Genomic DNA, 56863 nt, shown 5'->3' with positions numbered 1-56863 from the left:
AGTGCGTCGAGGTGGCCGCGTGTCCCGAGGCGGTGCACGTCCGGGACTCCAAGGACACCACCGGGCCCCGGCTCGACCTCCCGCCGGCGGCCTGGGCTGCTTTTGTCGCGTACGCGGCACGATAGGTCCGTCCCGACCGGGTAGGAGAGACGCCGCGGACGGATACGTTCCGGATCACCCGGCGGGCGGGAATGTGGGCGGCGGGTGGCACGTTGGTCCTGACGTAAGCGAGAAGGAGCTGAGCGTGCTGGAACCGAGGGACCTGTACGAGTGGGAGCCCGCCGGGCTCCGCGCGGTCGACGAGATCATCGGCAGTGCGGACTCCGCAGGGCTGGACCTGCTCTACCACTTCGAGGGCTTCATCGACGCGGGTGACACCGGTGCCCAGATCACCCAGCGGCTGCTGGACCAGCAGCCGCACGTGACCGTGGCGCGCTTCGACGCCGACCGGCTCACCGACTACCGCTCGCGGCGCCCCGTGATGACCTTCCGGCGGGACCGGTGGGTCGACTACGACACCCCGCGGCTGGAGCTGCGGCTCCTGAGGGATGCGACGGGCGTGCCGTTCCTGCTGCTCTCCGGGCCGGAGCCGGACGTGGAGTGGGAGCGGTTCGTCGCCGCCGTACGCGAGGTGGTGGAGCGCACCGGCGTCCGCCTCGCCGTCACCTTCCACGGCATCCCCATGGGCGTACCGCACACGCGTCCGGTCGGACTGACTCCGCACGGTACGCGCGCGGACCTCGTCCCCGGGCAGCAGTCGCCGTTCGACGAGGCGCAGGTGCCCGGCAGCGTGGCCGCCCTGCTGGAGCTACGGCTCGGCGAGGCGGAGCGGGACGTGCTGGGCGTCGCGGCGCATGTGCCGCACTACATCGCCCGCTCCACCTACCCGGACGCCGCCCTGGCCGTGCTGGACGCGGTCACCTCCGCGACCGGGCTCGTCCTCCCCGAGATCGCGCACTCCCTGCGCGGCGACGCCCTGCGTACCCAGGAGGAGATCGAGCGGCAGCTCGCCGAGGGGGACGAGGAGCTGGTCGCCGTCGTGCGCGGCCTGGAGCAGCAGTACGACGCGCTCTCCGGGGCCGAGACCCGCGGCAGCCTGGTGGCGGAGCCCGCCGAGCTGCCGTCGGCGGACGAGCTGGGCGAGGAGTTCGAGCGCTTCCTCGCCGAACGCGAGTCGGGCGGCGGCAAGGAGAGCTGACCCCGGGCCGGCCCGCACGGGCCGGCCCCGGCGGTCTCCCGTTCCGGCCCCGGCGCCATGGGTCAGCCCTGCGGGCGGTCCGGCCGTAGCAGGACTTCGGAGCCGAGAGGCTGGAAACCGCAGGCGAGGAACGCCCGGAGGGAACGGGCGTTGCCGGGGGACACCGCGGCGAAGACCGGTTCCCCGAAGGGGACGAGGGTGAGCGCGTCGGCAAGGAGGGAACGGCCGGCGCGTGCGGGGCCTCCTGCGGGATCCCAGAGCTCGATGCTGAGTTCGCGTCGTCCGGCCGCCCCGTCGGCAAGCGTGACGAGCCCGCGTTGGTCGCCCCAGAGGCTGACGTGCGTCCGGAGGCTGCGGGCGTGCACGATCCGCGGGTGCTCGGTGCCCTCCGGCAGCGGTGCCAGCCGGGACGGCCCGCCGGCGCCCCGGGCGGCCAGCGTCACGTCGAGCGTGCCGATCTCCCCTCCGGGCCCCGCGAGGTACCGGAGGAAGCCGGGGGCGAGGGACCCGCCGAAGCCGTCCGGCCCCTGCGCACGGACGTCCTCGGCGGCCAGGGAGGTCGCGACGACGGCGTGCCCGGTGAAGGCGACCGACGCCTCCAGCCCGCCCGGCAGGGCAGGCACCACGGTGACCCGCCCGTCAGCGGACGGGAACCGCCCCTCGACGGCATCGAGGAGATAGCCGAGCAGGGGATGCCGTCGACCGGTGCCGGAATGCATGGCGGAACTGTAGCGGTGAGCTCTCTGCCGAGGTGAGGCCGGCGGCGCTCCCCGCGACCCGCACCGGGGCGTAGGGCACGTCACGGGTGGGCACCGCCCTCCACCGGCTCCGGAGCGGCCCTCAGATCCGGGTGGCCGTGCCGCACTCTCCCTGTCGCTCCGTGTCGATGGGGCGGCTGCGGTCATAGGGGTCCGAAGTGGGACCGGTCCGTTCCTCGTCCCGCAGATCAGTGGCGAACGACGGGTGGATGAACCCGTCTCCCACCGCACAGGCGTCATTGGCTATGTCACCGACGTGCCCGGCGATCCACAGCTTTCCCTCGGTCGCCTCCCACTTCTCCCTGTCCACCACCTCGGCCACCAGGGACCTGCGGACGATGGTGCGCGTCACCTCGCCCGCCTCCTGAGCCTTCGTCAGCGGGTACACGAAGGTGTAGTCGGCGTGTATCTCCGCCTTGCCCTGTTTGCCCTCCTCCACCGTCATCCGACCGCGTACCTTCACCGTGTCCCCGACGAGCCTGACCTCGTCCGGGTCGAAGCGGGTGAACACCCACTTCGGGTCGTTCTCCACACTGGGGTTCCGCACCCAGGAGCGCAGCTCGGCCAGATAGCCGGTCTGCAGGGGGTCGACGAGCGACAGCGCCTCGGCCGGCCGGCCACCGGCCAGTACCCGGGGATCGAGGTTCGCGGCCACCAGGAACTCCTTGGCCCGCATGAGGCCGGCCTCGACCTCCGCCGCCGACACGTCACCGACCGCCCGCGCCTCCGGCAGCTCTATCGCCGCGGCGCCCTCCGCCCAGCGCCGGGCCGGCGACCCGGCGAACGGCTCGTCGAGCGTGGGCCGGTCCGGATACGCCTCCTGGGGCGGAGCGCTGCTCGGCGCGGCGGTCTCGGCGGCCAACGGCTTCTCCGACGCGTCCGCCGTGCCCAGCCAGTCCGGCATCCCGTACACCTGCGTGCTGCCCCATACCGCGAACAGCGCGAGCGCGGCGACACCGATGAGCCAGGTCGACCACTTCCGCCTGCCCGGTGTCTCCTGGGCCGACCAGGTCCGCCACCCCTCCGGCTGCCACGGCTCGGGTTCCTTCTTACGCCCCCAGCGCCGCCCGCGCTGCCCTCTGGCGGCCTCCTCGTCCCGCTCCCGCAGCCTCGCAGCGACCATACGCGCCCGGGCGGACGGCTCCCGCGGTGCCGCGGAGGTCCGCACGGAGTCCTCCGCCTCACGCTGGAATCTCTCCCACTCCTCATCCGGCACCGACGACTCTCCGTCGTCCGGCCCGGAACCCAGCGGCGGCGTGACTGACATACTGCGCTTTTCCTCCGATTGTCAATAAGGTAGCGAAACCAGCACTCCAGTAGCGCGGCAGCAGCTGTGCGTCCCTGCTGAGTTGCGCTGGCCATGGTCGGTTGCGGCGGCACGGCGGTTCCACACGTCCTCAGTGGGGCCAGCGGCCAATGGCGAAGGTTCGCTCCAGCGGTGCTGACCAGGGCCCGTGCAGCATCAGTCTCGCGCGAGCTCGCCAGATGCCATAGACACGGACTTCGGGGTCCGGGGTGGGGATCGCGGCGCGGAAACATCTTGAAGTAACCCCGCAGCTCTTCTTCTGTAACCTCCAGACTCTGGTGTGACGGAACCAAGGAGTCCTCGACGAACTGCTGGTGCTCCTCGTCGATGGTCGGTTCGGTGGCGGGCCGGGGCGGGGCGTGCTCAGCGTATCCCGGACGATCTCTCCCCAGTTCGGGGGCGGCGGGGGCGGTGGCTCCTGCCGGGGCCCTGCACACGACCAGATGCAGCCGCCGCCCCCGGGGCCATAGCCGCTGCCGGTCCAGGACCGGCTGCCGCCCCCGCCGTAGCCACCGTTTCCCTGCCATGCGGCGGCAGCGGTGGTGGCGTTGCGGCGGGCACGTGCCCGGGCGGCCGCCTGTGCGGCCCCCACGCGCTGGGCATGTGCCTGGTATCGCAGCGCCTGCGCGAGCCCGGACGGGCCCGGGAAGGAGTAACCACCGCCTCCGCCCGAGGTGCCTCCGCCTGAGAAGAGGTCGCTGACCCAGCGCCAGGTTCTTCCGGCCCCCCGCCGGACGTCCCTTCCGTACTGCTTCCAGTTTTCCGAGTCGGTCCAGGACTTGCCTTGGGACTCGCTGGCGCCGGTTGCCGCGCCTGTGGCGACAGCGGCGTAGAGGAGGAGAACTCCCGTGGCTACGCACGCTCCCGCGCAGTGTCCGCTCGGGTCGGTGTTACCCAGCGGGTCGCCGTTGCCGTAGCCGTAGCGGTTGGCGGCGACGGAGGGGACCGGGTTGAGGGTCCAGGTGTCGCGGGAGGAGAAGCCGCCGGTGGCCGGGTCGTACCAGCGGGCGTGCATGTTCACCTGGCCGCTGTCCGGGTCGGTGTACTCGCCCTGGTAACCCAGCGGGCCCTGGGCCCCGGTCTGGGCCGTGACCTGACCGAACGGCGAGTACGCCGAGGACCCGCCCAGTGCGCCCGTCGCCGGTACGAAGGTGCCGGTCACGTCGCCGTGCTGGTCGGAGAGGAGCACGGCTGCTCCCGTGCCGTCGGCGTTCGCCGACGCCAGCGCCTCCCCGCCGGGCCGCGGAGGATCAGTTGCCCACTGCCGGAGACAGGGCGGAGCGCGTCCCCGTCGTGATGCGGCGGGGACGCGCTCCGGCCTCCGGGTGCCCCGGTCAGCGCACGAAGTCGCGGGTGGCCCGGGACACCGGGTCGCTCACCAGCAGCCAGGCGTGCTCGACGCAGCCGACGTGGGTGTTGGTCGCCCCGGAGAGCAGGGTGCTGCTGTCGGGGTTGATGAACTCGTCGCACGAGGACCAGAAGGTTCCGTAGTTGACGGTCCCGGGCGTCTCGTCGCCCGCGTTGAGCCGGTTCAGGAAGTCGCTGCCGGCCTTGAGTTCCTTGCAGGACGTGATCAGCCAGGAGCAGATTCCCGCGAGGTTGGTCCCGTGGTTCGGCCCTCCGAGCGAGACCCAGTCGTCGACATGGGCCGTGCCGCCGAGGAACTTCAGGTAGTGACGGGAGCTCAGGCCGCCCATGGAGTGGGTGACGATGTCGATCCTGCTCGCCCCGGTCCGGGCCCGCAGGGCGTCGGCCTCCTCGCGGACCTGCGCGGCGGTGGTGGCGTTGGACTGGAACGGGTCGTACGACATGGCGTGCAGCCGGTCGGACGGGTAACCGGCGCCCTCGAAGTCGTCGATCATGTCGAACCAGTTCCAGGCACCGCCCTTGTAGCCGTGCACGAAGAGCACGGGGTCCGGTTGCGCCGCCGTGGCGGCCGTCGCCGTGGGAACGGTCAGCAGCGGGGCGAGCAGCAGGCTCGCGATGACGGTGACGATGCGAGCTGTGCGGCTGTGGCTGCGTCTGCGGGGGTGCATGGCGGCTCCAGATCCGTCGTGGGGGCGACGTGGTGGGGATGAGTTGTATGCCGCGTACATGACAACCACCGGTGTGGGGCCGGCTGGTCGTGGTCGGTTGCTCGGTGGACTGCGAGGCTGCCTCGTGAGGGTCCTGTGCGGCTCAGGCCCCGGAGGAGAGCGTGGTGACGCCAGTCACTATTAAGTGAAGGCGCGGGGTTAACAAGACGCGGCGCAACAACTGGTAGGTAGCATTCCGCTTCTCCTCGCGGAGCCTGACTGGGGCCGGGGGGAAAACCCGGTGCGACCCGGCGTCCCGTCGGGGATAGTTGTCGTCGCGCGGGGGCGGCTCCGCGGTGTGCTTCCTTCTCCTTTCTCTCTCAAAGAAGCCCAGTGCACCCACTCTCCGCCCCCGCGCTCGCACATCCACGGGGACGACGGGGACACGAGGGGGCGTTCGGCATGGCCGCCGAGGACCTGGACCACCTGCTGCTGCGACGCCGTCAGGCTGTGTACGTGGGGCCCTCGGACACGTCGGGCGCGGCGGACGGCCGGGAGCCGAGCGAGCTCGGCGCCGCCCGCATCGCCGAGGGCCTCACCGCCCTGGAGGCCGAACTCGCGCGGCGTGGCCACCTGCTGACCGCCCCGCTGCGCCGGGCGCTCGCCGCCCTGCGCCCCGCAGACCTGGCCGACCGGGGCAAGCGCCTGCTCGCCGGCGTCGACGAGCTGCTCGGCTCGGACCGTACGCATCTCCCGCTCTTCCGCCACTTCCCGGAGCGGGTCCCCTACGGCGACGCCCACAGCCTCTTCACCACCCGCGTCCGGGCCTTCCTCGCCGCCCGCAGCGACCAGCCGTGCATGGTCTGCGGCCGCACCCTCCGGGTGTCGCCGCTGCGGTACTGCGCCCACCTGGTGTGCGGTTCCTGCTGGGACGCGAGCGGGGCCTACTGCTGTGCGGACTGCTGCGAGTGGTTCGGCTGCCCGGTCTGCGACGGGCGGTACGAGACCCGCGGCCCGGCCTCGCCGTGGGCGGACCCGGCCGGCCCCGGCGCCGGCACGGCGGCGGAGGCAGCGGGGGAGCGCCCGGACGCCGACACCGACCCGGTGCTGCGCGTGCTCCGCCTCGCCCCGTCCCGCACCGGCGCGGCCCGCGAGGAGCTGGCCACGCTGCTGGCCCGCCGTACGCCGCTGAACCCGCAGGACCACGACGACCTCCGGCTGCTGCTCGACCTGACGGCCGGGGCGGACGACCTCGGCTGGCTGCCGCCGTGGATTCCGCTGCGCGAGTCGAAGGCGCTCGCCCTGCACGCCCTGCTGGAGTCCGGCGCCGACGCCCCGGCGGTGGACGCGGTGCTGCGCACCCGGATCGACACCGCCACCGACGTGCTGCGGCTGCTCTGCGTCCGCTCGGGCGGCGACCCGGACCTGCTCGCCCCGCCCGCCCGCATGCGGGGCCTGCCGCGCCCGCTGCGGCGGCTGCTGCTCGGCGTGCTGGACGGGCTGCCCTTCGGCGCCCTCGCCGAGGACCTGGCCCGCCACCCGGCCCTGTGGAAGCGCGCGGCCGAGCCGCTGCACCCGTACGAGCACGCCGCCCGCCACCCGCGTGCCGCCCTGGCCTTCGCCACCCTGCGCGGCACCCGCCTGCGGGGCGGCGACCCGCTGGCCGCCGTGCTGCGTACGGAGGCCGCGCGGCACCCGGAGCACGTCCGCGCGGTCGGCGACCGGCTGCGCGCGGTCACCTGGGGCGCGCGGGTGGAGGAGGCGCTGGCGGCGTACGACGTCGCGGGCGCCGCGGCGCTGCTCGCAGCCCGCCCCGGCGAGCTGCTGCGCCGTCTCGACGCGCTGCTCGCCCGCGCAGCCGTGACGGGGGAGCGGGAGCTGCCCGGCGCCGTGGTGGACGCGCTCGACCGGGCGCTCCCGCGCACCGCGCCCGGCCCGCTGCTGGGGGCGCTGGGCGCGCTGCGGGCCCGTACGGCGGAGGCGCAGCCCGTGCCGTACGGGGTACCGCCGCGCCCCGAGGACCGCGCCGGGAAGCCCGGCACCCGGCCCGGCGCGAAGGCCGGTGTGACGGCGGGGGCGAAGGGCGGCGGCACGCGGTCCGGCCCGGCGCCGCGCCGGGTGTTCTTCCCGCGGGGCAGTGTGGCCCGCGCCCACTCCGTGCCGGAGGAGCGGCCGCCGCTGCCCGCCGGGATGGTCGCGGACGCGTGCGCGCTGCTGGAGGGCGAGGTGCTGGAGCGTCTGGCGCTGCCCGCGACGGAGCCGGCCACCCCGGCGGACGCCGGCGGCCCCGTGCATGCCGGCGCCCCTGCGGGTGCCGACGGCAGCGTACGGGCCGGTCCCGGGCGCGCCGGTGACCCGGTGGGTGCGGACGTGCCGCCGGGCGCGGACCTCCGTGCGGGTGCGGCCACCCCGGCGGGCGCGGCGGGCCCCGGGCACGCCGGCGACCGCGCCGGTGCGGAGGGCCCCGCGGAAGCGGCCGGTACGGACGCCGCCGCCCGCCTCGCACCGTACGACCTGGCCGTGCTGGACGCCGGTCTGGCCGGTCTCCCGCTGCCCGCCGCCGAGCGCGGCAGCTCGGCGGCCCTGGTCGCGATCCCGCGCGGCAGTGCGCTGCCGCTGCCCGGCGAGGACGGCCGGCTGCGGCTGTTCCTGCACTGGATGCAGCCGCGCGGCACCCGCGTCGACCTGGACCTGTCCGTGGCGATGTTCGACGAGGACTGGGGCTTCCTCGGCCTGTGCGACTACACCAAGCTCGAGTACGCGGGCGGCGCCGCCGTGCACTCCGGCGACCTGACCTCCGCGCCCCCGCCGCACGGTGCCACCGAGTACGTGGACCTCGACCCGGCGCGGCTCGCGCGGGCCGGGGTGCGGCACCTGGTGACCGTCGTCTTCTCGTACAACGACGTGCCGTTCGAGGAGCTGCCGGACGCCTTCGCCGGGTTCCTGCGTCTCGGCGGCCCCGAGAACCCGGACGCCCCGGGCGGCCGGGGCGGCGGGACGCCGCCGCGCGGCGCCCGGCGCACCCGTGGGCGCCCGCGCCGCCGGCCGTCCGCCGCGCCGGAGCCGGTGCGGTACGACCCGCGTAGCGTGCGGCAGCGGTTCGAACTGTCCGGTGACGCGAAGATCTGCGTGCCGCTCACCGTCGACCTGGCGGAGCGGCGGGCCCGCTGGACCGACGTGACCCTGTCGAGCACCGGCACCGGCCACGACGTCTGGCGCTACCACAACCGGCTGGGCGCGCTCGGGCGGGACCTGGCCGACGCCTTCGGGCGCGGCGGCCGGGTCACCCTCTGGGACCTCGCCTGCTGGTACGCGGCCGCGCGCACCCGTACGGACGCCGAGGTCTGCGTACGCGCCGGGCGCGACCTGCGGCGCCACCGGCGCCGGGAGGGCGAGACGACCGCCGCCTTCGCGGAGCGGCTCCGCACCGGGCAGGCGCCCGACGCGGTGCGGAAGGGCGTGGCGGGCCCGGAGGAGATCCCCGCCGGGCGGCTCTTCACCGCGCTGGTGCAGGGCGACCTGCCGGGCGTCCCGGAGGGCGCCGCCGGCACCGCCTACCGGCTGTTCCCGGGCACCGCCGACGGCACGGGGCTGCGGCTGGTGGCGCCCGGCGACCTCGTGGCCGGGCTGGCGCCGCGCACCGTATAGCGTGGCGGGCATGGTGAAGGTGGGACTGACCGGCGGCATCGGGGCGGGCAAGAGCGAGGTCTCGCGGCTCTTCGCCTCCTACGGCGCGGTGCTCGTGGACGCCGACCGGATCGCGCGGGAGGTCGTGGAGCCGGGGACGCCCGGGCTCCGGGCGGTGGTCGAGGAGTTCGGCGAGGAGGTGCTCGCCGCGGACGGCACCCTGGACCGCCCGAAGCTGGGCGCCCTGGTCTTCGGCGACACCGAGCGCCTGGCCGCGCTGAACGCGATCGTGCACCCGCTGGTCGGGGCCCGCTCCGCCGAGCTGGAGGAGGCGGCGGGCCCGGACGCGGTCGTGGTGCACGACGTGCCGTTGCTCGCGGAGAACGGGCTGGCGCCGCTCTACGACCGCGTCGTGGTGGTGGACGCCTCGGACGCCACCCGGCTGGACCGGCTGGTGCGGCTGCGCGGCATGAACGAGGGCGAGGCCCGCGCGCGCATGGACGCGCAGGCGACCCGCGAGGAGCGGCTGGCGGTGGCGGATGTCGTCATCGACAACGACGGGCCCCTGGAGGCGCTGGAGCCGCAGGTCAGGAAGGTCTGGGAGGAGCTGACCCGCGTGGCGTGACCGACCGGCGCCCGGTGCCACCGGGACGCGACCGCCCGGCCGCCGACCCGCCGGGCCCGGCATCGGACGCCGACCGGGCGTGACCGCGGGCCCCCGGTGCCCGCGCCCAGCACGGCGGCCGTGCGGAACGCTCCGGGGTGGGTCGCGCGGGCGGACGGCGACTCCGCGGCCGCCGGCGCGCGTGCGTGCGGGCGAGGGGCTGATCAGGCCGCTGCCGATGACGGCTGAGCGGGTCGTCCTCGTCCGACCGGCGCCCCGAAGTCCGGCGGGGGCGTGACCGCCCGGGCGCCGGGAGGGCAGGCCCTGGCACCCGACGCCGACCATGGGGTGACCGCGCGGGCCCCAGACCGCTTGGCCGGCACCGCCCCGCCGGGTGGGGTCACGGCGCCGGGGGGCGGGACCGTGGGTGTGCGGGGGCGCCCCGGCGGGAATACCGCGCCGGGGTGGGAGGTTTCACCCGGCCGGATGCGCCGGGGGTTCCCGGCCCCGTCGACGGGAGGAGGACGCCCGATGGCCGAGGCCACACCCGAGACCCTTGTCGTCCAGTACCGCGCCGCCGAGCAGCTGCTGGCCGCCCGCGATCCGCGCGGCGCCGTGAAGCTGCTGGACTCCGTGCTCGACGCCCACCCCGACCACACCGCCGCCCGGCTGCTGCGGGCCCGCGCCTTCTTCCTCGGGGCGCAGCTCCGCTCCGCGGAGCGGGAGTTCCTCACCGTGCTGGAGCGCGAGCCGGACAACGCCTACGCCCACTTCGCGCTGGCCCGTACCCTTCAGCGCAGCAGCCGTCCGGACGAGGCCCGCCGCCACTTCCGCCTCGCCGCCGCGCTCGACCCCCGCCCGGACTTCCTGGAGGCCGCCGGCTTCGGCCCGTGAGCCCCCGTGCGCCCATGAGCCCCTGAGCGGGGGCTGCCCGGTCCCTCAGAGCGCGATCGGGCGGTAGGCGAGTGCCGCCTCGACGAGCTCCTCGGGGGACGCGTCCGCCAGCTCCTCCGGAGGGTGGAAGAGCAGGTCGCCCACCCGCGGGTGGGGCACGTTGGCCGCCAGCAACAGCAGGTGGTAGTCCGAGTCCGGACCGGGCTCCAGCGCCCTGCGGACCACCTCGGCGAGCTCCGCCCGGGTGACATCCACGACCCGCGGCCACGCCGGGCGGGCCGCCTCCCGGGCGAACTCCTCCGCGGTCCGCGATCCCGCGTAGGTGAGGAAGGCGGAGGCCCCGTACGTGTGCTCGGTGCCGGCGTTGAACGCGTCGATCGCGGCGTGTGCGGCGCCGTCACCCGTCAGCAGCAGGTCCTCGATGCGCTCGATCTCCCGTACGAGGCGCGCGAGCCGCCGTGCGTCCACGGGCGGGGGCAGCAGTTCCGGCCGGAGGTCCACCGCACCATTCTGCAGGCCGGGCACGGCCCCGGCGGTGCCGGCCGTCGCGGGCGCCGCGTACGGTGCCCGTATGCACCGCCTGCTGTACGTCTCCGACCCGACCTTCCCGGCCCGCGGCCGGGACTACGGCCGCGAGGACATCGAGCTGATGCGCCGGCTGGAGGAGGAGTTCGTGCTCGCGATGTGCTCGCCGCGGCAGGTGGTGGAGCTGATGGGCGGCTTCGACGCCGTGGTGGTCCGCAACTCCGGCCCGGTCCTCGCCGACCCCGGCGCCTGGGAGCGGTTCCGGGACGCGGCGCTCGCCTCGGGCACCCGGGTCTACAACGAACTCACCGGCAAGGCCGACATGCGCGGCAAGGACTACCTGCCGGAGCTGGCGGCCGCCGGGTACCCCGTGATCCCGACCGTGACCTCGCCGGCCGACCCGGACCGGCTGCCGGCCGCGCCGCGCTACGTCGTCAAGCCGCTCCAGGGCGCGGACTCCATCGGCCTGCGGGTGCTCGGCCCCGCCGAGGTCCGCGCCCTCGCCGAGCCCGGGCTGCTCGTCCAGCCGGAGCTCGACTTCGCGTACGAGGTGTCCTTCTACTTCGTGGACGGCACCCTGGTCTACGCCCTGCACACCCCCGACCCCGCCCACCGGTGGGAGCTGACCCCGTACGCGCCCACCCCGGACGACGTGCGGTTCGCGCGGCGCTTCGTGGAGTGGAACGCCGTCCGTCACGGCATACAGCGGGTCGACGCGATGCGCACCGGCGACGGGCGGCTGCTGCTCGTCGAACTCGAGGACCTCAACCCCTATCTCTCCCTGGACCGTACGGCGCCCGAGGCCCGGGAGCGGTTCGTCGCGGAGTTCCGGGCGGCGCTGCACCGGCTGCTGGAGCAGTGAGCGGTACGGGCCGGCCCGCCCGGCTCAGCCGGAGGGGAGGCCCTGCACGGGGGAGCGGTCGTTGCCGACGTAGCGCTCGGGGGTGAAGACGGCGAACGCCGCGCCCTGCGGGTCGACCAGCCCGGCCACCCGGCCGGTGCCGGGCAGGTCGGTGGCGGCGAAGCCCTGCCGTCCGCCCAGCTCCCGCGCCCGGACCAGTGTGGCGTCGACGTCGTCCACGGCGAAGTACACCGTCCAGTGCTGCGGCGCGTCCGCCGGGAACCGCTCCGGGTCCATGGCGAGCATCCCGCCGAAGTCCCGGCCGTCGATGGCCCACTGAAGGTAGTCGCCGGCTCCGGTGCCGCCATGCGCGCCCCAGCTCAGGGCCGCGGTGTAGAAGTCGCGGGCCGCCTCCGGGTCCCGGGCGGCCAGTTCCACCCAGCACAGGGTGCCGGTCTCGTTCATGCGGGCGGCGCCCTGGAAGGTCCGGGGCTGCCACAGCTGGAAGACGGCGCCCTGGGGGTCGGTCACCACGGCGAACCGTCCCAGGTCGAAGATGTCCATGGGCCCCACCATCACCGTGCCGCCGTGGTGCAGCACCCGTTCGGCGACGGCGTCGCAGTCGGCGACCGACACCGACATCGTCCAGGCGACCGGCTGGCCCTCCTGGTAGAGCGGCGTCATCGCGGCCACCGGGTCGCGGCCGAGCAGCAGCATGGTGTAGCCGCCCGCCTCCGGGCTGGGGTCCTGCTCGGCGGTCCAGCCGAAGAGCGCGCCGTAGAAGGCGCCGGCGCCCGACAGGTCCGTGGTGCCCAGCTCCACCCAGCAGGGGGCACCGAGCACCGGTTCGGTGATCTTCATGGCCGTCGGTCCTCCCGTGAGGGCGCGCGTGGGGGCCGTGCGCCTCTCACGGTGGCACCGGGGGAGCGGCCCCGCACGCGCACGGCGTCCCTCCGAGGCGTCCCCCGTTCGCCCGCTTCCGCCACTTTCCCGCCCGTTCCCGCCCGTTTCCGTCCCTTGCCGTCCTCTGCCGCTTCGTGCCGGGGTCAGAGCGTCTGCGAGAGGTGGTGCAGTCGCAGCGCGAGCTGGATCTCGAGGGAGCGGGCCGGCGTGTTCCAGTCCCGGCCGAGCAGCCGGCCTATGCGGTCGAGGCGCTGCACCACGGTGTTCACATGGATGTGCAGGGCGTCCTTGGTGCGGGTCAGGCTGGCGCCGTGTACGAAGTACGCGTCCAGCGTGCGCACCAGCTCGGTGCCGCGCCGGGTGTCGTAGTCCAGCACGGGCCCGAGGGTGTTGCGTACGTAGCCGGCCAGGTCGGCGTGGTCGCCCAGCAGCACCCCGAGGAAGCCCAGGTCGGGCAGGGCGCCGCCGTGCCCGGAGTGGCCCAGAGCGAGCAGTGCGGACAGGCAGCGGTGCGCCTCCGCATGGGCGGTGGGCAGGCTCTCGGTGCCGCGCCCGGCGCCCGCGGCGCCGACCGTGACGGGGGAGCCGAGCGCCTTGCCCAGGTCGGCGGCGACCTCCTGGGCGCACCGCCCCGGCGCCTCGGTGGGCAGTGCCAGCACCACGTGGTCGTGGTGCAGCCCGGCCAGCCCGCCCCGGGTGCGGGCCGTCTGGGTGGCGGCGGCGAGCAGCCGCTGCCGGGCGGAGGTCTCCCCGTGCGCGACGAGCACCGCGTACTCGCGGGACGGGTGCAGGCCGGCCCGGCGGGCGCGGGCGGCCAGGCTGCCGCGGTCGCCGGTGGCGGTGAGCAGGTCGTACAGCAGCTCGGCGCGTACCCGGTCCTCGGTCTCGGCGGCCGACCGGCGCAGCAGGAGCAGCAGGGCGGTGACGATGCTGGCACGCTCGAACAGCAGCCGGTCGGTGTCGCCCAGGCCGGACCGGCCGGTCAGTGCGATGCTGCCCAGCAGTTCCGGTCCGGCGAGTACCGCGCAGACCCACGTCCCGTCCACCGGCACCGCCCGGCCGCGGGCCCGGGAGGCGGCCACCGCCTCCGGGTCCGGGGACAGCGGCTCGGTGCCGGTACGGGCCAGCTCGGTGCCGTCCGCGTCGTGGACGAGGATGCCGCCGTCCAGCAGGGCGGCGATGCCCGCGGCCACCTCGGTGGCGTCCGCGCCGCGCAGCACCAGGTCGGTGAGGTGGTCGTGGGCCTCCTCGGTGCGGCGCATGGCGCGGTTGTGCGCCCGGATGGTGGCGTTCGCGTTCTCCAGCCCGGCCAGCGCGGCGGTGGTCTCCTCCAGCAGGCGGGCGCTGTCGATGGCGATCGCCGCGTGGTCCGCCAGTGAGGAGAGCAGCGCGACCTCCTGGCGCGCGAAGTCGCGGGGCGTGCGGTCCGCGGCGTACAGCACCCCGATGACCCGGCGGCCGAGCCGCAGCGGCACGCCGAGGATGGCGCGCAGCCCCTCGTCGCCCACCGCGCTGTCGATGCTGTCCGTGTGGTGGAAGCGGGTGTCCGCCTGGTAGTCGCCGGTGGCGTACGGGCGGGCGGTCTGCGCCACCAGCCCGCCCAGGCCCTCGCCCATGCCGAGCCGCACCTGCTGGAAGGAGGCGGCCACCGAGCCGTCCGTCACCCGCATGTAGGTGTCCCCGGCGGACTCGTCGTTCAGCGAGAGATAGGCGACGTCCGTGCCCAGCAGCAGCCGGGCGCGGTGCACGATGGCCCGCAGCACCGCGTCCAGGTCGCGCAGCGCCGCCAGGTCGCTGGCGGTGTCGAAGAGGGCGGTCAGCTCGGCCTCGCGCTCCCGGTGCTGGCTCAGCGTGCGCCGGATGCGGAGCGCGACCCGGGTGGCGTCGTCGATGGCGGCGAGCTCCGCCTCCGGGGCGCCGGCCTCCCGGGCGGCCGCGGCCGGGCGGCCCAGGTCCTCGGCGGGCGCACCCTGAGCGAGCAGGTCGAGCAGCCGGCGCAGGGCGCCGGTGGCGGACACGTCGCCGGTGCGGTGGGCGGTCACGGTGGGGAGCATACGTGCGGTGCCTCCGCGGGGGGATCCGGACGGTACGGGCCTTCCGGCCGGGTGGGAAGGCCGTGGGGCGCCGGCGTCTGTGGCGCGGCCCGGCGGTCGCCCGCCGGCGGGAGCCGGCCGTGGCGCGAGGGGGCCGCCGGCCGGCCTGGTCCCGCCCGGCCCCGGCCCGGTCCCCCGCTCCGGGCCGGGGCGGGGCCGGGTCAGCGGCCGAGCGGGACGGAGCGGGCGGCGTCGTCCGGGTCGTGCCCCGGGACGGGCCCGGTGCTCTTCGCCGTCCCCAGGGTGCCGCGCGAGGGCTGCGGCCGCCCGCCGTCCGTCGTGTCCACCGCCAGGTCGCGGCCCCGGGTCTCCCGCGTCACGGCCACGGTGACCACGGTGACCAGCGACGCCAGGCAGAGATAGACGGAGACCGGCACCGAGGAGTCGAAGTCCTTGAGCAGTTCCACCGCGATGATCGGCGCCAGCGATCCCGCCACGATCGCGGCCACCTGCGAGCCCATGGAGGCGCCGGTGTAGCGCACCCGGGTGTCGAACATCTCGGTGAGGAACGCGGCCTGCGGCCCGTACATCGCCCCGTGGAACAGCAGGCCCACGGTGACCGAGAGGGTGATCACCGGGAAGGAACCGGTGTCGACCAGCGCGAAGAACAGGAAGGCCCACACCGCCATCCCGGCCGCACCGAGCCCGATGACGGGGCGCCGCCCGATCCGGTCCGAGAGGGAGCCCCAGAGCGGGATGGTCAGGAAGTGCACCGCGGAGGCGATCAGCACCGCGTTGAGCGCCGTGCTCTTGGACAGGTCGAGGTGCGCGGTGACGTAGACCAGCAGGAAGGAGGTGACCAGGTAGTAGGAGACGTTCTCGCCGAAGCGTGCGCCGATCGCGCTGAGCACCTGCCGCCGGCTCGTACGGAACACCTCGACCACCGGAGCCGGCTGCCGGGCCGCCGCGGCCCCCTCCGCGCCCAGCGCCCGCCGCTGCTCGGCCTCGAGTTCGGCGCGGGCCTGGAGGAAGACCGGCGACTCGGCGAGCGAGACCCGGATCCAGAGGCCGACCACCACCAGGACGCCGGAGAGGAGGAAGGGGACGCGCCAGCCCCAGGCGAGGAACGTCTCCTCGGACTGCACCGCGGCCAGCAGCGCGAGCACCCCGGTGGCCAGCAGGTTGCCGCCGGGCGCGCCCGTCTGCGGCCAGGAGGCCCAGAAGCCGCGCCGCCGGTCGCCGCCGTGCTCGGAGACCATGAGCACCGCACCACCCCACTCGCCGCCCAGCGCGAAGCCCTGCACCAGCCGGAGCAGGGTGAGCAGGACCGCGGCGCCGACGCCGATGCTCGCGTGGGTGGGGAGCAGGCCCATGGCGAAGGTGGAGCCGCCCATCATCAGCAGGCTGATCACCAGCAGCTTCTTGCGGCCGATCTTGTCGCCGAAGTGGCCGAAGACCAGCCCGCCCAGCGGGCGGGCGGCGAACCCGAGGGCGTAGGTGAGGAAGGCCAGCAGCGTGCCGACCAGGGGGTCGCTGTCGGGGAAGAACAGCTTGTTGAACACCAGTGCGGCGGCCGAGCCGTAGAGGAAGAAGTCGTACCACTCGATGGTGGTGCCGATGAGGCTTGCCGCGACGATGCGCTTGAGGTTGGACGGGGCGGGGGGAGCGGTCGCGGGCGGCGACATCGGCACCACTTCCTGACGTTCGAGGGGGACGAGGTTGTGCTGTCGCCACACCGTAGGAAGGCTCAGGCCGGGAGCGTATGTGGTGGGACGGCACAATTTCCGGCGCCGGGGTGTGTGCTCCGGCCATGAGCAGGGCCGCGGGTCCGCCCGTTCTCGGGCGCCGTGGCAACGGGCCCACGCCCGCACCCATCTGCGGAGCCACGCCGGCCCCCTCCGGACCGGTCCGCCGCCCCGGGTCTCGGTTCGGGAACGCCGGGCGGCCGTCCGGGTCCGGATATTGACACTCCCCGGCGTGCCTGGGCAGACTCACCACCCCCGCGACAACGTTGTCAACACCCTGTGCGGCCCGTGCCGGACCGAGTGTCCTGACGCGTCCCGGAGCCGGAGGGGTGCGGACGGCCGAGACGGGTGCGGAGGGCCCTGACCCCTCCCTCCCGTCCCGGCGTCACGCCGCGTCACGTCCGGCCGCGCGTTTCCGGGAGAGGGTGCGCGGGCGGAGCCACGGCGTCTCCCGGGGGCGGAGGCGGCCCCGCCGCGGCACCCGGCGGGCGCCGCCCGACGAGCGTACGCAGTGCGAGAAGACCGGAGGAACGATGAAGGCGACCACGTACATCCGCGGAGCCGCGCTGGCGCTGGCCGCCGTGCTCGGTGTGTCCGCGTGCGGGTCCGGTGACAGCGGCACGGGCTCCGGCGCCGGCGAGGTGGAGGTCTTCACCTGGTGGGCCCAGGGCAGCGAGAAGAAGGGACTGGACGCCCTGGTGGGGGTGTTCGAGAAGCAGCACCCCGACCTGAAGTTCGTCAACGGCGCGGTGGCCGGCGGGGCCGGCAGCGACGCCAAGAACGTGCTCGCCTCCCGGCTCCAGACGAACGACCCGCCGGGAACCTTCCAGGCGCACGCCGGGGCCGAACTCACGGACTACATCAACCAGGGCGACATCGAGCCGCTGACGAAGATGTACGAGGAGAAGGGGTGGAACGACCTCTTCCCGCAGGGCCTGCTGGACCAGATCAAGCAGGAGGGTGAGATCTACTCGGTGCCCTCCAACATCCACCGCGCCAACATGGTGTGGTCCAACCCCGCCGTGCTGAAGAAGGCCGGAGTGGACCCCGAGGCCACCTACGACGACCTCGACGCCTGGATCGCGGACCTGAAGAAGATCGACGCCGCGGGCGTCACACCGCTTTCCATCGCCACGGACTGGACCCAGGTGCACCTGCTGGAGACCGTGCTGCTGGCCGACCTCGGCCCGGAGGCCTACAACGGCCTGTGGGACGGCGGCACCGACTGGGGCTCGGCACAGGTGACCGAGGCGCTCAAGGACTACAAGACCCTGCTGGGCTTCACCAACTCCGACCGGCAGTCGCTGGACTGGCCCGACGCCACCCAGCTCGTCATCGACGGCAAGGCCGCCTTCAACGTGATGGGCGACTGGGCCGAGGCGGCGTTCGCGACCCAGGGCAAGGAGTTCGGCAAGGACTACGCCGCCTTCCCGGTCCCGGGCACCGACGGCGTCTTCGACTTCCTCGCCGACTCCTTCACCAAGCCGGTCGGCGCACCCAACCCCGGCGCGACCGAGGCGTGGCTGGACACGGTCGCCAGCGCGACGGGCCAGGAGGCGTTCAACAAGGCCAAGGGATCCATCCCGGCCAACCTCGAGGCCGACACCTCCGGCTTCGGCGCCTACCAGCAGACGGCGGTGAAGTCCTTCGCCGACGACACCATCGTCTCCTCGCTGGCGCACGGCGCCGCGGCACCGGTGAGCTGGCTCACCGACGTCACCACGGCGGTGAGCAAGTTCGGCAGCGGCGGCGACCTCGGCGGGCTCCAGAAGGACCTCGCCGCGGCGGCGGACAAGCACAGCGACGGCTGACGGACGTGGCTGCGGACGGGCCGGTCCCCGGGGACCGGCCCGTCCTCGACCTGGAGGTGAAAGTGCGCTCACGCGCCCGGAGGTTCGGACCGCCTCTGCTGCTCATCACGCCCTCGGTCCTGCTCGTCGGCGTGTTCGTGTACGGCCTCATCGCCGTCAACCTCAACACCTCGCTCACGGACCGGCACAGCCGCGCACCCGCCGAGGGATACGCCGGCTGGGACAACTACCACGCCCTGTTCACCGACGACACCTTCGTCTTCGCCCTGCGCAACCTGCTGCTCTACACGCTGACCTTCCTGGTGGGAGCGCTGTTCTTCGGCTTCCTGTGGGCGTGGATCCTGGAACGGGGCGCCCGGGGCGAGGGCGTCTTCCGTACCGTCTACCTGTTCCCCATGGCCGTGTCCTTCGTCGCCTCCGGCGTGGTGTGGCGGTGGCTGCTCAACAGCGCCGAGGGCGACCGCGCCTCCGGCCTCAACGGGCTGCTGGGCTCCCTCGGCCTGGACTTCCTGCAGAACCCCTGGTGGGCCCATGACCAGTGGGGGATCCTGGCCATCGCCATGCCGGCGATCTGGCAGCTCTCCGGCTATGTCATGGCGCTCTTCCTCGCCGGTTTCCGCGGGGTGCCGGAGGAACTGCGCGAGGCGGCCCGGGTGGACGGCGCCTCCGAGTGGCAGATGTACCGCCATGTGATCTTCCCGCAGCTCAGCCCGGTGGCGCTGTCCGCGATCATCATCGTCGGCCACATGTCGCTGAAGGTCTTCGACCTCATCATGGCCATCGCGGGGCAGACCAACTACACGACGCAGGTCCCGGCGACCCGGATGTGGATCGAGTTCACCCGCGGCGACTACGCCCTCTCCGCGGCCATCGGCACCGTGATGCTGGTCATCGTGGCCGTCCTGATCGTGCCGTACCTGGTCCACAACTACCGTCAGGAGCGCCAGCGGTGACCGTCCCGACCACTGTGCTTCCCGAGAGGACGCCGGCCGGCGCCCCCGCACCCGGCAGCACGCCACCCCGCCGGCGGCGCGGCCGCGGCGTCACCGTGCTGCGCTACGCGCTGCTCCTGCTCTTCCTCTGCCTCGTCCTGATGCCGGCGTACGTGCTCCTGGTGACCAGCTTCAAGGCGCCGGGCGACGCCACGCCGGACCGTGCCTGGCTGCTGCCGACCGAGTTCCACACCGACGGCTGGGCGCGGGCCTGGGAGCAGTTGGCCCCCGCGCTCGGGCGCACCTTCTCCCTGGTGATCCCGGCGTCCCTGCTCAGCGCCCTGCTCGGGGCGATGAACGGCTTCGTGCTCTCCCGCTGGCGGTTCCCCGGCGCCGACCTGGTGTTCACGCTGCTCCTGTTCGGCATGTTCATCCCCTACCAGGCGGTGATGATCCCGCTGGTGGAGCTGATGCAGGGGATCGGCGTGCCCAGCGGCATCCCGAGCCTGATCGTGCTGCACGTGGTCTTCGGCCTGCCGATCACCACGCTCATCTTCCGGAACTACTACGCGGGCGTCCCGCACGAGCTCATCGAGGCCGCCCGGGTCGACGGGGCGGGCATGCTCCGCACCTTCGCCTCGGTGATCCTGCCGCTCTCGGCCCCGGCGTTCGTGGTGACCCTGATCTGGCAGTTCACCTCGGCGTGGAACGACTACCTGTTCGCGCTGTTCTTCTCGAACTCGCGGAACGGCCCCGTGACCATCGCGCTCAACTTCCTCGCCAGCGGGCAGCTGCAGGACTACTCCGCCAGCATGGCGGGCGCGCTGATCGCCTCCTTCCCGACGCTGATCGTGTATATCGTCCTCGGCCGCTGGTTCCTCGGCGGTCTGATGGCCGGTTCCGTCAAGAGCTGAGCGGGAGCCCCGGAGGACACACCGGCGGCCGGCCACGTCCGGCCGCCGGCGCGCGTCGTGCCGGACGGAGCCCCGGCGGGGCACCGTCCGGGACGGCGCAGGGGGAGGTCAGTGTGCGGTCCAGGCGCCGTCCAGGGGGAGGGAGGCGCCGGTGAGGTGCACGGTGTGCGGACCGCAGAGCCAGAGGGCCATGGCCGCGACCTCCTCCGGCTCGATCAGCCGCTTGACGGCGGACCGCTCCAGCAGCACCTCGGAGACCACCCGTTCCGGTGCGATCCCGTGTGCCTCCGCCTGCGCGGCGATCTGCCCCTCGACCAGCGGCGTCCGGACATATCCCGGGTTGATGCAGTTGCTGGTGACCCCGTGCGCGGCGCCCTCCAGCGCGGTGACCTTGCTCAGTCCCTCCAGGGCGTGCTTGGCGGTGACGTACGCGGCCTTGTAGGGGCTGGCGCGCAGACCGTGCACGCTGGAGATGTTCACCACCCGCCCCCAGCCGCGGGCGTACATGTGCGGCAGGGCCCGGCGGAGCAGCAGGAACGGCGCGGTGACCATCACCTGCTGGATCAGCGTGAACCGCTCCGGCGGGAAGTCCTCCAGCCGGGCCACGTGCTGCAGCCCGGCGTTGTTCACCAGCACGTCCGCATCCGCCGGAAGGTGGGCGAGCGCCTCGGCATCGGCCAGGTCGACGGAGTGCGGGCGTCCGCCGACCTCCTCGGCGACCGCCTTGGCCGCCTCCCCGTCCACGTCCGCCACGTGCACCACGGCCCCGGCCGCGGCGAGCGCCCGGGCACAGGCCCGCCCGATGCCGCTGCCGCCGCCGGTCACCAGGGCGGTACGGCCGGACAGGTCGGCGGGTAGAGGGGCGTCGAATCCGGTAGTCATGCCTGGAGACGGTAGGCAGCGGCCACGCCCGCGCCTACGTGCCGGGATCCCACACTCGGTGGGGCGGGCATGTGGGCAGGCACCACGCCGCGGAGACCGGCCCGGAAGCCGGGGGAGCAGGTGCCTCGGGGCCGCGTCCCGGTGGCCGCGGGGCACCCCCTGGGGCACGAGCACGGGTGCGGGCACGGGGCCGCGCGGCCCCGTGCCCGTCGGCGCAGGCCCGGGCACACGGGAGCCCCGGGCGCGCGGCCGGGGGCCGGCGCTCCGGGGCGTACGGGCAGGGGCGCTCAGTGCGGTCCGGCGGCCCGCGGCGCGCCGATCGGGCACCGGGCCGCCGCGCCGCCGGCGCCGTCCCGGCCGCCGGCCTGCCCGGACAGCCGCTGCTCCAGCGCGGCCAGCGCCGAGCGGAAGCACGGCTCCAGCGGCCGCAGCCGCCCGGGGAAGACGTCCACCAGCCCGTCGACATGGGTGCCGCCCTCGACGCGGTGGTAGCGGTGCAGATCCCCGCGGCCCGCCTCGCGCACCATCTCCGCGTAGACGTCGGAGGACTCGCTGATCGGCAGCAGCACGTCCAGCGTGCCGTGGAAGCTGATCAGCGGCCTGCCGATGCGGCCGGTCAGTCCGATCCGGTCCACCGCGCGGTGCACCTCGCGGGGCCGCTCCGCGTAGGCGTAGTCCGTGTCGCAGGCGGGGGTGCCGGGTGCGCAGAACGGCGTGCCCGCCTCCCGCTCCCCGTCGAACCCGGGGTCGAACTCCTCGCGGTAGATCCGCTGGGTCACGTCCCAGTAGTGGTCGTAGTGGAACGGCCACAGGAACTCGGAGCCGGCGGGGAACCCGGTCTCCCGCAGCGCGGCGTGCGCCTCGTCCGCCCCGGCGCCCCCGGCCGCGTACACCGGGTAGGCGCGCAGGGCGGGCGGCAGGAAGGTGAAGAGGTTCGGGCCCGGCCCGGTCGCGTGACCGCCGCCGTGGCCGCCGCGCCGTGCGGCGGACCGCCACAGGGTGCCCTCCCAGTCGATCCCGCCGTCGTAGAGCCACGGACGGTTCTCGAGCTGCCAGCGCACCAGATAGCCGCCGTTGGAGAGGCCGGCCGCCAGCGTCCGCTCCGGCGGGCGCAGATAGCGCTGCGTCACCACGGCCCGGGCCGCCCGGGTGAGCTGGGTGACCCGCCGGTTCCACTCGGCGACCGCGTCGCCCGGGCGCCGGCCGTCGCGGAAGAACGCGGCGCCGGTGTTGCCCTTGTCCGTCGAGGCGAAGGCGTAGCCCCGGGAGAGCACATGGTCGCCCAGCGCCCGGTCGTTGGCGTACTGCGCCCGGACGCCCGGTGCGCCGGACACCACCAGGCCGCCGTTCCAGCGGTCGGGCAGCCGGATGACGAACTGGGCGTCGTGGTCCCAGCCGTGGTGCCCGTTGGTCCGGGAGGTGTCCGGGAAGTAGCCGTCGATCTGGATGCCGGGCACCCCGCTGGGCGCCGGGGCGTCCGCGGCGGTCAGACCGGCCCAGTCCGCGGGCACGGTGTGGCCGGAGGCGACGGTGCCGGCGGTGGTCAGCTCCGGCAGGCAGTCGGCTTGCTGGTGCGCCGCTCCGGGGACGGTGAGACGGTCCACGCGCGCGCACGGGCCGCCGGTCCCGCCGCCCCGGCCGTCCCCACCCGCGGGCGGTGGCTGGGCCGCCGCCGCGGGCACCAGCAGCAGGCCGGCGGCGAGCAGCACCAGGCCGGAGCCGGCCGCGGAGCGCGCGGCCGCCGGCGGCGGCCCGGGTCTCCGCCGGGCGGCGGGGCGGTGTCGGAACAGGCGGGCGAGCATGGGGCCTCCCGGGACGGCTCGGCCGGTCGCGGCGGCCCGGGCAGGACAGGCCCGGGTGCGGCGGACGCGGCGGACGGACGGCCGCGCGCCGGGCCGCCGCCACGGCGGCGGGTCGCGGGCCGGAGAGCGCGAGTCACGGTAGGCCGGGCCCGGTCCGGGCGTAATGGCGGCGGGCACCACAATCGGGCGCCCGGCGGTGGAGGTACGGGCCGTCGGCGCCGCGCCGGGCGGGCCGGAGCGCGGGCCCGGCGGGGACCCGCGCTCCGGTACCGGCGGGCGGAGGGGTCAGCTCCGTCCGGCGGGGGCCTGCTCACACTCCTTCCAGGCGAAGTGGTAGGTGGTGCTCACCTCGCCGTCCGTCGAGTCCATGGTCATGAAGCTGGTCGTGGTGGAGGTGTCCGACGTGCCCGCGCTGACCCGCAGTTCGGTGTTGATGTTGAAGTTCCGCAGCTCGCCGCAGGGCGCCCAGACCAGGGAGGCCCACTCCGTCTCGTCCGTCGCCTGCCAGTTGTCGTCGTACGCGCCGGAGTACGTGTGGGTGTGCTGGGTCGTCTCCGACGACCCCTGGAAGTAGTACGACGCCTTCGACATCCCCGAGGCGCCCTCCGCCAGGTACGCGTAGCCGCGGTAGTCCACGCTGGCGATGGCGTAGGTGAACCCCTGCGGTACGTGCATCACCAGGTTGAGCTGGCAGTTCTTCCGGAAGTCGATCGGGCTGGAGCCCTTGCCGACCTGTGCCAGGTAGTCCGAGTAGGTGACCGTGAACGCCTTGTTGTCCGGCGAGACGGCGATGGCGGCCGTCCCCTCCGGGCAGCCGGAGCCGTTGACCGTCGCGATGGTGATCACGATCTCGTCGTCGGGCACGTCCTCGAAGTACGGGGGTGTGGACTGCTGGTGCGTGCCGGAGAGCGTCGAGGCGGCGAACAGCGCCGCGACGGCACCTCCCGCGAGAAGAACACCGGGCATGGTTCTCCCATCGGATGTCGGATGCCTGCCGGAGAGGGCGATCAGCACTTCTTCCAGGCGAGCTGGAAGAGCGTGCTCACGCTGCCGTCGGTCGAGTCCATCGTCATGAAGCTCGCCCCCTCCGCCGAGTCCGAGGTGCCGGCGTGCACCCGGAGTTCGGAGTTCACGTTGACGTTCTTGTCCTCGCCGCACGGCGCCCAGATCAGCGCGCTGTAGTCCGTGCTGTCCCGCGTCTGCCAGTTGTCGCTGTACGGGCCCTGGAAGGCGTGGCTCTGCGTGGCGGTCTCGGAGGAGCCCTGGAAGTAGTAGCTCGCCTTCTGCAGCCCGTGCGCGCCCTGCTGGAGGTGGGCGAAGCCGCGGTAGTCCACGCTGGCGACCGCGTAGGTGAAGCCCTGCGGCACGTGCACGTCCAGGTTGAGCTGGCAGTTCTTGCGCATCTCGGTGGGTTCGGCACCCGCCCCGACCCGGGCGAGATAGTCGCTGTAGGTCACGGTGAAGGCGGTGTTGTCGTGTGCGACGGCGACGGCCGCGGTGCCTCTGGGGCAGCCCGAGCCGTTCACCGTCTCGATCCCGATCTCGATTCTTCCGGAGGGCACCTCGTCTGCGGGTGCGGCATGTGCGGTCGAGGCGAGGGTCGAGGCGAGCAACGCCGCGACCGCGCCACCGGTGAGAAGGGCACCGGACATGGTTCTCCTTCCGAGCGTGGGCGGGCGGCGGGCCGGTGGGGGGACCGGTGCCGCCCGGAGGGAGGGCCCGCCGGGCGGGCGTCGCCGGCCCGGGGGCGGTGGGGGACTGTCCTCCTCCGCCCGTCCCGCACGGTGCGGCGCGGATGGGCGCAGGGGCATGCCGATTGCACGTTTCGTCATGCGAAGAAACGCCCCGCCGCACTGCGCGCGGAGGGGGTGTGATCTGCTTCTCGCGGTGCTGTGTGCTGCGTACGGCTGGGTCATGGCCGACGCCGGAGCCCCGCGGAGAGAGCGGGATTTGCACGTTCCCCAACGGCTGACACCATAGCGCCGCGCACGCCACCGCTCCAGAGCGCGCGCAACCGGTGAGGGCGGGCTTTCCGGCCATTTCCGCCCCGGTCGTGTCACCGGCGGCAGGCAGGGCGGAGGGGCCCCCTGTCCTGCGCGGTGTCCCCGTCCGTCCGCATTGCTCGCTCTGTGACGAAGTGCGGTGTACCGGTGGGTCGCACGCGCCGCTGACGTGCCCGGAACCCCTGGCCACCAGGGGTGCGCCCGGGCCGCCGGGTGCTGTCTTGCGCGCGCGTAGAGCGCCGCCGCACCCGGGCGAAGGGACGGCCGACGCCCGCTCTCTGACGGCGGTTCACGCGCGCGTGGGGGGAATGTCAGGTGCGTATGTCTCCATGAGCGCCGCCCCCCACGCCCCGCGTACGCGGGCAGCAGACGACCCGACAAGGAAGGGCCCCGCATGACCCGTTCCGCCAGATCGTCGAGCAACTCCCCGGCACCGTCCCGGCGCGGCCTGCTGGCCGGCGCAGCCGGAGCCACGGTGCTGGGAGCGTCCACGCTGGGGACCTCCCCGGCCTGGGCCCGCGGCCCCGCACGCAGGGGGACGCTGCACGAGCCCTTCACCCTCGGCGTGGCCTCCGGCGAACCGCTGCCGGACGGCGTGGTCCTCTGGACGAGGCTGGCGCCCGAGCCGCTGGCCGCCGACGGACGGGGCGGCATGCCGCCGATACCCGTCCCCGTGCTGTGGCAGGTGGCCGAGGACGAGCGGTTCCGGCGCGTCGTCCGGGCCGGCGCCGAGATCGCGCGACCGGACGCGGGCCACGCGGTGCACGTGGAGGTCTCGGGCCTGCGGCCCGGCGCCGACTACTTCTACCGCTTCCGCGCCGGCCGCGAACTCAGCCCGGTCGGCCGCACCCGGACGGCGCCCGCGCCCGGCTCCCGACCGGACCGCTTCCGCTTCGCCTTCGCGAGCTGCCAGAACCGCCCGGCCGGCTACTACAACGCCCACGCCGGGATGGCGGAGGAGGACCTGGACCTCGTCGCCTTCCTCGGCGACTACATCTACGAGGGCGACGCCCAGGGTGAGGTCGGCCGCGGCCATCTGCCGGCCGCGGAGGTCTGGTCGCTCGCGGACTACCGCGTCCGGCACGCACAGTACCGCTCCGACGCCGACCTCCAGGCGGTGCACGCCGCCTTCCCGTGGGCCGTCGTCTTCGACGACCACGAGGTGGAGAACAACTGGGCGGACGAGAACTCGGAGGAGGACGACGAGCCGGACCAGGACCCCGCGGTGTTCCTGCGCCGCCGGGCCCGCGCGCTGCAGGCGTACTACGAGCACATGCCGCTGCGGCGGGCCCAGCGGCCGCGCGGCCCCCACATGCAGCTCTACCGCAACCTCGCCTTCGGCGACCTGGTGGACCTCCGCTTCCTCGACACCCGCCAGTACCGTGACGACCAGGTGGGCGACGACGGCCACGGCGACCCCTCCCGGACCCTGCTGGGCGCCCGGCAGAAGGCGTGGCTGAAGCGGTCGCTGGCCCGGCCCACCACCCGCTGGAACGTCCTGGCCCAGCAGGTCTTCTTCTCCCGGCGCGACTTCGTGGCGGGCGACGGAACCAACTTCAGCAACGACGCCTGGGACGCCTACCGCGTGGAGCGCGACGAGATGCGCGACCACCTCGCCGCCGCCGGCACCCCGAACCCCGTCGTGATCACCGGAGACGTGCACGCCGGGTACGTCTGCGACATCAAGGCCGACTTCCTGGAGCCGGACTCCGCCACCGTGGCCACCGAGCTGGTCGGCACCTCGATCAGCAGCGGCGGCGACGGGGAGGACCAGCGCCCGGGCGACCTGGTGCAGCTCGCGGAGAACCCGCACATCCGGTTCATCAACCGCAAGCGCGGCTACGTACGCAACGTCGTCACCCGGGACGAGTGGACCGCCGACTACCGCATCGTCGACCACGTGACCCGGCGCGGCGCGCCGGTGCACACCCGTGCCCGCTTCGTCGTGGAGCACGGGCGACCGGGGGCCGAGCCCGCCTCCTGACGGGCCGTGGGCCGGGCGGCGCGAGGGTGCGTGCCCCCTCCGGGCTGCCCGGCCCACGGCGGCGTGCGGAACGCGCGGCGCCCCGGACGGCCGTCCGTCCGGGGCGCCGGGGGTACCTGCCGGCCGCGGACCGTCAGGGACGGAAGCCGAGCAGCCGGTGCAGCTCGGCGCCGTCACCCGCGGTGCTCCGGGCCGGGGCGTCCGCGGCCTTCGTACGGGCCTGCTGCTGCGCCGCGCCGGAGTCGCCGGCCGTGGCCGCCTCCTCCTGCTCCGCGGACGACGCCGCGGCGGCCGGCTCCGGTTCGGGCAGTGCCGGGCAGACGGCGTCCGCCTCACCCGTACCGCCGCGCGGCACCTCGCCGTCGGCCAGGTAGGCGACCAGGTGGTCGTCGAGGCACTGGTTCCCGCTCAGCGAGATGCCGTGGTTGCCGCCGCCCTGCTCGACTACGAGGCTGGAGCCCTCCAGCTTCCGGCGGGCGACCACACCGCCCTCGTAGGGCGTGGCCGCGTCGTCGGTGGCCTGGAAGATCAGCACCGGCGGCAGGTCGTCGTTGGACACGTCCGGCGGAGTCAGCGACCGGGTGGGCCAGAACGCGCACGGCGCGTTGTACCAGGCGTTGTTCCAGGTCATGAACGGCGCCTCGGAGTGCACCTTCCACATGTCCCGGTGCCAGGTGCCCCAGTCACGCGGCCAGGAGGCGTCGCGGCACTCCACCGCGGTGTAGACGGAGTAGCCGTTGTCGCCGCCCGCGTCCACCGCGGCGAAGTTCTCGAACGCGGTGACCAGCGGTTCCTCGTCGCCCTCGGTGACATAGGCGGAGAACGCCTCGGCCAGGGTGGGCCAGTAGCCGTTGTAGTAGCCGCCGGGCAGGAAGGTGTCCTCCAGCTCGGCGCCGCCGACCGTGCCGCCGGCCGGGTCCCTGCGGACCGCCTCCCGCATCTCGTACCAGGCCGCCTCGACCTTCTCCGGGTCGGTGCCGAGCCCGTACTGCGCGTCGTGCTCGGCGACCCAGCGGGCGAACTCCTTGTGGCGTGCGTCGAAGGCGTAGTCCTGCTGGATGTTCGCGTCGTACCAGACGTTCTCCGGGTTCACGACGCTGTCCAGGACCGCGCGCCGCACCCGGTCGGGGTGCAGCTTGGCGTAGACGGCGCCGAGGTAGGTGCCGTACGAGTAGCCGAAGTAGTTGATCTTCCCGGCGCCCAGCGCACGGCGGATGACGTCCATGTCCTCCGCGGCGTTCACCGTGTTGATGTTCCGCAGCACCCCGCGGTGCTTCTTCCCGCACTGCTCGGCGAACTTCCAGGCGCGCAGCACGTTCTTCAGCTCGCCGCCCCAGGAGCGCGGCACGCTGTCCGGGCGCACCGGGTCGAAGTGGCCCGGCCGGCAGTTCAGGGCGGGCTCGCTCTTCCCCACACCACGCGGGTCAAAGCCGATGACGTCGTACTGGGAGGCGACCTCCTCGGGCAGCGAGGAGGCCACATAGCCGGCCAGTCCCAGGCCGCTGCCCCCGGGACCGCCGGGGTTGACCAGCAGCGGGCCCTGGTACGTGTCCGCGGTGGCCGGTACCCGGGAGAGCGCCAGGGTGATCTTCTCGCCGTGCGGCCGGCGGTGGTCCAGCGGCACCTCCACCGAGGAGCACTGAAGGGTCGGATAGCGTTCGGTGGCGCAGTCCTCCCAGGCCAGTCCGGTGGCGGGGCGGTCGCCCGCGGTGGCGGGGGCGGGGCTCGCCGAGGCCGGCTGGGTCCCCAGCGTTCCGGCGAGCATCACGGCGGCGCCCGAGAGGGCGATCGTGCGTCTCTTCATCTCGTCTCCGTCGACGGCGGCATGCGGGCTGCTGGGTCAGCGGCCCACCGCATCGTGCCGGAAAACGATCGCGCACAGACACCTTTCTCCGCAGATTTGGCCGTGTCATGACCATCTTTTCCTCCCAACGGCGCCCGGTCCGCCCGCCGGAGGGGACACGCGGGGTGGCGGACGGCCGTCACAAGGGCCGCGCGGCGCCACGGAGAGGCGATGGGGGATGATGGAGGCCCGCTGCTCTGTCGTGACGAGATGCGGGGTCGTGGCTGACGGGGAGCCCGCGCGGGGGGCGGTTCGGCAGCGGGCCCGTGACGAGGTGCCAGATGACGCAGCCGCCCGGACAGCCTCCGCAGTACGGTCCCCCGGGCCCGCAGCCGCCGGGGCAGCCGCCGACGCCCCCGCAGTATCCGCCGCCGCAGCAGCCGTACGGGCAGCCGCCGGCGGGCTCCTACGGCGCGCCCGGTCCGTACGGCGCGCCCGGTCCCTACGGCCACCAGCCCTACGGGGGCGGCTGGCCGCCGCCCCCGCCGAACGGCCCGGGCACCCGGGGGAAGACCCTCGCGATCGCGGCGGGCGCCGCCGCCGTCGTCCTGCTGATCGCCGGCGGGGTCTACGTCGCCGTGGACGGCGCCGGCGACGGCGGCGGGAAGCCCGTGGCGGACAGCAGCAGCGCCGTCCCGTCGGGCGGCCCCGGCGACGACACCGAGCCGACCGGCGCACCGACCGGCGAGCCGCTCGACGACGGGTACGACACACCGGAGCCCACGGACCCGCCGTCCGGCACCCACGACGGGAACGACGACTACGGCGACGATCCCGGCCCGCCGCCGGCCGACGGTGAGTGGGAAGGGTCCTGGCAGTCGGACGACTTCACGACGATGGCCGTGGGAGAGGAGCGCACCGGCGGCAAGGCCGCCGGCAAGCACACCGTCTCGTACCTGGCGTCCGGCAAGGGCGTGTGCGTCGGCCTCGGCGACGAGCGCAGCGGCGGCGCCGAGTTCCGGGTCGCGCTGCAGTGCGGTACGGGCGAGGACGAGGAGTACGTCGGCGCGACGGCGGAGAAGACCGACGGCGGCGCCGCGCTCACCCTCCACTGGGACGACGGCGGTTCGGACACCCTGGACTGGGCCGGGACCTAGGCCCCGGCGCCGGGCCGTGCGGGCGCCCGCCGGGCCGTACGGCCCGGCGCCGGCGCGGCGTCAGCCGCCCGACTGACGGACCGGCCGGCTCTCGGACGGCCGTACGATCACAAAGCCCTCGCCCTCCAGCTTGAGCTGCACCGCCTCGCCGGAGCCGCCGCGGATCATGGACCCGAAGCTCTGCGAGCGGTGCAGCGAGGTGTGGAGCTGGGCACTCCAGCCGACCACGGCGTCGGTGTCCACGAAGACCGGCGACTGCGGCGAGACCGGGATGACGACGGGGGAGCCGTCGCAGGTCACCCCGAGCCTGCCCTGCCCGGAGAAGAGGCAGTTGAAGAGCCCGCCGCCGGCCATGCCCGCGCCCTGCACCATCTTGATCTCGTAGCTCAGGCTCGCGTCGAAGCACAGCACGTTGCGCCCGTTGAGGGTGAGGGAGTCGCCCGGGGCGAAGTCCACGATGAAGCAGTTCGCCGCCTCGTGGGCGAACCAGGCCTCGCCCTGCCCGCGCACGGTCATCAGGGGCAGGCCCTCGCCGGTGACGGCCCGCTTCAGGAAGTTCCCGACCCCCTGGCCCTTCTTCTCGAACTGGAGGTTGCCGCGGAAGGCGACCATCGCACCCTGCCGGGCGTAGCACTCGCCGTTCACCGCGTACTTGAGCGACTTGGCGTTCTGCTGGGTCAGGCCGGGCGCGGTCGCCGGCTGGGCCATGTTCTCGGAGGCGAAGAGCTCACTCTGCATGTCCGGATCCTCCCCCGGAATCCGTCGCTCCGCCAAGCGCGCGGGGCGCCCGGGCGCCGGTGTCCCGCCCCGCGCCCCGGCGGACGGGCCGGGGCGCGGAGGCGGGGCGGGCTCAGCCGGGCTTGGCGACGGTGAGCAGGAAGGCGGAGTCCTCCAGAGCCTCCACACTGTGCCGTTCCGGCGGCACCGCGATCAGGTCGCCCCGGCGGCCCTCCCAGGAGACGTCCCCGCAGACCAGCCGTACGCGCCCGTGCAGGACCAGCACCGTGGCCTCCCCCGGCGACGCGTGCTCGGCGTGCGACCTCCCCTCCGTCAGCGCGAGCAGCGTCTGGCGCAGCACGCGCTCGTGTCCGCCGTAGACCGTCTCCGCGCTGCGTCCGTTGGCGTCCCCGGCGGCGCTCTTCAGCAGTTCGCGGGCTTGCGCGTCCAGTGACAGCTTCTGCATACCGCCCATTGTGCGCGATACGGACCCGGCGTGCCGCTCCGCCGCCCGGCGCGGCGGTCAGCCGTCGCACCCCACGCCGTCGGCGTCGCGGTCCAGGTGGGGGCCGTAGCCGGGTTCCCCGCGGAGCACCGGGGTGTCCCCGGCGGCCCGGGCGGCGTCGCAGTTCTCGTAGAAGAACGGGACGGAGCCGCCGTCGTGGTCCTCCCCGGAGCCGCCACCGGTCCCGGCCTCCCGGTCCACGACGGGGGCCGGGGCGGTGGCGGTGACGGTGGTCCGCACCGTGGCTTCCACCCGGACCGTCTCCGTCGCGGTCACCGTGGGCGCCGGGGCGGCCCCGGGCGTGGCGGTGGCGGTGACCGTGGTGGTGACGGTCGGGTGCGGCGCCGCCCGGTTCCCGGTGCCCCCGCCCTCCGCCGCGCTGGTGCCGCCGAGCGCCACGCCGACCATCAGGGTCACGAAGGCCGCGGGCAGCAGGATGCGCTTGCGCGCCCAGCGCGGAGGACCGCCGGGGTACGGACCCGGCTGCGGGCGCGACGGATCGTACGGATTCCCCGGTTGCCGTCGATGCATACCAGCCCCCTCGCGACGTGAGGCGGCCCATTGTGGCCGATGTGGGGCAATAGCATGCGGTGTTCGGAGAAAGTGGCCGACGGGCTCCGGCGCGCCGGTTCCGGGCCCGGTCGGCGACCGTGCCCGGCAGGCCGCGGTCGTGTCCGGCCGGCCCCGGCGTTCAGCCCGCCGCGGCCGCGCGGGCCGCGGCGACCCGCTCGGCCAGCCGCGCGTGGTGGGCGCCCGGCCAGTACAGCCGGTCGCACGCCCGGCAGCGGGTGAAGGTGTCATACGTCCGCCGGGTCCCCGGCGGCAAGCGGTGCGCGACGGCCGACTTGGCGACCGGTTCCAGCGGGCCGTTGCAGTGCAGGCACCGCGTCCAGGGCGCCAGTGGGGGCGCGAACCGGTCCAGCACATCGGTGAGCTGGGCGTCCGGGCGGCTGCCGTGCACGTACCCGCCCAGCCACAGCGCCCGGCGCCGCAGCAGTCCTCGGTCCTGGGTGAGCAGCACCCGGTGCTCGGCGTTGGCCCGGGCCAGCAGCGCCTCGTCGTCCAGGTCGTTGCCGTAGGCGGTGTCCACGCCGACCAGGCGGAGCCGCCGGGCCAGCGCGCCGAGGTGCACGTCGAGCAGGAAGCGCGGAGGCCGGTGGGGCACGGGCTGCGGGCGTGCGACGGGCTGCACGGTCAGTTCCGCGCCCGGTGCCGCGACCTGCGAGAGCGGCACCGGTCCGCCGTCCGCCCGCACGGCGCCCACCTCGGTCAGCGGGACTCCCAGGGACTCCACGAGGTGCCCCAGCGTGGAGGTGCCGTCGGTGCGGCAGTCCACCTCGCCGCCGCGGTGGCGTGCCGGCAGGAAGAAGCGCAGTTCCTCGGGGAAGCGCAGCCGCAGCGTGGCGGGAGGGGCGGGGGGAGAAGCGGGGGGAGAAGGAGTGTGCGGGGCGCCGGAGTCCCCGGCGGAGGCGGCGGGCGGGTGCGGGGCGCCCGTCATGCGGGCCGCCACGGCGTCGGCCGGACCTCGAAGCCGGTCAGCCCGTGCGGCTCCTCCTCGGTCACCCGCACGTCGTCCACCGCGGCCGCGGGCGGCCCGTCGTGGGCCCAGGCGACCAGCCGGTCGACCGCGTCCGTCTCGCCCTCGAAGACGGCCTCGACCGTACGGTCCGGAAGGTTCCGCACCCATCCGCGCACCCCGTGCGCGGTGGCGGTCGAGCGGCAGGTGTCACGGAAGTAGACGCCCTGCACGTCCCCGGAGACGATCACGTGTTTGCGGGTCATCGGCGGCACCTCCCAGCCGTGCGGCGGCGACACCTCTCCATCGTACGGAGGGGCCGGGGGCCACGCCGCGAGCTCCCCGGCGCTCTCGGGAGGCGGAGAGCGCCGGGGAGCGGGGCGGGTGCCGGGTCCGGGCGCGCCGGACCGTACCGGCCCGGTGCGGCCGGGCCCTGGTCGTGCCCTAGTCGTGCTGTCCCGGCACGGGCGGCGCCGGCCGGGGGGTCACTGGGTGTGCAGGGTGAGGCCGTACCGCTGGAGGATCTCGTTCACCGGCTGGAACCAGGTCTCACCGCCGCTGCTGCAGTTCCCCCAGCCGCCGGAGGTCACGCCCTGCGCCTGGTCGCCGGTGATGTAGGAGCCGCCGGAGTCGCCCGGCTCGGCGCACACACTGGTCTTGGTCAGGCCGTGGACGTAGGTGTCGCCGTTGTAGACCACGGTCTGGTTCTTGCCCAGCACCGTGCCGCAGTGCCAGTGGGTGGTGGAGCCGGAGCGGCAGATCGAGGAGCCCACCGGGGCCTCGGCCGAGCCGCGCACCAGCCGGTCCGGGACGGTTCCCCAGCCGAGCACCACCGGGACGGTCCACCAGCCGTGGCCGGTGCGGACGAACGCCATGTCGTCGCCGGGGAAGGCGGACTGCTCGAAGTGCCCCATCGCCGAGCCGTCCCAGCCGGTGACGCTGCTGCCGACGCCGCCGCAGTGCCCGGCGGTGACGAAGCCGCCGTGCACGGAGAAGCCGATGGAGCAGCGGGTGTTGCCGTTGATGTAGTACGGGTCGCCGCCGACGACGCCCGCGGCGAAGGTGCGCGGGGCCTCGCCCTCGGTGGCGTCCACCGTCACCGGGGAGCCCGGGCCGGTGGCCCGGAGGAAGGCACGCACCTTCGGGTCGTCCGCGGCCCCGCGCTCGACCGAGACCACCACGGTGCTGCTGCGCGGGTCCACGTGCCAGCCCTGTACGCCCTCGGGGACCCGGCGGTCCCGGGCGCGGCTGTCGAGCCGCTGTTTGGCGGCGTCCAGTTCGGCGGCGGTGTGCGGCACGGAGGTGGGCGTGGCGCCGGCTTCCCGCACGGCGGCTCGCCGCTCGCGGGCCTCCGGGCCGTCCGCGGCGACCCCGACGACCAGCCGGCCGGAGTCCGCGTCGAACCAGGCGCCACCGAAGGCGCCGCCCGCGGCGTCTCTGGCCGCGTCCCGCACCTGGCGGGCGTCGGCCTCCTGGCGGAGCCGGGTGCGTGCGGCCTCCTCGTCCAGGCCGAGGTCGCGCTGAAGGGCGGTGACCAGCCCGGGCGACGCCTCCGGGGCGTCGGAGCCGGAGGCGGACGCCGGGGTGCCGGCGCCGGTGAGGCCGAGCCCGGCGGCCAGGGCCAGGGCGAGGCCCAGGCGCACTCTGTTCCTGCGGTGCATGGGGGATCTCCTTCGGTCGGGGCGAGGAGGGACAGCAGGTGAGAGCGCTCTCAATGCCATGCGAGACTAGTCCCGCGTACCTGCCATGTCCATACCAATCCCTGCCCGAGGCGTGACCGAAGGCCGCCCGGACGGACGGGAGCCGGGCCCGGAACGGGCCGGGGGCGGAAGCTCAGTCGTCGCCGGCGGCGCGGTCCGCCGGCGGCCGGCGCTCGGCGGCCGGGGCACCGGTGGCGCCGGACGGCGCCACCGTGACCCGGATCTTCGACTGCTTGTGCGGCAGCGCGTCCCAGTCCTCCATCACCGAGGCGGCCAGGCCGTGCGACTCGGCGAGCGCGATCAGCGTCCCCGGGCGGTAGTAGAAGTCCTCCCGGAGCACGTCGTGCTCGGTGCCGTCCGTGCGGTTGTAGGTGAAGTCGAAGAACCCGCCGGGGGCGAGCACCCGCCGGACGTGCGCGAAACACTCGTCGACGACGGTCAGCGGCGAGTGCGAGAAGACGCTGTGGGCGTGCACCACCCGGAAGTGCCCCTCCGGAAGGTGTGCCAGCCGCAGGTCGTCCACCAGCGTCAGATACGGCAGCTTCTCCTGGAGCCGGTGGTCCACGAGGGTCTGCTGCGCCGCCAGCAGGATGTCCGGTGAGATGTCGACGCCGTGGTAGTGCCCCGGCTCCAGGTAGTCGATGAAGTGCCGGCCGGCCCGCAGATTGCCGCAGCCGATCTCCAGCAGCCGGTCCCCCGGCGCGAGGCCGTGCGAGAGCAGGTAGTCGAACTGCATCCGCCCGAGGGCGTTCCACCGCTCCTCGCTGGGTGTGCCCACGGCGCCCCTCGGGTTCCGGGCGGTGTCCGACTTCATCACCGCCCGGTAGTAGGCGATGTGGTCGTCCCCGGTGCGGCGGCGCAGGCGCCAGTCGCGCACCAGGCGCCGCACGTGCGGTGCGATCCGCTTCGGGTGCCGGGCGGCGTAGCGGAGCCGGTGGGTCAGGGAGGAGCGGTCGTGCGAGCGGACGGTGGCAGGCATGGCGGTGCCTCTCCAGGTGGTACGGCTGTCGGGGTGTCGGGGTGTCCGGAGGGAGTCGGGGGACGTCAGGAGGGGAGCAGAGGGAGGAACGGTCCGGAGTTCAGGGGTGGTGAAAGGGCGAGGAAAGGGATATTGCCGTCCGGGAGGGCCTCCTGGCGATAGCTTGAGCGTGACCGTGCCATCGAGTGACACACCTGCGGCCATTGACACGTACCGGGGGTGACCGGGATGGCGGAACCTGTGAGGAGGGCGATGAGTCAGCAGGACGCCGTGTTCGGCGAAGAGGCGGCGCAGCTCGAGCCGATGCCGGAGGACTGGCGGCGGGCGCTCGCCGTCGTCGCGCACCCGGACGACCTGGAGTACGGGGCGGCCGCGGCGATCGCCGAGTGGGTCGCCGCCGGGCGCGAGGTCGGGTATCTCCTCGTGACCCGGGGGGAGGCGGGCATCGACGGGATGGACCCGCGGGAGGCCGCGCCCGTACGGGAGGCGGAACAGCGCGCCAGTGCGGCCGTGGTGGGCGTGCGGGAGGTCGCCTTCCTGGACCACCGGGACGGGGTGATCGAGGAAGGCGTCGCGCTGCGCCGGGACATCGCGGCGGCCGTGCGGAAGTGGCGCCCGGAGCTGGTGGTGACCCTCAACCACCACGACACCTTCGGCGGAGTGGCGTGGAACACCCCGGACCACCGGGCCGTGGGACGCGCCACGCTGGACGCGGTCGGCGACGCCGGGAACCGCTGGATCTTCACCGACCAGCTCGAGAAGGAGGGCCTGGAGCCCTGGGGCGGGGTGCGCTGGGTGGCCGTCGCGGCCTCACCCGAGCCGACGCACGCGGTGGAGGTGGGGGAGCGGTCGATCGAGCGCGCCGTCGCCTCACTCGCCGAGCACCGCGCGTATCTGACCGCACTGAGTGACAAGGAGCCGGAGGAGTACGCCCGGGAGTTCCTCGGGCGGTCCCTGGAGATGGTGTCCGGGCGCTTCGGCGGCCGGAACGGGGTGTCCTTCCAGCTCTACCCGAGGTAGCGGACCGCCGTGTTCCGCCGGCCGCTCTTTCCCGGCCTGGGCGCGGGAGCCTGCACGGAGCCCCGGACCCTGCCGGGCGCGGGACCCTGGGGGCCCCGGTCCGGCGGCGGTGGGCGGAGCGCGTCGCCGCGGTGTCCGGCTCCGGCCGGCGGTCACCCGCGCGGTGCGCCCCGGGGCGTGCGCAGCGGCGCTCCCGGGCCCGTACGGTGCGGCGGTGCTCCGGTGACCCGTACGGCGCGCGGGTACGGCGTACGGCGACCGCACGCGCGGCGGGCGGCGTCAGGGCGTGCCGCCGGTCGGGGGCCGCGGCCCGGCCGCCGGGGTGCGGCGCAGGGCGGACACCAGCACCAGCGCCGCCACCGGGAGCAGCAGCGTGGCGGAGCCCGCCGTGAGCCAGCCGTAACCCGCCTGCGAGACGACCAGACCGGACAGGGCACCGCCCGCCGCCGCGGCGCCGTTCATGGTCAGGTCGGACAGTCCCTGCACGGCGGCCCGGGCGTGCTGCGGCACGGAGTCGGTGAGCAGGGCGGACCCGGCGACCAGCGCGGCCGACCAGCCGAGACCGAGCAGGAAGAGGCCCGTGAGGGAGCGGGCGTGCTCGCCCTGCGCGGTGCCGGCCAGGGCGGCGGCGCAGCCGAGCAGCGCGACGGCCAGGGCGATCACGCTGAGCCGGCCGAGCCGGTCGGCGAGCCAGCCCATCAGCGGCGAGAAGGCGTACATGCCGGCGATGTGGACGCTGAAGACGAAGCCGATCAGGTCGATGTCCGCACCGTGGCGGGTGAGGTCGACCGGGGTCATCACCATGATCGAGACCATCACGGTGTGGGCCCCGGCGATGGTCACCAGGGCGACCCGCGCCCGGGCCGACGCGGCGACCGCCGCCATGCCCTCCTGCAGGGCACGGCCCCCGGCCCCCTTCCGCCGCCCGGTGCCGCGCGGCCGGGTGGAGGCGTGCTCCCCGGGCCCGGGTCTACCCGGCCCCGCGTCCCCGGGCCCGGACGTCCCGGGCCCCGCCTTCCCCGCGCCCGGGTTGGCGGGCAGCCCGGTCTCCCGGCCCTCCGGGTCCCGGGCGGCCAGCTCCCGCGCGGTGAGCAGTGGGTCGGGCCGCAGCAGCAGATGGACGAGGAGCGCGGCACAGAGGAAGACCGCCGAGCCCCAGACGAAGGGCCCGGCGGTCACGGGTATGCCCAGGCCGAGCCCGGCCACGCTGCGCCCGGCCGGGCCGGCGATGCTCGGCCCCAGCACCGCGCCCAGCGTGGTGGCCCACACCACGGTGGAGATGGCCCGCGCCCGGCGCTCCGGGGCCGCCAGGTCGGCGGCGGCGAACCGGGCCTGGAGATTGGCCGACGAGCCCGCGCCGAAGGCCGCCATGCCGAGCAGCATCAGCGGGAAGTTCCGCAGGACGGCGCCGAGCACCACCACCGTGCCGCCCAGCGCGGCGATCAGATAGGCCAGCGTGAGCCCCGGCCGGCGGCCACGGGCCGTCATCAGCGCGGCGAACGGCAGCGAGAGCACGGCGGTCCCGACGACCGACGCCGTGGAGGCGAGCCCGGCCAGCCCCTCCGAGCCCGTGACGTCCTCCGCCAAGACGGTGGCGAGGGCGACGCTGGTGGCGACGGCGAGCCCGCCGAGCACCTGGCCCGCGCCGAGCACCGCCGTGGTGCGGCGGCGCAGCGCCGTCAGCTCACCGCTCGTGCCGGGAGCGCCGGCCGTGCCCGGAACGGGGGCACGGCACGGGGCCGGGGTGAGCGGCGGGGGTGCGGGGGCGCCGGAGGCGTCAGGACCGCCGGTCGGTTCGGTGGTGTCGGTCACCCGCGCAGTCTGCCATTCCTGTGACCGGCGGCACAGCTTTTCCCGGGCTGTCGCCGCCCGTTCCGGAAATCGGTGTGCACTGGCTCACTATTCCGCCGGGCACCGGGTGTCCGATTTTTCCGAATAGTGGGTGCGCCAGGTCACAGAAATGGCCCCCGAAAGAGGGTCCGAAGCATTGCCTCTCGTGAGGTGAGGCACAGGTCTTTTCTCCGGTACGAAGCGGAATAGGACGTCCCGGCGGTCTCGGCGGGAAGTCCGGGTCCGCCTCCCGGCTTCCGCTCGGGCGTCCGTGAAGGCCCTCGACGCGTGGTGAAAGCGCAGCTCGGAGCGGTGCGCAGGGGGTGTGTCCGGCGTTCGCGGGAGGCCGTTGCCGCGGCGCGGAAAGCCGGTGGGCGGCACGGCCGGCGGGGTCGTGTACGGGTGTCCGTAGTATCCGGCCTTCTTGGAAATGTCCGAATGGCGGGTTACCAAGGTGGTGCCTGGTCAGAGACCGGGAAATCCCCCCACGCATTCCGGAGGTACTACCCCCATGCCGAATCGCATCTCGATTTCCGCCATACGTCACCGCTTCCGTACCCGTACCCGCACCGCCGTGGTCTCGGCGGGCCTGTGCGCATCGCTGGCGGTGGGCGCTGGTGCGGCGATCGCGGGCGTACCGCAGGACGCCTCGGAGGCGTCCGGCGGCTCGGCGAAGGCCGCGCAGGCCGCCGCCCCGCACGAGGCGAAGGCCGGCAAGGCCGGGGACGGCGCGAAGTCCGAGGGTTCCAAGGGCTCCGAGGACGGCAAGGACGCCGGGAAGAAGGGCGACGCCGGGAAGAAGGCGGAGGCCGAGAAGGACGCCGAGAAGAAGGCGGCCGAGAAGAAGGCGGCGAAGAAGAAGGCGGCGAAGAAGAAGGCCGCCGAGAAGAAGGCGGCGAAGGCCCGCAAGGCCGACGCGAAGAAGAAGGCCAGCCGGAACGCCAAGCGCGACTGGATCTCGCCGGTGTCCGAGCCCTTCACCCTGACCGCGTCCTTCGCGGACAGCGGTGCCCGCTGGTCCGCCAGCCACTCCGGCCAGGACTTCGCCGTGCCCACGGGCACCCCGGTCAAGGCCGTGCACAAGGGCACCGTGGTCACCACCGGCTGGGGCGGCGCCTACGGCAACCGGATCGTCGTCGAGCACCCGAACGGGAAGTACAGCCAGTACGCCCACCTGTCGAAGATCAATGTGAGCCCCGGCCAGCACGTGAACACCGGCTCGAAGATCGGGATGTCCGGGAACACCGGTAACACCTCCGGCCCGCACCTCCACTTCGAGCTGCGGACCACGCCGGTCTACGGCTCGGGCTTTGACCCCATGCCCTACCTGCGCGCCCACGGCGCCAACCTCTGACGGACGTCACCCGCCCGGCGCCGGACGGCCCTGTGCCGCGCGGCGCCGCGACGTCCGTCGGGCTGCCCGCACGGGGACGCCCGCGCTCCCTCCGGAGCGCGGGCGTCTGCGCGGGCCCGGGACGTGTTAGGTAGACTGACCTACCTAACACCGGGAGGCCCGATGAGTGACACCGGTACAGGAAGGCAGGCCGGGAAGCGGCCACCGGCCCGCGAGCGGCTGCTGGCGGCCGCGGCACGCCGCTTCTACGCCGACGGCGTGACGGCGACGGGGATCGACACGATCACCGCCGAGGCCGGCGTGGCGAAGATGAGCCTGTACAACAACTTCACCTCGAAGGCGGATCTCGTACGGGCCTACCTCGAGGCGCGGCACGAGGAGTGGCGAGGGCTGTACCGGCGGCGGCTGGCAGCGGCCACGGGCGGGCGGGACGGCGTGCTCGCCGTCTTCGACGCTTACGCCGACCACGCGGCCTTCGCCTACGAGCGCGGCTTCCGGGGCTGCGGCCTGCTCAACGCAGCGGCCGAGCTGCCCGCCGGAGACGAAGGACGGGCGGTGGTGCGCCGGCACAAGGAGGAGGTCGAGTCGCTGCTCGCCGGGCACGTCGGGGAGGTGCTGCCCGGACGGCCCGAGGAGGCGCGCGCGGTGGCCGAGCACCTGGCGTTCCTGCTGGAAGGTGCCATGGCGCGGGCCGGTCTCGAGGGCGCCGGGACGCGCCTGGAGCACGCCCGGGCGATGGCGGCGGACCTGCTGGGCCGGTTGTGACGCGGCCCGCCGGACATGCGGCCGGGCCGATGGGCGCGGGATCGCTGTGCGTGCTCGCGGCGTCGGTGCTGTGGGGCACCACGGGCACCGCGGCGACCTTCGCCCCGGCGGTGGGCCCTCTGGCGATCGGGGCCGCCGCCATGGGCCTGGGCGGGCTGCTGCGCGCGCTGGTCTCGGCTCCCCGCATCGCCCGGGAGGCGAGCGGGCTGCGGAGGCAGCGCGGTGCGGTACTGGCCGGCGCGGCGGCGGTGGCGGTCTACCCCCTGGCGTTCTACAGCTCCATGCACCTGGCCGGGGTCGCCGCCGGGACGGTGGTGTCGGTCGGTTCGGCACCGCTGGCCTCGGCCCTGGTCGAGCGGGTCGTGGACGGGCGTCGCCTGACGCGCCGCTGGATGCTCGGTGCCGCCCTCGGGCTGTCCGGGACGGTGCTGCTGTGCGGCGCCGAAGCGGCTGCGGGGCACTCCGCGCCCGGGGCCGGTTCCGGGCGGGCGACCGCGCTGGGTATCGGGCTGGGCCTGGTGGCGGGGCTCACCTACGCCCTGTACTCCTGGGCGGCGCACCGGCTGATCAGCCGTGGTGTCTCCGGCGGCGCGGCGATGGGAAGCGTCTTCGGGCTGGGTGGCGTGCTGCTCGTGCCGGTGTTGCCGGCCACCGGCGCCCCGCTGCTCGATTCGTGGCCGAACGCTGCCGTCGGCGCGTACTTGGCGCTGGTGCCCATGTTCCTCGGCTACCTCCTCTTCGGCTGGGGCCTGGCGCACGTGCCCGCGAGCACCGCCACCACCCTGTCGCTGCTGGAGCCCGCCGTCGCCGCCCTGCTGGCCGTGCTGGTGGTCGGCGAACGGCTGCCCGGGACGGGCTGGGGCGGCATCGGCCTGGTCGTCGGCTGCCTCGTCGTGCTCACCCTGCCGGTCCGGAGGCCGCTCCGGGCCCGGCCGGAGACCACGGAGCCCGCCACGGAACCGGCCGCCGTGGGCACGCACCTGCCCTGAGCACCGGCCGCGGGCGGCATGTGCCCCCGCATCCCAGCGGTGCGCCGGGGCGCCGTGCGGGGCGCCTGCGGCTCCGCCGGTGACCGGAGCGGAACGCGCCTAGAAGAGCGGCTCCGGCAGCACCCCCTCCAGGGCGAGCAAGGCGCGTTTGGTCTCCCGGCCGCCGCCGAAACCGCCGAGTCCGCCGCCGCTCTCCACCACGCGGTGGCACGGCACCACGACCGGCAGGGGGTTCGCTCCCATGGCGAGGCCCACGGCACGGGCCGCACCGGGCTCTCCGACCCGGTCGGCGAGGTCCTGGTACCCCGCGGTGGTGCCGTAGGGCACCCCGGCGGCCAGCTCCCGCAGCACCCGCCGCGGGAAGCCGTCGGTCAGCGACCAGTCCAGCGGGACCCGGAAGTCACGCAGCCGCCCCGCGAAATACGCGTCCAGCTCCCGGCAGGCGGCCTCCAGATGCCGCCGCGGAGCCTCGGCTCCCACCTCGGACCCCGCTGCGGGCCCGGCGCCCAGCCGGGCCCGCAGACGCGTCAGGATGCGCTCGCGGGCCGGCGGGTCCGCGTGGAAGACGACCGTCAGCAGGCCGTCGCCGCTCGCCGCCAGCAGCAGCGGTCCGATGGGGGCGTCGTGGACCGTCCAGGCCCAGACGCCGGCAGAGGTCTCCGGCACGGACCCAGCCTACGGCGCGGCACCGACAGCCCGGCCGCCCGAGCGGCGCCGGCGGACGGCTCCGCGGTCCCGCGGCCAGGCGGCCGCAGGACCCGGTGGCCCTGCCCGTACGGCCGGCACCGTACCGCCCGCGTCGCCGGACCTCCGCACTCCCGCGCCACGCGGTTCAGCGCTCCAGGGCGTCCCGCACCACGTCCGGGCGGTTGCTGATGATCCCGTCGACGTCCGCGCCGGCCAGTGCCGTCGCGGCCGCGCCGTCGTCCACGGTCCAGGTGAAGACCTCCAGCGGCTTGCCGTGCGGGCCCTTCAGCGCGTGCACGGCGTCCACGTACTCCTCCGAGACGGTCGTCCACCGGGGGTTGATCTGGTCGGCGAAGGCGGCGTAGCCGGGCAGCTCGGCCACGGCCGGGGAGCCGAGGAAGCCGGTCTTCACCGCCGGTGCCAGCGCGTGGACGGTACGCACCGCGTCGGCGTCGAAGCTCTGGATCACCAGCCGGTCCGCCGGGTGGTGCCGGCGCAGCCAGCCCTCGTTCGCCAGCTCCTTGAGCGTCTGCGCCTCCACCCCCGGATAGAGGTCGGGGCGCTTGAGCTCCAGCAGCAGCTTCTGGTGGTTCTGCCCGACGCGGCCGAGGAACTGCTCCAGGGTCGGGACCCGCTCACCGGCGTACTCCGGGCCGAACCAGGAGCCCGCGTCCAGCCGGGCGATCTCCGCCGCCGTGAAGTCGGCCACCCGCCAGGGCGCCCGGCCGGGGAAGACCTCCTCGGCGTTCGTGGTGCGCTCCAGGGTGGTGTCGTGCAGGACGACCAGCTCGCCGTCCCGGGTGCGCTGCACGTCGTTCTCCACCCAGCGGATGCCCAGCTCGTCGGCCTTGTCGACGGCGGCGAGGGTGTTCTCCGGGGCGTAGCCGGAGGCGCCCCGGTGGGCGACGACGCGCGGGGCGTCGCGGTCGTCCGCGCCGGGCTGCGGCGCGGAGTGCTGTGCGGCGGCGTGCTGTGCGGCGGCGGGGGAGGAGAAGGGGAGCAGGAAGAGCGTGGTGGCACCCAGCAGTGCACCGGCGGTCGCGGCGATCGGGCGCATCGGCATCGGGGACTCCTCGCGTCGTGGCGTGCACGGACGGCGAAGATGGTCCCCGTTGGTGTGTACATGCAAGCGGAGCCGGCCTTTCCTGCGGGTGAACGGGGTGCGAGTCTCTCCCGCAGCACTGCTCCCGCCCGCCGTTGTCGGCGGCGGGTCGTACGGTGGATTGCATGCGGCCCGTTTCCGAGATCGAACGCAAGGCGGCGCCTTTCGAGGTCGTCAGCCCCTATCAGCCCAGCGGCGACCAGCCGACCGCCATCGACGAGCTGGCCCGGCGCATCGGGGGCGGGGAGAAGGACGTCGTGCTGCTCGGCGCCACCGGCACCGGCAAGTCGGCGACCACCGCGTGGATGATCGAGCGGCTCCAGCGCCCCACCCTGGTGATGGCGCCGAACAAGACCCTCGCAGCCCAGCTCGCCAACGAGTTCCGTGAGCTGCTCCCGCACAACGCGGTCGAGTACTTCGTCTCGTACTACGACTACTACCAGCCCGAGGCGTACGTCCCGCAGACGGACACCTACATCGAGAAGGACTCCTCGATCAACGAGGAGGTCGAGCGCCTGCGGCACAGCTCGACGAACTCCCTGCTCACCCGGCAGGACGTGGTCGTGGTGGCCTCCGTCTCCTGCATCTACGGCCTGGGCACCCCGCAGGAGTACGTCGACCGCATGGTGCCCCTCCGGGTGGGCGAGGAGATCGACCGGGACCGGCTGCTGCGCCGCTTCGTCGACATCCAGTACACGCGGAACGACGCGTCCTTCACCCGTGGCACCTTCCGGGTGCGCGGCGACACCATCGAGATCTTCCCGGTCTACGAGGAGCTCGCCGTCCGCATCGAGATGTTCGGGGACGAGATCGAGGCCCTGTCCACCCTCCACCCGCTGACCGGCGAGGTGATCTCGGACGACCGGGAGCTCTACGTCTTCCCCGCCTCGCACTACGTGGCCGGCCCCGAGCGGATGGAGCGGGCCATCGCCGGCATCGAGGCCGAGCTGGAGGAGCAGCTCGCCGGCCTGGAGCGGCAGGGCAAGCTGCTGGAGGCCCAGCGGCTCCGCATGCGCACCACCTACGACATCGAGATGATGCGCCAGATCGGCACCTGCTCCGGCATCGAGAACTACTCCCGCCACATCGACGGGCGGGAGCCCGGCTCCGCCCCGCACACCCTGCTGGACTTCTTCCCCGACGACTTCATGCTGGTCATCGACGAGTCGCATGTCACCGTGCCGCAGATCGGCGCGATGTACGAGGGGGACGCCGCCCGCAAGCGCACCCTGGTCGACCACGGCTTCCGGCTCCCCTCGGCCATCGACAACCGGCCGCTGAAGTGGGAGGAGTTCCTGGAGCGCATCGGGCAGACGGTCTATCTCTCGGCCACCCCGGGGCCGTACGAGCTCTCCCGGAGCGACGGTGTGGTGGAGCAGATCATCCGCCCGACCGGCCTGGTGGACCCGGAGGTCGTCGTCAAGCCGACCGAGGGGCAGATCGACGACCTGGTGCACGAGATCCGCACCCGCACCGAGAAGGACCATGGGGCCTCCCCGCAAAGCAGGGGACGTGTTCTCGTCACCACACTCACCAAGAAGATGGCGGAGGACCTCACCGACTACTTCCTGGAGCTCGGCATCCAGGTCCGCTATCTGCACAGCGACGTCGACACCCTGCGCCGGGTGGAGCTGCTGCGTGAGCTGCGGGCCGGCGAGTTCGACGTGCTGGTCGGCATCAACCTGCTGCGCGAGGGCCTGGACCTGCCCGAGGTGTCGCTGGTCGCCATCCTCGACGCGGACAAGGAGGGCTTCCTGCGCTCCGGCACCTCGCTGATCCAGACGATCGGCCGCGCCGCGCGGAACGTCTCCGGTCAGGTCCACATGTACGCCGACACGGTGACGGCGGCGATGGGCAAGGCCATCGACGAGACCAACCGACGCCGGGCCAAGCAGATCGCCTACAACGAGGCGCACGGCATCGACCCGCAGCCGCTGCGCAAGAAGATCGGCGACATCGTCGCCGACATCGCCCGGGAGGACATCGACACCGCGGAGCTGCTCGGCACCGGGTACCGCCAGACGGCCGCGGACCGGGGCAAGCCCGGCAAGGCCCCGGTGCCGGACCTGCGCGCCTCGGCGGAGGGGGCCGCCCGCGGGGACGGCGAGCTCACCGACCGCCCCGCCGGCGAGCTGGCCGAGCTCATCGAGGACATGACGGAGCGGATGCGCGCCGCTGCCGCGGAGCTGCAGTTCGAGGTCGCCGCCCGGCTCCGGGACGAGGTCGGCGAGCTGAAGAAGGAGCTGCGGCAGATGCGCGAGGCGGGGCTGAAGTAGCGCCCGGCCGGGGCGGAGTGTTGCAAGAACGACACAAAGGCCGGGCCGCCCGGCCCTGGTGACCGCCGCACTGCATAGGGTGCGGTCAGGCCGTACGGGCGGACGCCCGCGGCCCTGCGACGTCGAGAGGGGAACACGCGGTGACGGTCAACTTGTCCAAGGGGCAGGGCATCAGCCTGCAGAAGTCCGACGGGGGGACCCTGACCGCGGTCAGGATGGGGCTGGGCTGGAAGGCCGCTCCCCGGCGGGGGCTCTTCGGCCGCCGCAGCAAGGAGATCGACCTCGACGCCTCCGCGGTGCTCTTCGCGGACAAGCAGCCGGTGGACGTGGTCTTCTTCCGCCACCTGGTGAGCGACGACGGCTCCGTGCGGCACACCGGCGACAACCTCGTCGGCGGTGCCGGTCAGGGCGGCGACGACGAGTCGATCCTGGTCGACCTGCAGCGGGTCCCGGTGCACATCGACCAGATCGTCTTCACGGTGAACTCCTTCACCGGCCAGACCTTCGGCGAGGTGGAGAACGCCTTCTGCCGGCTGCTCGACGAGACCAACGGCGAGGAGCTGGCCCGCTACACCCTCACCGGCGGCGGCCAGTACACCGCGCAGATCATGGCCAAGGTGCACCGCCAGGGCGGCGGCTGGCAGATGACCGCCCTGGGCGAGCCGGCCAACGGCCGCACCTTCCAGGACCTGATGCCGGTCATCGTCCCGCACCTGTAGCGCGGGGCGACCGGGGAGTACGCGGTGGAGGGGACGCGAGCATGACGGCCGAGCTGGTCCGTGGGCAGAATCACCCGCTGCCCGGCACCCGCGTGGAGATCCGGGTGTCCGCCGGGAGTCCGGTGATCGCGGGGGCGACGCTGGGCGACGCGGAGGGGCGCCTCCGGGAGCCCGGCTGGGCGGCCCATCCGGGAGCTCCGCGCCTTCCCGGCGTGGAGGTCACCCCGGGGGCGGCGGCCGAGCACCGGCTGGCCGTCGACCTGGGCGCCCTCCCCGAGGGGGCGCACCGGGTGCATGTGCTGCTCGCCCTCCCGTCCGGCGGCCCGGCGAGCTTCGCCGGCCTGCCCGCGCCTTCGGTGGCGGTGGACGGGCCGGACGGCGCTCCGGTCGCCGGCTTCACCCTCACCGGGCTCGGTCCCGAGTCGGCGGTGGTGGCGCTGGAGCTCTACCGCCGGAACGGCGCCTGGAAGGTCCGGGCCATCGGCCAGGGGTACGCGGACGGGCTCGTCGCGCTTTTCACGGACCAGGGTTGCGCGGAGGCCGGGCAGCTCACGGCGGCCGTCGACGCGGCGGTGGCCGCGGAGACCGCGCCGGCACGGCACACCTCCGGCGCCCCCGCCTCCGCGTCCGGCGCGGGCGCCTCCGCGTCCGCCGACTCCGCGTCCGCCGACACCGTCCCGCGCCCCGGCCCGGCGCCCGTCCCGCCGCCCGCGACCCGCGGCGGACGGATCGACTACCGTCACCCGCGCCGCCACTCCGCCGCGCCGCGCCCCGCCGCCCCCGCGGCGCCGGCCGCCCCCGCCGGCACCTCCGCAGATCCCGCCCCCGTCGCGGGCGACGCCCCCGGCTGGTCGCTGAACGAACGCCTGTACAACCAGGTCTGGGGCATGTTCGAGGACCTCGCCCGGGCGGTCGCCGCATACCGCTCCGCGGCGGACTTCGCCGACTCCCGCCGCGACCAGGAGCTGGAGCAGGTCCTCTCCGACCCGCGGACCCGCGTCGGCCCGGCCGCCGAGGCGGCCCGTGCCGAGGCCCAGGCCCGGCACGCCCGGCTCCTCGGGCAGGCGCAGGACGTGCTCGACGGCGAACTGGAGCGGCTGCGCGCCGAGTCCGGCGTGGTGGAGCCGGCCCTGCCGCCTGCCTTCGCCCGCTGGGACAACCCCGTCTGGCAGGCGTACGAGGTCCCCATGGAGGTGCCCATGGCGCTCCGGCTCGGCGATCTCACCCTCCCCGAGTGCGCGGACCTGCGCATCCCCATGCTGATGCGGCTGCCGCTGGAGCGCGGACTGTGGATCGACAGCGGGCGGGGCGGCTCGGTCGAGTCCTCGCTCGTCGCCCCGGACGAGCTCGACCGGCTGGCCGTGGAGGTCGCGGTGGCGATCGCCGCCCGGCTGGTCGCCGTGTACCCGGTCGGCGACTTCTCCCTGCATGTCGTCGATCCGGCGGGTTCCGCCGCCGCCTCCCTGGTCCCGCTGCTGGAGACGGGGGCGCTGAGCGAGCCGCCGGCCGTCGGTGCGGAGGGCGTGACCCGCGTCCTGGAGCGACTCACCCAGCGTGTCGACCTGGTGCAGATGGCCGTGCGCAGCGGCGCCACGGCCGCTCTGCCGCCCGGCCTGGACACCGGCGAGCAGCTTCTGCTCGTGCACGACTTCCCGCACGGCTTCGACGACCGCGCCGTCACCGCGCTCCGTTATCTCGCCGACGAGGGGCCGGCGGTGGGCGTGCACCTGATGATGGTGGCCGACCGCGCGGAGGCCCGGGAGTACGGCCCGGTCCTCGACCCGCTCTGGCGCTCCCTGTTGCGTCTCACCCCGGTCCCGGACGAGCATCTCGCGGACCCGTGGGTGGGTCACGCCTGGACGTACGAGCCGCCGCTGGTGCCGCCCGGCAGTCAGGTCGTCCCGCAGGTGCTCCGGCGGGTGGAGACGGCGCGCCGGGCGTACGGCCGCTGAGGCTCGCCCGGCGGCGGAGCACCGGGCGGCGGTCTCGCTGCGGTCCGGGACGGTCAACGGGCGGCCCTGGACCGGGACTTTACCTTTCTTTGGCTTCCCTTTACTCTGTCCTGAGCGGAGGGGAGTATTCCCAGCTCGCGGCGTCCCCGTCAGTACGGGCCGGCCGATCCGGTGCCCGGGGCGTCGGTCCCGCGTGGTGCCCGGTCCGGGCTCAGCGGGGCGGAAGAGACCTCCGGCAGCATGCAGTGCTTCGCCGGAGGTTCCGTACATGGACGTCTCGCTTGCCGTCTGGGCCCTGACCGTCACCGGTCTGTGCGCCCTCATCGCCGTCGACTTCCTGGTCGGCGGCCGCAAGCCGCACGAGGTCTCCCTGCGGGAGGCCGCCGTCTGGAGCAGCGTCTGGATGGCGCTGGCCGCGCTCTTCGGGCTCGGACTCTTCCTCTTCGCCGGGGCGCAGCCCTCCGGCGAGTTCTTCGCCGGCTTCATCACGGAGAAGTCGCTCAGCGTCGACAACCTCTTCGTCTTCGTCCTCATCATGGCGAAGTTCGCGGTCCCCCCGGCCTACCAGCAGCGGGTGCTGATGGTCGGAGTGCTGATCGCCCTGGTGCTCCGGGCCGTCTTCATCGCGGCCGGCGCGGCCCTGATCGCGAGCTTCTCCTGGGTTTTCTTCCTCTTCGGCGGCTTCCTGATCTGGACGGCCTGGAAGCTGATCCAGGAGGCGCGTGCCGAGGACGAGGAGGAGGCCTACGAGGAGAACCGCTTCCTGAAGCTGATCGAGCGCCGGGTGCCCTCGACCGACCGCTACCACGGCACCCGCCTGTTCGTCCGGGAGGACGGCCGGCGGCTGATGACACCGATGCTGGTGGTGATGCTGGCGATCGGCACCACCGACGTGCTCTTCGCCCTGGACTCCATCCCGGCCATCTTCGGCCTCACCCAGGACCCGTACATCGTCTTCACCGCCAACGCCTTCGCCCTGATGGGCCTGCGCCAGCTCTACTTCCTCATCGGCGGCCTGCTGAAGAAGCTGGTGCACCTCTCCTACGGGCTGTCGGTCATCCTCGGCTTCATCGGCGTGAAGCTGGTGCTGCACGCGCTGCACGAGGCCGGGGTGCATGGGCCGGTCGTCAGCACGCCGTTCTCGCTGGGCGTCATCTGCGCGGTGCTGGTGGTCACCACGGTCACCAGTCTCCACGCCTCCCGCAGCGCCCGGCAGCGGGAGACCGCCGACCGCTGAGCGAGGGCCGGCGGCCGCCGTCCCGCGGGCTCACGTCTGCGGGGCGGCGAGCCGGCCCGGGGTGCGCAGCGTGAGCAGGGCCACGTCGTCGGTGTGCCCGGCGGGCCGTACCGCCGCCACGAGGTGGTCGCAGAAGGACTCCAGCGGCCGGCGGACCAGCGCGGCCGCGTGCCGCGCCAGCCGGTCCATGCCGTCCTCCAGTGGCAGTTCGGGGCTCTCCACCAGACCGTCGGTGTAGAGCACCAGGGTGGTGTCCGGAGGCAGCGTCACGGCAGCCGTCCGGTGACCTTCACCGAGCCCCGTGCCGACCAGGACGCCCAGACCGTCCTCCAGGAACCGGGTCCGGCCGTCGGGCGAGACCAGCAGCGGTGGCGGGTGACCGGCGTTGGCCCACTCCATGCGCCACGAGCCGCCGTCCGGGTCCCCGCGGACACGGGCGAGGATCAGGGTGGCCAGGGAGATGTCGCTGATGTGCGGGAGGCACGCGTCCAGGCGGTCGAGCACCTCGCCCGGGGACGCCTGCGGCAGCCAGGCGTACGCCCGCAGGATGTTGCGGAGCTGGGACATGCCGGCCGCCGCCGCCAGGTCGTGGCCGACCACGTCGCCGATCACCACCACGGTGTCGGCGTCCTGCACCAGGAAGGCGTCGTACCAGTCGCCGCCCACGTGCGAGCCGTGCGGGGCCGGCAGATAGCGGGCGGCCATCTCCTGTCCCGCCGCCTGCGGGAGGGGTGGCAGCAGGTGGCGCTGCATGCTCTCCACCACGTGCCGCTGCCGCTCGTAGAGCCGCGCGTTGTCCACGGCCAGCCCGGCCCGCCGGGCGATGTCGTCCACCAGTGTCAGGTCGGCGGGGACGAACACCGGCCGCCCGCGGCCGCGGGCGACGGTCAGCGCACCGAGCACCCCGTGCGGGCCCCGCAGCGGGGCGATGACGGCCGACTCCATCCCGGTGGCGAGGAAGAGGTCACGCTGCACCTCGGCCACGCCCGAGTCGGGCCGCCCCCGGTAGTCCTCCGGGGTCACCAGCGTCGGCGGCGCCCCGCGCAGCACCCGGGACAGCGGCATCCGGGAGGTGTGGGAGACCGGGGGCATGGGCCCTTCGAACTGTTCCATGCTGACGTAGTCGCCGCCCTCGTGGTGGACGACCGCGACCCTGCGCAACTCGTCGCCCTCACCGAGCAGGTCCGCCACCGCCCAGTCTGCCAGCCGCGGCGTCACCAGGCGGACCAGCCGCTTCAGCGCTTCCTCCACGTCCAGCGTCGAGGTGAGCACCGTGGTGGTCTCCGCCAGCAGGGCAAGCCGGTCGGCCGGCGAGGAGGAGGCGTCGGCCGGCCCGGCGGCGCCCGGCCGCCGGGGATGGAAGACGAGCACCGCTCCCGTCCGGCCGCCGCCCGTCCGGCAGGGGACACCGATCCAGTGCACCGGGCGCACCGTGCCGTCCCCGCAGGCGTACCAGCCGTCGTCCCCCTGCTCCGCCACCCCGGCCGCCAGGGCCTCCAGCAGCCGGCACACCGACCGGGGCGTGGTGCCGCCCTCGGCGTCGCGGTGCAGCAGATCGTGCGCGTCGGCGCCGAGGAAGCCCTCCCGCGGCCGCCGCAGCAGCTCCGCGGCGCGCGCGTTGGCCTCCACCACGGCCAGGCTCTCGTCCAGCAGGCACACACCCGCGTCGAGCGCCTCGCACGCCTCCACGGGGAACGTCACCGCACCCGCCTCCCGCCCGCGCCCCCACGAGCGCACGTCGCCGCACCGGTCCGCTGGTCCACCCCTCACCTTGACCGACCGGCGCGGCGGGCCTCACCGACACGCCCGTACGGTGCGGCCTGCGCAGCGCTGATGGGGGAGTGCCCTGCCGGGAGGACGGCCACGTGGGAGGGCCGCCGGGGTCCCCGGGAGCCGGCGCACCGCGCGCGGCACCGCGCGCGAGCCGCGCGGCTGCTGCTCGCGGTGCTCACGGCCGCGCTGGGCGGCGGCGCGCCCGCCGCCTCCCGCGCGGGGTGGCGCGCACCGCGCACCACCCCGCGCCCCGGGCCGCCCCGGCTCACCGGCGGACGGTCACCGTACGCTCGGCCGCGGAGCCGTTCACCGCCACGCGCAGGGTGACCGTGCCGGGCCGCAGACCCGTCAGCTCCCCCGTGACCGGGTCGTAGGCCGCGACGCAGCGGGGCCACCGCCTGCCGTCCTCCAGGCAGAGCTCCCGCGACCCGGACCAGTCCGCGCTGAGCGGCCAGCCGACGGGCACCTCGCGGGTCTCCCGGGCCGTGTTCTGCAGCACGGTCGCGCCCGCCTCGGCGGTCTCACCCACCGTCAGCCGCGCGGGTACGTCCAGCCGCAGCCCGTCGACGTGCGCCCGGGTCTGCACGGCGAACCGCTCGGGGCCGTGCCGGTCCACGCCGACCAGCGACCAGCCGGTGAAGCCGCCCGCGCCGGGCGGCGCCGCGGGGCTCTTGCCCGCGTTGCCGTTCACCAGGTACGGCACCCCGTCCACCCGGGAGGCGTGGAACACCCCGGCGTGCGCGCCCACGAAGAGTACGTCCTTTCCGGTGCGGGCCCGGAAGCCGCCGAGCCAGTCCTCCAGCAGGTCCGCCTCCAGCCGGTCGGTGAGCCGGCTGCCCTGCTGCGGAGTGGGGTCGCGCGGCGGCACGTGCTGGATCACCGCGACCGACCGCACCCGCGGGTCGCGGGCCGCGGCGTCGAGCTGCCGCCGCACCTCCTCGAACTGCTCGTACCCGCCGCCGCGCAGGGTCAGTGAGGAGGTGTCCAGGGTGAGGAAGCGGGTGCCCTTGTGGTCGAAGGTGCGGTGGGCCGGGCCGAACTCCGCCACGAAGTCGTCGATCGACCCGCCCATGGTCTCGTGGTTGCCGGGCACGTAGTACCAGGGCACGGCGTCGCCCAGCTCCTCCTCCAGGACGCGGCGGGCGAAGGCCAGGTCCTCCGGCGCGCCCTCGTCCACCAGGTCGCCGTCGACCACCACGAAGTCCGGCCGGGCGGCCCGTACCTCCCGCAGCGTCCGGCGCGCCTGCCGCACCGCCGCGCTGTCCGGGTCCCGGGCGACGAACTGCGCGTCCGACAGCACCGCGAACCGCCAGTCCCGCCCGGCGACCTCGCGTGCCGTCGCGATCAGCGGGTCGCGGACCACCGGGTCGGGCGGCAGTGCGACGTCCGGCGGGGTGCGCGCGACCAGTTCGTCGATCACGAGGCGGCTGCGGTACTGCTCCGCGGGCCGGGTCTCGGCCACGTAGAAGCGACGCACCTTCAGCGGGTACGCGACGCCCTCCGGCACGGTGAAGGTGAGCTGCCGCCAGCCCTCCCAGTCGATGTGCGGGGCGCGGAGCACCTGGCTGGTGCCCTGCGCGTCCACCAGGTGCAGCGAGGGCCAGGCGCCCCGCCCGTCGCCCTTGACCCAGAGGGTGAAGCTCTGCGGCTGGCCCGGCACCTCCAGGTACTCCGGCGGGTTGGCGTAGGCGGCGCGGGTGGCGGTGGACTCGCCGAAGTCGTATGTCAGGGCGAGCCCGGTGCCGTCGTGACCCTGCGGCTCCGGGGCGAGGGACCCGGAGGCGCGGGCGGCTGAGAAGGTCCAGCCGGCGGCGTCGTCGAAGCCGGCGACGCGACGGTCGCGCAGCCCGACGGTCACCGCGAGGACCGTGCGGTGCCCCGCGACGGTCGCGGTGATCAGCCCGGAGGCCGAGGAGTCTCCGGTGCGCGGGGTGACCGTGAAGCCCCCGGACTCCGGGTCGGGGGTGACGGCGAAAGCCGTGCGGTCGTAATCCAGTTCCACGTCTGCCGGGTCGACGGGCGCGCTGGTGCCCCGCGCGTCGAAGCCGACGATCCCGAACGTGCCCTCGTCCTCCGGGCCGGCCAGGCCCACCCGGTCGCGGGTCGGGCGCACCCGGTCCAGCGGGCCGGTCACCCGCAGCGTCGTGGAGCCCTCGGCGCGCCCCTGACGTGCCGTCACCTCGACGGTGCCCGGGCGGCGTGCCCGGAACCGGCCGTGGTCGTCCACCCGTCCCACGCCGGGCCGGTCGCTGCGCCAGCGGGGCGTCCCCTCGGCCGGGCCGTAGGTCTCGTCGTAGCCGGCGGCCGTGAGCTGCCGGGTGAGCCCGGGGAACACCCGCTCGGGGTGGCCGGCCGGCACGGTGTCCGCGGTGGGCGCGCGCGCCGGGTCGGCCGCGGTCTCCACCCAGAAGCCCTGGACCTCCCCGCTGCCGTCCGGCGCGGTGAGCGCCAGCCCGTTGGGCACCTCCCGCTGGTGCCCGTCGGAGGGGGAGTTCTCCAGTTGCGGGGTGTCCGAGCCGGGTTCGCGGGCCAGCAGGGTGGAGGAGCCGCCGCCGTCCAGGTTGAGGGCGTCGTACGCGCCCAGCTCGTCCATCATCCGGGCGAGTTCGGTGAGGGTGACCCCACCGGAGGCGGCCTGCCGGCCGTCCACGGTCAGCACGTGCATGGTGGAGCCGTCGCGGGAGAATCCGACGGCGGTGCGGGGTGCTGTCGCGTTGTTCGGCCGGCCCTCCCAGTCCTGCGGCTCGCCGTCCTCCACGAGCACGCCCCGGCCGCCGACCGCGGTCCGCGGCACCGGCCCGCCGCCGGCCGTGCGCAGGTCGTACTCCCAGGAGACCGGGTCGCCGGGGGTGAGCTGCGCGAGCGCCTTCGCCCCGGTGCCCCGGCCCAGCAGCACGCTGCTGCCGGACGGCAGCGGCCCGTCGCCGGGCGCGTCCGCGACGGCCGTCACCCGGCCGCCGCGCACGGTCACCTCGGTGGTGTCCTCGGGGCCGTCCGTGGTGAGCGCGCGGTCGGCCTCGCCCCACTGGGCGGTGTAGAGGCCGATGCCGTCCGCGGGGAGCTGCGCCGCGTTGTAGGCGTCCAGCGGCCGCTCGCCGTCCGGGAGCGTGAGGGTGCCCGCGAAGTACAGGTCCAGGATGCGGCCCGCGCTGCCGGGGCCGATGCCGGCGGCCTGGGAGACGCCGGGCTGCGGCGAGTGGGTGGGTGCGCCCTCGCGGACGCCGGGGCCGAGCGGGGCGCCGGTCTCGTTGATGTCGAAGAAGTCCGCGTTGAGCGCGGCGACGGTGCGCCGTCCCTCGCCGGGGTCGTGTGCCGCGACGTGCTCCCCGAGGGTCCGGCGCCCGGAGACGGTACCGGAGGACAGGTAGTCCACCCGGGTGCCGCCGTCCAGGTCGACGCTGAGCGCGTCGGCGCGGAGCCACTTCTCGGGGGCCAGCCGGTCGAAGGAGGTGAGGGTGGCGCCCGGGGCCACCGGCCGGGTGGTGCGGGAGAGTTCCATGCCCCCGCCGGGGGCCGTGGTGACGGCGGGCGCGGCAGACGCATCGGGCGCCGCCGGTGGTGCGGGGGACGCGGCCGCCTCCGGGGGAGCCGCGGCGGCGGCCGGGGCGGCACCGGGTGGGGCGAGGCCGGTGGTGAGTGCGGTCAGTGCGGTGAGGGCGGTCGCCGTGAGCAGGGCCGGGCGGAACGGGCGGCCGCTCCGGACGGGTCGGGTGCAGCGGGCGGAGAAGCTGTCGCGCAGTCGGGTGTGTCTCACACAATCCCCCACATCGGCCGGGAGTTGAGCGCGCTTGCTGCGCACCCAGCCGCACAGAGTGGCAAGGGCGACCGGTCTACACCAGAGGGGCGGAGGGAAATCGACGGAAACACGAGGGGGCCGCCCGGTGCCGCACGCGGCCTCCCCGGCGTGTTGCGGCCGCCTCACCCGCCCGGACGGCGCGCGGGCGTCCGGCCGGGCGCGTCAGCCGTCCACCACCGGGGCGGGCCGCGCGCCGCCGTCGTGCGGTGGCCCCGGCCGCCCCGGGGCAGCGCCGCCCGCAGCGCCACCTGGGCGCTGGGACGCCCGTGGCGGAGCGGGCTGTCGTCGATGAGGTCGTCGTGCACGACGGCCGCCGCGTGCACGAGCTCCATGGCGCTGGCCGCGCGGACCAGCGCGTCACTGCCCGGGCGGCCGGCGGCCCGCCAACCCCAGTAGCAGAACGCCGCGCGCAGCCGCTTGCCGTCGGCGACCGCCGTGACCAGCTCCTCGGCCACCGGGGCCAGTTCGGCGTCGAGGGCCGTCAGCGCGTCGGCCTCCTGCCGCACGACGCCGCGCAGGACCTCCTGGACGCGGGCCTGGAGCACGGCGGGCTCGTCGCTCTCGTGTGCGCTCACGACCGGGACGACGTGTCGCGCGCCGCCACCACCCGGCGGGCCAGCACCTCCAGACGGGCCGGCGGCCCGGAGGCGAGGCGGTCCACGGCGAGGCGTCCGCGGGCGCGCACCTCCTGCCGGCCGGCACCGGCCAGCTCACCCAGGTCGGCGCGGCTCAGCAGGTCGCGCAGCCCGCCTACCGCCCGGCCCAGGCCGGCCACCGCCAGGTCGGCCACCCCGGCCGCCAGCAGCACGAGTTCGTGCTCCGTGCTTCCGGCACGCTCGTGCTCCCCGTCGCAGCCGCCGCCGTTCTCCTCCGGCACCGGAACCCCCTCCTCGCCCCCAGACCCGCCGCCGGCACTCCGGGCAGCGGGGGCGGTGCGCGGCACCCCCCGTGGAGCATGGTGACGGGCGCCCGGCGCCGGTGCGACGGAAATACCCTTTCGAGGGATTCTCGAGTGACGAGCCGGCGGGCAAGCGGTGGAGGTGCTACGTCCATGGCCTTTGCCAGGGGCATGCAGCCTTGCTGACCCGGAGTCGACGGGCTTGAATGCGCGGTGACGCACCGGTGTGAACGGGCGGCCCCCGTGTGAACGGCCGCCTCGCCCGCCGGTGACCGCCCGAGGACGAGGGTGCCGCGTGAAACTCCACTCCGATCTCGAACAACTCCTCAGAACAGGCCCGTTCCACCTCGCGCTGCGCGCCGCCATCGAGGCCCGCGGATTGGCGCTGCACCGCATCCGCCACCGGCTCGCCGAGCGCGGTGTACGGGTCGGCGTCACCAGCCTCAGCTACTGGCAGCAGGGCAGCCGGCGCCCCACGCGCCCCGAGTCGCTGCGCGCCGTCAGCGCCCTGGAGGAGGTGCTGGAGTTGCCGGAGAACGCCCTCGTCGACCTGTTGCGGGACGGCGACGACCGGGTGGAGCGGCCCGCCGCCCGCTCCTACCGCTCCCTGCTGGACGCCGCGGGTGCCCTCCAGCAGCTCCTGGGGGAGCTGGGCGCCCCGGCCGACGGCGGCCTGCACACCATCACCCACCTGGAACGGGTGCGTATCGGGGCGCGCCGCGAGCTGGTACAACGCGAGTCCCAGCAGGCCGTCCGCGCCCACCGGGACGGCGTCGACCGCTATGTCGCCATCCACTACGGCGACGCCGGCTGCGACGTGGACCGGGTCCGGCTGACGGCGGGCGAGAACTGCCGGGCCGGCAGGGTGCGCCGGCACGCGCTGACCGGCCTGGTCGCCGCCGAACTGCTCTTCGACACCCGGCTGGGCACCGGCGACACCCATGTGTTCGGCTACACCTTCGACGACGGCACGGCCGGCACCAGCCACGAGTACGTGCGCGGCTTCACCTTCGGCGGCGGCCAGTACGTCCTGCAGGTGCGGTTCCACGAGGCGGCCCTCCCGGCGCGCTGCCGCAGCTTCGTCCGTACGGCGCCGGGGGCGCGGCCCACCCGGCAGCGGGAGCTCTCGCTGAGCGGCCGGCACCCCACCGTCCATCTGGCGGAGCAGGCGGTGCGGCCCGGCCTCCTCGGCATCGGCTGGGAGTGGCCGTAGGAGACGTGCCCCGGCCCCGGCGCGGCTCCGGCCCGGCCCCGGGCGCGGTCCCGGCGCGGGCCCGGCCGTGGTCGCCGCGCCTCCCGCTGTCCGGGGGCCCGCCGCGGTCCGGGCGTGG

46 protein-coding genes and 1 pseudogene (1 of these 47 cut by a window edge) are annotated in these 56863 nt (G+C 74.7%); 20 read left to right on the top strand and 27 right to left on the bottom strand.

The features are described 5' to 3' along the window. Both HOY81_RS00235 and HOY81_RS00230 read left to right on the top strand, forming a co-directional pair. Nucleotides 1–125: the 3' portion of a DUF397 domain-containing protein gene (locus HOY81_RS00235; protein ID WP_237316657.1), read on the top strand. The gene continues 118 nt to the left of window position 1, outside the view; 125 of the gene's 243 nt are visible here — the last part of the coding sequence; the start codon falls outside the window, past its left edge; it ends in the stop codon at nt 123–125. A 119-nt stretch (nt 126–244) separates the two neighbouring features. Beyond that, nucleotides 245–1198, top strand: coding sequence for a proteasome assembly chaperone family protein (locus tag HOY81_RS00230; RefSeq protein ID WP_237316655.1), 954 nt, complete (start codon nt 245–247; stop codon nt 1196–1198). Nucleotides 1199–1260: 62 nt separating this feature from the next. Here HOY81_RS00230 and HOY81_RS00225 read toward each other — a convergent pair whose 3' ends face one another. The 4 genes from HOY81_RS00225 to HOY81_RS00210 form a co-directional block, all read right to left on the bottom strand. After that, on the bottom strand, nt 1261–1917 hold the full coding sequence (locus tag HOY81_RS00225) for a hypothetical protein (protein ID WP_237316653.1): 657 nt from the start codon (nt 1915–1917) through the stop codon (nt 1261–1263). Between the two features lie 121 nt (nt 1918–2038). Beyond that, nucleotides 2039–3223: a hypothetical protein gene (locus tag HOY81_RS00220; protein ID WP_237316651.1), complete on the bottom strand. Its 1185-nt coding sequence runs from the start codon at nt 3221–3223 to the stop codon at nt 2039–2041. Nucleotides 3224–3353: 130 nt separating this feature from the next. Further along, nucleotides 3354–4451: an RHS repeat-associated core domain-containing protein gene (locus HOY81_RS00215; RefSeq protein WP_237316649.1), complete on the bottom strand. Its 1098-nt coding sequence runs from the start codon at nt 4449–4451 to the stop codon at nt 3354–3356. A gap of 145 nt (nt 4452–4596) precedes the next feature. Next, nucleotides 4597–5298 carry a triacylglycerol lipase gene (locus HOY81_RS00210; protein WP_237316647.1) on the bottom strand — a complete coding sequence of 234 codons (702 nt, stop codon included), beginning with the start codon at nt 5296–5298 and terminating at the stop codon, nt 4597–4599. Nucleotides 5299–5739: 441 nt separating this feature from the next. Between HOY81_RS00210 and HOY81_RS00205 the strand changes: the two genes are divergently transcribed. The 3 genes from HOY81_RS00205 (at nt 5740) to HOY81_RS00195 (ending at nt 10402) form a co-directional block, all read left to right on the top strand. After that, on the top strand, nt 5740–8925 hold the full coding sequence (locus HOY81_RS00205; protein ID WP_237316645.1) for a hypothetical protein: 3186 nt from the start codon (nt 5740–5742) through the stop codon (nt 8923–8925). A gap of 10 nt (nt 8926–8935) precedes the next feature. After that, complete coding sequence (gene coaE, locus HOY81_RS00200; protein ID WP_237316643.1) at nt 8936–9529, top strand: dephospho-CoA kinase; 594 nt, start codon at nt 8936–8938, stop codon at nt 9527–9529. A gap of 510 nt (nt 9530–10039) precedes the next feature. Further along, on the top strand, nt 10040–10402 hold the full coding sequence (locus tag HOY81_RS00195; protein WP_237316642.1) for a tetratricopeptide repeat protein: 363 nt from the start codon (nt 10040–10042) through the stop codon (nt 10400–10402). Nucleotides 10403–10447: 45 nt separating this feature from the next. On the opposite strand, the gene HOY81_RS00190 is transcribed toward HOY81_RS00195, so the two are convergent. Further along, nucleotides 10448–10903: a hypothetical protein gene (locus tag HOY81_RS00190; RefSeq protein WP_237316640.1), complete on the bottom strand. Its 456-nt coding sequence runs from the start codon at nt 10901–10903 to the stop codon at nt 10448–10450. A 70-nt stretch (nt 10904–10973) separates the two neighbouring features. Between HOY81_RS00190 and HOY81_RS00185 the strand changes: the two genes are divergently transcribed. Then, entirely contained in the window at nt 10974–11789 is an 816-nt protein-coding gene (locus HOY81_RS00185; protein WP_237316638.1) for a hypothetical protein, read from the top strand. Between the two features lie 24 nt (nt 11790–11813). Here the strand turns inward: HOY81_RS00185 and HOY81_RS00180 are convergent, their stop codons facing one another. The 3 genes from HOY81_RS00180 to HOY81_RS00170 form a co-directional block, all read right to left on the bottom strand. Next, entirely contained in the window at nt 11814–12629 is an 816-nt protein-coding gene (locus HOY81_RS00180; protein WP_237316636.1) for a VOC family protein, read from the bottom strand. Between the two features lie 185 nt (nt 12630–12814). Further along, nucleotides 12815–14725 (bottom strand): GAF domain-containing protein, encoded by a 1911-nt coding sequence (locus HOY81_RS00175; RefSeq protein WP_237316634.1) that lies wholly within the window; start codon nt 14723–14725, stop codon nt 12815–12817. 200 nt (nt 14726–14925) lie between these two features. Further along, a complete protein-coding gene (locus tag HOY81_RS00170; RefSeq protein ID WP_237316896.1) occupies nt 14926–16389 on the bottom strand; it encodes an MFS transporter in 1464 nt (487 codons plus the stop codon). Between the two features lie 593 nt (nt 16390–16982). On the opposite strand from HOY81_RS00170, the gene HOY81_RS00165 reads away from it, so the two are divergent. Genes HOY81_RS00165 through HOY81_RS00155 form a run of 3 tightly spaced genes read left to right on the top strand, consistent with a single transcriptional unit; the run spans nt 16983 to nt 20106 of the window. Further along, nucleotides 16983–18260, top strand: coding sequence for an ABC transporter substrate-binding protein (locus HOY81_RS00165; protein ID WP_237316632.1), 1278 nt, complete (start codon nt 16983–16985; stop codon nt 18258–18260). A 5-nt stretch (nt 18261–18265) separates the two neighbouring features. Beyond that, complete coding sequence (locus HOY81_RS00160) at nt 18266–19213, top strand: carbohydrate ABC transporter permease (protein WP_237316630.1); 948 nt, start codon at nt 18266–18268, stop codon at nt 19211–19213. Continuing rightward, the gene (locus HOY81_RS00155) at nt 19210–20106 is read left to right on the top strand and encodes a carbohydrate ABC transporter permease (RefSeq protein WP_237316628.1); all 897 of its coding nucleotides are present in this window, start codon (nt 19210–19212) and stop codon (nt 20104–20106) included. Before HOY81_RS00160 ends, HOY81_RS00155 begins: the two co-directional genes overlap by 4 nt. 108 nt (nt 20107–20214) lie before the next feature. Here the strand turns inward: HOY81_RS00155 and HOY81_RS00150 are convergent, their stop codons facing one another. The 4 genes from HOY81_RS00150 to HOY81_RS00135 all read right to left on the bottom strand — a co-directional run bounded on the left by HOY81_RS00150 (nt 20215) and on the right by HOY81_RS00135 (nt 24442). Further along, complete coding sequence (locus tag HOY81_RS00150) at nt 20215–20988, bottom strand: 3-hydroxybutyrate dehydrogenase (protein WP_237316627.1); 774 nt, start codon at nt 20986–20988, stop codon at nt 20215–20217. A gap of 287 nt (nt 20989–21275) precedes the next feature. Beyond that, the gene (locus HOY81_RS00145) at nt 21276–22790 is read right to left on the bottom strand and encodes a tannase/feruloyl esterase family alpha/beta hydrolase (protein ID WP_237316625.1); all 1515 of its coding nucleotides are present in this window, start codon (nt 22788–22790) and stop codon (nt 21276–21278) included. Nucleotides 22791–23075: 285 nt separating this feature from the next. Further along, nucleotides 23076–23756, bottom strand: a complete 681-nt coding sequence (locus tag HOY81_RS00140; protein ID WP_237316622.1) for a DUF4360 domain-containing protein — start codon at nt 23754–23756, stop codon at nt 23076–23078. A gap of 41 nt (nt 23757–23797) precedes the next feature. Beyond that, nucleotides 23798–24442, bottom strand: a complete 645-nt coding sequence (locus HOY81_RS00135) for a DUF4360 domain-containing protein (RefSeq protein ID WP_237316620.1) — start codon at nt 24440–24442, stop codon at nt 23798–23800. Between the two features lie 745 nt (nt 24443–25187). On the opposite strand from HOY81_RS00135, the gene HOY81_RS00130 reads away from it, so the two are divergent. Beyond that, nucleotides 25188–26777, top strand: a complete 1590-nt coding sequence (locus tag HOY81_RS00130) for an alkaline phosphatase (RefSeq protein WP_237316619.1) — start codon at nt 25188–25190, stop codon at nt 26775–26777. Between the two features lie 133 nt (nt 26778–26910). Here the strand turns inward: HOY81_RS00130 and HOY81_RS00125 are convergent, their stop codons facing one another. After that, on the bottom strand, nt 26911–28581 hold the full coding sequence (locus HOY81_RS00125; RefSeq protein WP_237316618.1) for an alpha/beta hydrolase: 1671 nt from the start codon (nt 28579–28581) through the stop codon (nt 26911–26913). A 320-nt stretch (nt 28582–28901) separates the two neighbouring features. On the opposite strand from HOY81_RS00125, the gene HOY81_RS00120 reads away from it, so the two are divergent. Next, nucleotides 28902–29717, top strand: coding sequence for a hypothetical protein (locus HOY81_RS00120; protein ID WP_237316616.1), 816 nt, complete (start codon nt 28902–28904; stop codon nt 29715–29717). 60 nt (nt 29718–29777) lie between these two features. On the opposite strand, the gene HOY81_RS00115 is transcribed toward HOY81_RS00120, so the two are convergent. The 7 genes from HOY81_RS00115 to HOY81_RS00085 form a co-directional block, all read right to left on the bottom strand. Beyond that, complete coding sequence (locus HOY81_RS00115; RefSeq protein ID WP_237316614.1) at nt 29778–30455, bottom strand: AIM24 family protein; 678 nt, start codon at nt 30453–30455, stop codon at nt 29778–29780. A 112-nt stretch (nt 30456–30567) separates the two neighbouring features. Then, on the bottom strand, nt 30568–30900 hold the full coding sequence (locus tag HOY81_RS00110; protein WP_237316612.1) for a cupin domain-containing protein: 333 nt from the start codon (nt 30898–30900) through the stop codon (nt 30568–30570). A 57-nt stretch (nt 30901–30957) separates the two neighbouring features. After that, a complete protein-coding gene (locus HOY81_RS00105; RefSeq protein WP_237316610.1) occupies nt 30958–31470 on the bottom strand; it encodes an excalibur calcium-binding domain-containing protein in 513 nt (170 codons plus the stop codon). A 160-nt stretch (nt 31471–31630) separates the two neighbouring features. After that, a complete protein-coding gene (locus tag HOY81_RS00100) occupies nt 31631–32437 on the bottom strand; it encodes a Mut7-C ubiquitin/RNAse domain-containing protein (protein ID WP_237316608.1) in 807 nt (268 codons plus the stop codon). Continuing rightward, complete coding sequence (locus HOY81_RS00095) at nt 32434–32721, bottom strand: acylphosphatase (RefSeq protein ID WP_237316894.1); 288 nt, start codon at nt 32719–32721, stop codon at nt 32434–32436. Before HOY81_RS00095 ends, HOY81_RS00100 begins: the two co-directional genes overlap by 4 nt. Nucleotides 32722–32940: 219 nt before the next feature. Next, the gene (locus HOY81_RS00090; RefSeq protein ID WP_237316606.1) at nt 32941–34116 is read right to left on the bottom strand and encodes a S1 family peptidase; all 1176 of its coding nucleotides are present in this window, start codon (nt 34114–34116) and stop codon (nt 32941–32943) included. Nucleotides 34117–34288: 172 nt separating this feature from the next. Next, on the bottom strand, nt 34289–35134 hold the full coding sequence (locus tag HOY81_RS00085) for a class I SAM-dependent methyltransferase (protein ID WP_237316604.1): 846 nt from the start codon (nt 35132–35134) through the stop codon (nt 34289–34291). A 252-nt stretch (nt 35135–35386) separates the two neighbouring features. Here HOY81_RS00085 and HOY81_RS00080 point away from each other — a divergent pair, with 252 nt between their 5' ends. After that, the gene (locus HOY81_RS00080; RefSeq protein WP_237316602.1) at nt 35387–36154 is read left to right on the top strand and encodes a PIG-L deacetylase family protein; all 768 of its coding nucleotides are present in this window, start codon (nt 35387–35389) and stop codon (nt 36152–36154) included. A 279-nt stretch (nt 36155–36433) separates the two neighbouring features. Here the strand turns inward: HOY81_RS00080 and HOY81_RS00075 are convergent, their stop codons facing one another. After that, entirely contained in the window at nt 36434–37837 is a 1404-nt protein-coding gene (locus HOY81_RS00075; RefSeq protein WP_237316892.1) for an MFS transporter, read from the bottom strand. Between the two features lie 658 nt (nt 37838–38495). On the opposite strand from HOY81_RS00075, the gene HOY81_RS00070 reads away from it, so the two are divergent. The 3 genes from HOY81_RS00070 (at nt 38496) to HOY81_RS00060 (ending at nt 41092) form a co-directional block, all read left to right on the top strand. Further along, nucleotides 38496–39338, top strand: coding sequence for a M23 family metallopeptidase (locus tag HOY81_RS00070; protein ID WP_237316599.1), 843 nt, complete (start codon nt 38496–38498; stop codon nt 39336–39338). A gap of 162 nt (nt 39339–39500) precedes the next feature. Continuing rightward, nucleotides 39501–40103: a TetR/AcrR family transcriptional regulator gene (locus HOY81_RS00065; protein ID WP_237316597.1), complete on the top strand. Its 603-nt coding sequence runs from the start codon at nt 39501–39503 to the stop codon at nt 40101–40103. 29 nt (nt 40104–40132) lie between these two features. Further along, on the top strand, nt 40133–41092 hold the full coding sequence (locus HOY81_RS00060; RefSeq protein ID WP_237316595.1) for a DMT family transporter: 960 nt from the start codon (nt 40133–40135) through the stop codon (nt 41090–41092). Nucleotides 41093–41191: 99 nt separating this feature from the next. Here the strand turns inward: HOY81_RS00060 and HOY81_RS00055 are convergent, their stop codons facing one another. Together HOY81_RS00055 and HOY81_RS00050 are read right to left on the bottom strand one after the other, a co-directional pair. Next, nucleotides 41192–41758 carry a methylated-DNA--[protein]-cysteine S-methyltransferase gene (locus HOY81_RS00055; protein ID WP_237316593.1) on the bottom strand — a complete coding sequence of 189 codons (567 nt, stop codon included), beginning with the start codon at nt 41756–41758 and terminating at the stop codon, nt 41192–41194. A gap of 166 nt (nt 41759–41924) precedes the next feature. Next, nucleotides 41925–42842: a glycerophosphodiester phosphodiesterase family protein gene (locus HOY81_RS00050; RefSeq protein WP_237316589.1), complete on the bottom strand. Its 918-nt coding sequence runs from the start codon at nt 42840–42842 to the stop codon at nt 41925–41927. 164 nt (nt 42843–43006) lie between these two features. Here HOY81_RS00050 and uvrB point away from each other — a divergent pair, with 164 nt between their 5' ends. The 4 genes from uvrB to HOY81_RS00030 all read left to right on the top strand — a co-directional run bounded on the left by uvrB (nt 43007) and on the right by HOY81_RS00030 (nt 49065). After that, on the top strand, nt 43007–45157 hold the full coding sequence (uvrB, locus tag HOY81_RS00045) for an excinuclease ABC subunit UvrB (protein WP_272892163.1): 2151 nt from the start codon (nt 43007–43009) through the stop codon (nt 45155–45157). A gap of 140 nt (nt 45158–45297) precedes the next feature. After that, the gene (locus HOY81_RS00040) at nt 45298–45876 is read left to right on the top strand and encodes a TerD family protein (protein ID WP_237316587.1); all 579 of its coding nucleotides are present in this window, start codon (nt 45298–45300) and stop codon (nt 45874–45876) included. A 41-nt stretch (nt 45877–45917) separates the two neighbouring features. Further along, on the top strand, nt 45918–47828 hold the full coding sequence (locus HOY81_RS00035; protein ID WP_237316584.1) for a TerD family protein: 1911 nt from the start codon (nt 45918–45920) through the stop codon (nt 47826–47828). A gap of 268 nt (nt 47829–48096) precedes the next feature. After that, complete coding sequence (locus tag HOY81_RS00030) at nt 48097–49065, top strand: TerC family protein (protein ID WP_237316581.1); 969 nt, start codon at nt 48097–48099, stop codon at nt 49063–49065. A 30-nt stretch (nt 49066–49095) separates the two neighbouring features. Here HOY81_RS00030 and HOY81_RS27635 read toward each other — a convergent pair whose 3' ends face one another. From HOY81_RS27635 to HOY81_RS00010, 4 genes and pseudogenes are all read right to left on the bottom strand, one after another. After that, nucleotides 49096–50766, bottom strand: coding sequence for a SpoIIE family protein phosphatase (locus tag HOY81_RS27635; RefSeq protein ID WP_237316579.1), 1671 nt, complete (start codon nt 50764–50766; stop codon nt 49096–49098). Between the two features lie 337 nt (nt 50767–51103). Then, nucleotides 51104–54337, bottom strand: coding sequence for a phosphodiester glycosidase family protein (locus tag HOY81_RS00020; protein WP_237316886.1), 3234 nt, complete (start codon nt 54335–54337; stop codon nt 51104–51106). 524 nt (nt 54338–54861) lie between these two features. Next, nucleotides 54862–55209 (bottom strand): annotated as a pseudogene (locus HOY81_RS00015) (polyprenyl synthetase family protein); the annotation flags it as partial. Next, nucleotides 55206–55511, bottom strand: a complete 306-nt coding sequence (locus tag HOY81_RS00010) for a polyprenyl synthetase (protein WP_237316577.1) — start codon at nt 55509–55511, stop codon at nt 55206–55208. The pseudogene HOY81_RS00015 and the gene HOY81_RS00010, both read right to left, overlap by 4 nt. 316 nt (nt 55512–55827) lie before the next feature. On the opposite strand from HOY81_RS00010, the gene HOY81_RS00005 reads away from it, so the two are divergent. Further along, nucleotides 55828–56745: a hypothetical protein gene (locus tag HOY81_RS00005; protein WP_237316575.1), complete on the top strand. Its 918-nt coding sequence runs from the start codon at nt 55828–55830 to the stop codon at nt 56743–56745. Nucleotides 56746–56863: the final 118 nt, after the last annotated feature.

This window comes from Streptomyces sp. JJ36, assembly GCF_021696945.1.
Classification (GTDB): domain Bacteria; phylum Actinomycetota; class Actinomycetes; order Streptomycetales; family Streptomycetaceae; genus Streptomyces.
This window is presented reverse-complemented; position numbering and strand designations above follow the sequence as displayed.

Coding starts and splice junctions, on each gene's coding strand:
- HOY81_RS00090 (WP_237316606.1), bottom strand. CDS start 34,116: ATGCACCGCAGGAACAGAGTGCGCCTGGGCCTCGCCCTGGCCCTGGCC.
- HOY81_RS00050 (WP_237316589.1), bottom strand. CDS start 42,842: ATGCCGATGCGCCCGATCGCCGCGACCGCCGGTGCACTGCTGGGTGCC.
- HOY81_RS00065 (WP_237316597.1), top strand. CDS start 39,501: ATGAGTGACACCGGTACAGGAAGGCAGGCCGGGAAGCGGCCACCGGCC.
- HOY81_RS00165 (WP_237316632.1), top strand. CDS start 16,983: ATGAAGGCGACCACGTACATCCGCGGAGCCGCGCTGGCGCTGGCCGCC.
- HOY81_RS00120 (WP_237316616.1), top strand. CDS start 28,902: ATGACGCAGCCGCCCGGACAGCCTCCGCAGTACGGTCCCCCGGGCCCG.
- HOY81_RS00150 (WP_237316627.1), bottom strand. CDS start 20,988: ATGACTACCGGATTCGACGCCCCTCTACCCGCCGACCTGTCCGGCCGT.
- HOY81_RS00100 (WP_237316608.1), bottom strand. CDS start 32,437: ATGACGGGCGCCCCGCACCCGCCCGCCGCCTCCGCCGGGGACTCCGGC.
- HOY81_RS00130 (WP_237316619.1), top strand. CDS start 25,188: ATGACCCGTTCCGCCAGATCGTCGAGCAACTCCCCGGCACCGTCCCGG.
- HOY81_RS00225 (WP_237316653.1), bottom strand. CDS start 1,917: ATGCATTCCGGCACCGGTCGACGGCATCCCCTGCTCGGCTATCTCCTC.
- HOY81_RS00145 (WP_237316625.1), bottom strand. CDS start 22,790: ATGCTCGCCCGCCTGTTCCGACACCGCCCCGCCGCCCGGCGGAGACCC.
- HOY81_RS00070 (WP_237316599.1), top strand. CDS start 38,496: ATGCCGAATCGCATCTCGATTTCCGCCATACGTCACCGCTTCCGTACC.
- HOY81_RS00185 (WP_237316638.1), top strand. CDS start 10,974: ATGCACCGCCTGCTGTACGTCTCCGACCCGACCTTCCCGGCCCGCGGC.
- HOY81_RS00020 (WP_237316886.1), bottom strand. CDS start 54,337: ATGGAACTCTCCCGCACCACCCGGCCGGTGGCCCCGGGCGCCACCCTC.
- HOY81_RS00205 (WP_237316645.1), top strand. CDS start 5,740: ATGGCCGCCGAGGACCTGGACCACCTGCTGCTGCGACGCCGTCAGGCT.
- HOY81_RS00135 (WP_237316620.1), bottom strand. CDS start 24,442: ATGTCCGGTGCCCTTCTCACCGGTGGCGCGGTCGCGGCGTTGCTCGCC.
- HOY81_RS00175 (WP_237316634.1), bottom strand. CDS start 14,725: ATGCTCCCCACCGTGACCGCCCACCGCACCGGCGACGTGTCCGCCACC.
- HOY81_RS00115 (WP_237316614.1), bottom strand. CDS start 30,455: ATGCAGAGTGAGCTCTTCGCCTCCGAGAACATGGCCCAGCCGGCGACC.
- HOY81_RS00030 (WP_237316581.1), top strand. CDS start 48,097: ATGGACGTCTCGCTTGCCGTCTGGGCCCTGACCGTCACCGGTCTGTGC.
- uvrB (WP_272892163.1), top strand. CDS start 43,007: ATGCGGCCCGTTTCCGAGATCGAACGCAAGGCGGCGCCTTTCGAGGTC.
- HOY81_RS00060 (WP_237316595.1), top strand. CDS start 40,133: ATGGGCGCGGGATCGCTGTGCGTGCTCGCGGCGTCGGTGCTGTGGGGC.
- HOY81_RS00035 (WP_237316584.1), top strand. CDS start 45,918: ATGACGGCCGAGCTGGTCCGTGGGCAGAATCACCCGCTGCCCGGCACC.
- HOY81_RS00105 (WP_237316610.1), bottom strand. CDS start 31,470: ATGCATCGACGGCAACCGGGGAATCCGTACGATCCGTCGCGCCCGCAG.
- HOY81_RS00095 (WP_237316894.1), bottom strand. CDS start 32,721: ATGACCCGCAAACACGTGATCGTCTCCGGGGACGTGCAGGGCGTCTAC.
- HOY81_RS00220 (WP_237316651.1), bottom strand. CDS start 3,223: ATGTCAGTCACGCCGCCGCTGGGTTCCGGGCCGGACGACGGAGAGTCG.
- HOY81_RS00085 (WP_237316604.1), bottom strand. CDS start 35,134: ATGCCTGCCACCGTCCGCTCGCACGACCGCTCCTCCCTGACCCACCGG.
- HOY81_RS00080 (WP_237316602.1), top strand. CDS start 35,387: ATGAGTCAGCAGGACGCCGTGTTCGGCGAAGAGGCGGCGCAGCTCGAG.
- HOY81_RS00195 (WP_237316642.1), top strand. CDS start 10,040: ATGGCCGAGGCCACACCCGAGACCCTTGTCGTCCAGTACCGCGCCGCC.
- HOY81_RS00125 (WP_237316618.1), bottom strand. CDS start 28,581: ATGAAGAGACGCACGATCGCCCTCTCGGGCGCCGCCGTGATGCTCGCC.
- HOY81_RS00180 (WP_237316636.1), bottom strand. CDS start 12,629: ATGAAGATCACCGAACCGGTGCTCGGTGCCCCCTGCTGGGTGGAGCTG.
- HOY81_RS00170 (WP_237316896.1), bottom strand. CDS start 16,389: ATGTCGCCGCCCGCGACCGCTCCCCCCGCCCCGTCCAACCTCAAGCGC.
- coaE (WP_237316643.1), top strand. CDS start 8,936: ATGGTGAAGGTGGGACTGACCGGCGGCATCGGGGCGGGCAAGAGCGAG.
- HOY81_RS00110 (WP_237316612.1), bottom strand. CDS start 30,900: ATGCAGAAGCTGTCACTGGACGCGCAAGCCCGCGAACTGCTGAAGAGC.
- HOY81_RS00210 (WP_237316647.1), bottom strand. CDS start 5,298: ATGCACCCCCGCAGACGCAGCCACAGCCGCACAGCTCGCATCGTCACC.
- HOY81_RS00140 (WP_237316622.1), bottom strand. CDS start 23,756: ATGCCCGGTGTTCTTCTCGCGGGAGGTGCCGTCGCGGCGCTGTTCGCC.